The following is a 42,193-nucleotide window of genomic DNA, read 5'->3' on the forward strand; positions in this document are numbered from 1 at the left end:
AGAAAACTGCACCTCCGTGACCTTCTCTGTAGATGGTCTACGGGAAGTACATGATGAAAATCGGGTTCTACCGAATGGTGGAGGCTCGTTCGATCGTATTATCGCCATCATGAAAGGACTAGAGGTGCGTGGGAAACCCTACAATATCCGATCAACAGTCACCGTTGCAGGGAGCGCAACATTGACTGAGTTTGTGCAGTTCGTGGGAAACACCCTGCAATGCAAGAGCCTCCACTTTGAACCCGTCTTTGATGTGACAGGGGTCACGAACCTTAAGGGACAGATTGAACATCTCGATGCACAAAGTTTCGTTGACAACTTCCGTAAGGCACGACAAGTGGCTGCAGGGTTTGGGATCGAGCTCTATTTTTCAGGTTCAGACCTTAAACACCGAGAAACATTTTGCGGTGCAGGTAATGCGATGAATTTCCTAGTCACATCACGCGGAATTGTGACATCCTGCAATGAAGTCCTCCAACCTTCGGATCCGAGGGCAGAATTGTTTCAGTATGGGGGGTGGAATCAGAGCCTTGGTGAATTCGTCGTGAATCGTACGGCAATTGATCGACTAGGCGGATTGAATGTCCATGAAATGCCAAAATGTCAGGGGTGCATCGCGAAGTATAATTGCGCTGGAGACTGCTATGCCAAGAATGCATCCTTGAATGGGGACCCGACCTCCGTCGGGTATACCGAACGATGCCATATTACAAGAGAATTGCTCAAGGATAATTTGCTCATCCAACTCATCTCAGAAATGGTCGGCATCAAAGAGTCCGGCGAAACGGTGCACCATTGTCTCTCTTAGTTTCATAAGTCAAGACCTCATGTCTGTCCCTTTGGGGAAGCTTCGCTTCTCTACCCGGCTTCATTCCGAACTGAATCCATTTTGATTCTGCGCTTACTCAAATAGATTCTGTCGCAGCGGTCATCTTCCTCGCAATTCCCCAAAAACTCACACCAATCGCTTGCGGTCCGATGTTTGCTCAGCAGGTTCACATCGAAACGGCTGATTGCTTTGCGCACCACAATTAGGAGGCAATATGGCAGGCACCTGGACGACAATCGCAAACGCGCCGCCGGACGACGTGGCGACGATGCTGCTGCTTACCGACGGCACGGTGCTGGCGCAAGGCTACGGCACCAACGCCTGGTATAAGCTCACGCCAAACGCCCACGGCGATTACACGAATGGCACCTGGACCACGCTTGCACGCGGCACCGAGGCGCCGCTCTACTATGCGTCAGGCATGTTGCGCGACGGGCGCGTCATCTACTCAGGAGGTGAGTACGACGGGTTTAGCATGGTGTTTCTGTCGACCTCGGAGATCTACGATCCGATCGCAAACACGTGGACGTTGATACCACCGCCCGCAGGCTGGACGGCTATCGGTGACTCTCCCGGTTGCGTACTGCCCGACGGGCGGTGGTTCGTGGGGCGCATCAGTACTCGGCAGACTGCGATCTTCGACCCAGCGACCAATACCTGGACTGCAACAGCAAACAAGATCAGTAACGTTTCCGAGGAAGGCTGGTCGCTGCTGCCAGACGGCAGCATCCTGTCGGTGGACGCCACGAATCCCCCGAACGCGGAGAAGTACGTGATCGCCTCGAACGTCTGGGTCGCAGCCGGGGCGACACCACAGTCGCTGGTCGATGGGATCCGCGAGATAGGCGCGCAAGTGCTGCTGCCCGACGGGCGGGTATTCGTAATCGGGGCGACCGGGTATACGGCGCTCTACACGCCGCCGCCGATCGCCAATCAGGTGGGAACCTGGGTGGCCGGGCCCACAATCCCTCAGGTCAGCGGGCAACCGCATGGCGCCGTGGACGCACCGGCGTGCCTGTTGCCCAACGGGCGGGTGTTGTTCACGTCAGGGCCGATCACGAACCCGGCAGGTTTCCACGCACCCGCGACGTTTTTCGAATACGAGCCGGCGACCAACATCATCAGTACAGTACCGGGCGCATCGACCGCGGCCACTGTGCCGTACCAGGGTCGCATGCTGATGCTTCCGACCGGGCAGGTGCTCTATACGACCTGCTCGTCTATCGTCGACATCTACACACCGGACGACGCGCCCGACCCGGTGTGGCGACCGACAATCACCGCGTGCTCCAGCATGCTCGTGCCCGGCGGGACGTATACGCTCAAAGGACGACAGATCAATGGGCTGTCACAGTGCGTGTACTATGGCAACGACGCGACTCAGGCCACGAACTACCCAATTGTGCGGCTCGAGTCAACCACCGGGCCGAACGTCTATTACTGCCGCTCAACGGAGTTTTCGACGATGGGCGTCAACACGGGCACGGTCGTGCACAGCTGCCGGTTCAAGGTGCCGTCGACGGTGCCGCTCGGTCGTTACTGCTTGAAGTTGATCGCCAACGGAATCGAGACCGCGGCGTGCAAGTACGTGGACGTGGTCAAGCGCAAAAAGTGGTTCAAGGAGCTCAAACTGGAGATCAAAGACAAACTCGAGATCCTGGAAAACATCAAGTTGAAGCGCGTCCCCGACATCATCGACATCAAGGGTATCCGCGAGAACGAAATCTTCGAACTGATCGAAGAGGAGTGGGTGCGGACGGTGCGGACAGTCGCGGAAGGTATCGACGCGGCGAACGCGGAGTTTGGACGGGCATTCATCGTTCCAGCAGAGCGTCCCGACGTCGGCCCGCCTGAGCCGATCGTCGAGGAGATCACACCTACCCGCATCTCGGCAGCCGAGGCGCGCAAGGCGCAGGAAAAGCACGAGTACATACGCGGGAATAAGGTTACCGTCTCGAAGGAGGCCCAACGGCTGCACGACGAGATCCATGGTCGCGTCGGAAACAAGCGGGACGAGACCTCAGGCAGAAGGTCGACCGCCAGGAAACCCAAGCCGCGGCCGAGAAGCTCCGGCGGCGAGTGATCGTCGTCTTGGCCAGTCGGCACGACAAGGTGGCTGCCGACCTCGTGGCACGCTGGCCGACAGCTGCGCTGTGCTCGGCCGACGATCTGACCCGACGCGGCTGGGTGTGGCCCGCAACGGCGAACGGGACCTCCGCCACGTGGGTGATCGGCGGCGAGGTCGTGCCCGACACGTGCGTCACCGGGGTCTTCGTCCGGCGTTCGACCGTGTATGCCGAGGAGCTGACGCGCACGCATCCAGACGACCGGGCGTACCTGGCTGCGGAAACGCATGCGTTCCTGGCGTACGTCCTCTCGCACACCACGGCGCGGGTCGTGAACCCGGTCGATGACGGAGGCACCTACGGCGAAGCTGCGCTCCGGCCGGAACGCTGGATGCAGGCTGCCATCGAGTCGAGCGTGGCGGTCGCTCCACTCCGGGTCAGGAGTGCGGGAGGGCGCCACGTGCCGAATCAGGCAACGAGTTTCGAGGTAGTCGGTGAGCAGGTCATGGGACACGCCAGTTCCCCGCTGGCGGCGGCCGCATTGAAAGTTTGCCGATGCCTCGGCTTGTGCTGGGCGGTCGCCTGCTTCGACAAAAGCGGCCGCCTGTCGGCAATCACCACCACACCGGCGCCATCGCCGGCGGCTGCCGCCGCACTCGCAAGGATCCTCACGCGCAGAAGGCCGGCATGATCCTGGTGTGGGGGGCGACCTCAGATGAGCCGGTCGTGGCGGTGCTCGACGCGCTAGCCGAGCACTCGGCGGCCGTCGCGCATCTCGACAACGGAGCGCTGCAGTCCTTACAGTATGACTTCGTCATCGGACCACGCCCACGAGGCTGGCTCGAGATCGGCGGCAGCAGAATCGACGTCGGTAAGATTTCCGGAGCGTATCTCCGCCCCGGGCCGCAACGACCTGGGGCGGCGACAGTCGCCGCAGCAGCGCTCCTCTCCGTGCTTCAAACGCATTCGGCGACAGTCATCAACCGGCCGGCGGCAGGCCGATCAAACCTCACCAAGCCTTTCCAGCTCGCGGCGCTCGCCGCGGCCGGCCTTACGACGCCGGACACGCTGGTCACCAGCGACCCCACGGCCGCGCGCGCCTTCCTGAACCGTCATCGACGCATCGTCTACAAATCGATCAGCGGCATCCGCAGCGTTGTGGCCACGATCGCGCTCGGCGGCCACTCCAGCGAACGGCTCGACCAGCTCGGTCACGGACCGGTACAACTCCAGCAGTGGGTCGACGGCACAGACGTGCGCGTACACATCGTCGGCAAGCGCTGGTTCGCCACCACCATCGCTTCGGACGCGACCGACTATCGGTACGCGGGCACGTCCGGAAGGCCGGCCGAACTCACCGCGTGCGAGCTGCCCGACATGCTCGGCCGGCAGCTCGTCGCCGTCACGCGCGGCATGGGGCTCCTGGTGTCAGGCGTCGATCTTCGTCGCACTCCGAGCGGCGAATGGTACTGCTTTGAGGTAAACCCGTCGCCAGGATTTTCCTATTACGAAGCACACACCGGACAACCCATCGCCGCAGCAATCGCCGACCTGCTCAGAGCATAGGCAGGATAAAGTTCTATCCTTTGCTCGACGGCACGTGCGCATGGCACCGCGAGGCGTTCAGTAACCTCTTCAAGCGCAGTCGAATCCCGAAACACTTCAGAATGTCCCGGGTTTTGTCCTCTTCAGAAACGGATACCGAACACTGTCTGAGCTGACAGCGCCTGTTCCTCAATAGCGTCCTCTTCCCCGTTGTTCGTTTGTCCCATCGGTTCCCTTGGGGAAGCTTCGTTCTTTACCCGACCTCATTCCAAAGTGAATCCTATTTGATCCTGCATTAGTTCAAATGGATTCAGTTGCAGCGGTCATTTTTATCGCAATTCCTCAAGAACTACACGAATTGGCTACGGCCCAGCGTTTGCTCAGCAGTTTCAAATCGAAGCGGCTGATCGCAATGAATGGCGCTAGAGCTACTAGGGCTGTCTACACTTGGTTGGATGGATGATAGGTCGTAACGTCATACGCTAATAAGATGTGGGTCGGTTGAGACATGCTCATCCTTAGGAAACGGATGTGCGAGACCTGATCCCATATCACTACTAATTCTTATCCGAGAGAACGATGGTCCAGTCACTACTCACCCTGTTAGGCAACACCGCTCTAGAGGAGTCGTTACCTCCGCAAGTAAGAATCCAAGAGCAGTTGCTAACACGAAATCTGATCCGGACTGGAGTGTCGCTTCTGACCTGGTTGCTCGTCGGAGTAAGTGCACTACTAATCTTTTCATTATCCAGTTGCTATTCAGCGGACCAATGTACGAGTTCAGGGTGGAACGTCTTTTCACACAGTCTCCTACTTGCAATCGCGTCGGCCAGCAGCGGTGGCCTCCTTGGTTTTCTGTTTGGAATTCCCCGAACGCTTGCCAGAGCGACATCAAACAACAAGGACAAAGGACAGCCTCCCACCATTGACACAGCCGCCGGTAAGGCAGCAATTACGGACGTTCGCCGTCAGACGGTTAATACAAACCTTGAAGAGATATCGGATTGGCTCACAAAAATTCTTGTCGGCGCTGGCTTAGTTCAGCTTCAAAACATCCCCACGATCCTCCACAAGGGTGGAATTCAATTCCAGAAAAGCTTGGGCAATAGTGAACTAGCTGTTCTCGGAGCAATCATCAATTTCTCAGTTTGGGGATTCTTTGCCGGATACCTGCTCACGCGGTTGTTCCTAGCTGGCGCTTTCAAGCTAGCCGATGAAGGGTATCTCGCTGACCTGAACACGCAAGATGTAAAAACCGCAGTCAAAGTTGGAGAAGTGCTTCGTGAGACAAAGCAATACACAAAAGCCCGAATCGAGTATGAGAAAGCCTTGGAAAAGGTGAATGAGTCAACGCCCAAGGAAGCGAAACGCAAACTTTATGAAGGAATCGTGTTCAACAGTTTGTATGACAACTATGAGGATGCGATTGAGTACGCATTGCGCTACCTCACCGAGGAACCTAGGAATCCAAGCCCACTGATTGAAGCGTATTTGGGGTTTGCATATGGGCAGCAGTACAGGGCAAAGAAGACTCAACGCGACAGTATGGATCTACAAGGGCCTAAAGAGCAAGTTCAGGCATTAGAAGCGGAGATGAAACAGATTAGACAGAAGGCGCTGGATGCAATTCGAAAAGCCCTTAAGCTCGAGCCCAGCCTACGACCACTTATCCGTATGGTATGGGATAAAAATGATCCGGCAAAGTCCCCAGGTTCGGAGGACGATGACCTGGAAGTGTTCTATGGGGATCCGGACTTTACCTCACTTCTGGGTCCGTCTTGATCAATCCCAGGCCGTCTAAGCCTATGTGTGTGCTCCGAGTTAGAGTTTTGTTGTCGCTGATGTTAGTGGCGGGATCAGGGTGTACGTCACTTCAATGGCGTGACAGCAATGGTGTGGAGCACCACTTAGGACTGATGGCCTATGAGATTACTTATTGGGAGTACGGAGTCCGATTGAAGCGATTAAGCTTCGGCATTGATCTACGGCTTTCCGGCCCTGACAGAGGAGTCTCTCTTGGAGCTAAGTGGATCACAGGTCTTGTTCCTCAATTTAGAACTATCGAACGGTCGGAAGCACTACCCGATGAGGTAGTGAAATACTATAGGCACACGTCCACCAAGGAGCATCAAACACAAAAGGTCAAGAGAGGGCTCCTATATTTCACTGAGGAACTTTCTTCTGGAATAACATTGGTCGATACGGACAATCTTGGTTTCGAGTGGCGAATGGGTCCAGCGAGTCCTGGGGTAAGCCTAGGTTATGCAGGGTCTCACCAGCTAGTTGGGCGAGCTCTCGATGATGGAGTTGTCCAACTTTTCCTTACTGATGCAGAGGATCAGCAGACTGAAGCAATCATGATGTGGGCATTGAAGCCTTTTCATCCGGGAAACCCCGCTGACTAAGTGCTGAGGGAGGGGAAGCATGATGAGGTACAGGACCTACTTAGTGAGCATCCTGTTTGCTTTGGGAATATGTCTGTCTGGATGTGGAGTCGGTTTGAATAGCGTCCTCTTTGTTACGAAAACAGAAGTGGCAGTTGATGCCGACACTGAACCTCCGTCTCTTGATATCGGATATGCCCGAGAAGAATTCGTCCTGGCACCAGCGTTCAAGGATGGTCGAGTACTGCCGGTTCTTACAACCGTCGCGACTGATACAGCGGCTTTCTCGTTAGGCGCGAGTCATTCTTTTGCGACAGGAGATGCTGCTTTGGTTATGGCAGCCGCGTTAACGGACGAACAACGTTACGTCTTCAGCCAAAAGGCCACTCCTGATGTTACTAAAGTCACCCAACCAACCATGGAAAGTACGATCGGGACAACTTTAGATGACAAGGTTCCTCATGGTTTTTGGGCGTCCCTTGGGTTCTTTCTTACTGGCTCGTCTGTGCGACAACGATACTTTTTCGGAACTGATACCAACTTCGGGCTTCATGTCGAATGGGGCGGGAGCGAACTTCCTCGATCAGTCTCTATAGGATTCAAGAGAAAAGAACTCGCCTATGTTCCGCTCATCGAAAGCGAGACGCCCGCTCAAGGGAACAACCCAGCAGAAAGAAAAGTCACGCTCGCCTCTCTGATTGCGACAGCGCACGCAAAAGCAAGTGTGGCTACGCAGGACGATTCCGGCCTAAAAGTTGCCCAAACGTTTGCAACGGGATCCGCTGCGACCCTCCTTGCAAGCCACCCCGGTGTTCGAGAGGTGCTTGGCCCCCTGCTCATACAAGACTACAAAGACATAAAGGAAGCGGAATTCCAAATACGAGTTGCTGATCGTCAATTAAAGCAACCGCTGATTGAGTGGATTGCCACAGCCTATAACGCTGAGTCCGACTCAGCCAAGAAACAGGTGTTCATTGACGAAGCGGTTAGCCTGAACTTAGTGCCTACAGAAACTGTCAAAGATAATTTTCTCAAATTGCTAGGACAAAGCATTACACCATCGGCACCCCCAGATACCGCACAACGACTGCAAACCCTAAAAGGCGTGATGAGAACGAAGTACGGCTATAAGGACTGACGGAATAGAGGGGAGGTAACAATGCCACGGTTTTGGGATGAGGTGCCAAGGCCTCACGATACAGATGCCCTACTCGAAGAGATCCTGGAGAGAATCAAGTTTCAAAACTCTATGGGTAACAAACTCGTGGATAAAATCATATGGGCAAATGTTGTCAAGCTAGGGTTCGACTGAGGACTGCACCCCGCATTTTGAGAAAGCATGGATCGCACTGAGCAAGGATGGTTCCGGAGATCCTTAGCATTCGTCGCATTGCATCCATCTTCGCGGCAAAGCCTGGCCATGAAGGTGGCTTGGAGAAGAGCGGAACCGGTAGTTATCCCGTCAAAGAATGGAATGTCTAATCCGATAGGAGGGTGAGCAACCATGAACATTTGTGACGATGAGGGATTCCTTCCTGTAAGACAATCTCGAGCTATCGAGGGGACAACACCTTTGACTGATGTCCTTTCCAAAATTTCCGGAGAAACAAGCGGGTTTATTCTTACCGAATCAGGCAAGGCGCAAGGGTACATTTCAGCAAATCAAATAATCACTAACCTTGTCGAAACGGGAAGCTGGAAAGGCCTTGAGCAACAGGCCGTCATCGACTTAATCAGAAACCCAAGAGTTGATCTTTCCATGATTCCGGTTGCAAAACAAGTTGTCGCGCCCGGAGAGTACAGTGACAACTTACAAGCCTACCGACACCTTGTCGTCCAAGTCGTTGAAGCAGGAAGGCTGGCCGGTTTTGTCTTACCGAAGGAGCTAATTAGTGAAATCCATACCCCTCCTCACGTTTACTACTGTAAGAATCCAGACGGTTCTCACCCGAATAGCGAACCTAGAACCTATTGCCGTATGTGTCCGTACCCTGTACCTGGGTAGCCTAAATGATTCAAGCACTGTTTGGCGAAATTAAAGGGCTGCTTGATAAGGACTACCTATTCGCCTCTCTCCTGCCAACCATTGTCTTTATTGCATGTCTAGTAGCTACGCTCGGCGGAGTAGTAGGGTTCGAGGGATCTCTAGCTTGGGTGGATAGTTGGACACAGACTCAGAAGATCGTTGTCACGATAGTCGCCTTCACTGGGACGATCGTGTTTGCCTACATTGTCAGCGGACTACGTGTCGCAATTTTTCGAATGTGGAGCGGCTTGGTAAAAGGTCCTTTCACTCCTCTCATCATGCTTGGTGAGTGTCGAAGCAGGAATAGTTTTGATTATAAGTTTGCCGAAGCGCATCGAGTCGCTCAATGGCAGCCTGTCATCGCGTCTTTCGTGAAGAGTTTACAGGCCGTTTGGAACAAATCCTCCAATACCATGTCAGCGAAGTCATACGCGGAACTTCAGAAACACATGGCTAAGCTTCGCAAGGCAGCTAACCCGAGCATAGCGGAGGAAGTGCTGACGTCTGCAATCATCCTTGCGTTCAAGGACAGCAAGGTGGATGGGAGGCTAGAAAGATTTTACGCCGAGACGATGCAATTCCTCGAGCGTAAAGCTAAGGAAGAGGAAGCCGAGATCATCAACATGAGGTTTCAGCTAGATCGTGATTTTGGCCCCAGAGAATCTATCCGTGGCACGAGGTTGGGTAATGTCGTTGAAGCTTACTATGCATATCCATTTCTTCGTTATGGCATTGAGGGAACTGTGATGTGGCCTCATTTGCAGTACTTCATCCCTGAAGCATTCGCAAAAAGACTGTCAGAAACAAAGACTATTTTGGACTTCTGCCTAGTAATGGCAACCCTTGGCGTACTATACGCAGTCGTGGCTATTACAGTTGGACCATGGCTCTGGTTGAATTTACAGTTTTGGACAACGATCACGGCAATCGCACTGATCATTAGCTACGCTGTCTATTATAGACTGGGAGTTCTAGTCACAATACAGTATGGCGACTTAATAAGGGCGAGCTTTGACCTATTCAGAGGCAAATTGTCCGAACAGCTTATTGCAAGACAACCAAACGAAGTTGAAAAGTGGAAGAACCTCAGTCGCCTTCTAGCTTATGGTCAGACCAATACCCACGCTGAATCCGCCAAGGAGAGCAACAATCAGCGCGACGAACAGCACCGAACTGAATCCAATGCCAAAGGAAAATCATTCTGGAAAACCATTCTGCAAGAGCTCCGTAAGCACAAGGAATGATCATGTCCAGAGCCATAAGCGGTCTATTTGTAGCCCTAACTCTCTTCTGTGCTCTCCTGTTCAATTTATGGAAAGCCAGCGATCATAGAAGCTTTAATTCCAACCACCTTCAATGGCATGTAGTCGCGAAAAGCGATTTGCCGTCAGGATTGCGTCTCGATCAAGAACATGTGCACCTCACACTCGACTATCTTCCCGAGCGAATCCCCACCTTTTTTCCAACCGTTTCATCGGTCTTGGGCAGATACACCATCCAGTCCATTGGAAAAGACAAACCTATTTCCACGAACAACTCAATTACCAAACCATTCGCTCCACCAACATCGGGTTTAGTACTTGTCCCCGTTTCGGTCAGGATTGACTACGCAGAGGGACTTGAGCTAGGAATGCGGATAGGCTTTGCCAAGCCTGACAAATCCCTAAGTGCGGGAACTGAAGTACGGAATCAGCCTAGCAAGGGCAGTACAAAGTCTAAACCCAATCAGGATAATAAGAATGGCAACAAGTCTGCATCTAATCCCGGCACGGAACAGAACCCTCAACCAATCGAGTCCAATCTAGGAAACCCTCAATCAATCGACACTACCCTGAAAGCAATTCTACCCTCACAGGATAAGAAATCCGTGATTCTTGTGGTTGAAGTCTCAGAAACATCTAGACAGCGGGTGCGAGAATTGGCCCAAGACGGACTGGTACCATTTCTGCTGGGTAGATGACGTCAAACAATGGGCAGGCGGCCTGCTATCTCCCCCATCAAGGTAGCTCAAAACATCCCCATTTCTCCCTAAGACTCACCGCTTCAACTATGCTTGCCCTCGCAGGACAACGGAATGAAACCATAGACTGCAGCCCATGAAACGCATTTTGTGACGTCCACTCATCCATCTCTTCATTGTTCATGGGCCGCATGTATAAGCTGAGATGACTTTCAAAGCAATGAAGAGTTTCGTCGTCCACCGCACGAATGGTTTCATTCCGGCATCGAAGCATCCGACGACTGTTCTTCCCACACGCTGCCTCACAGCAGCAGAGGCATTGGCCGTTGCCGGCTCAACTTCCGTGTTCAGCGTGCCGCAGCATATCATACGGTCAATACAACGGCGTTCCGATGGCTTCAATGACGTGATCGATCTCATGGCCACTTTCGTCAAATTCGCCGTGACGATGCGATTCCGTCGCGGGCACGTGTCTCGCAAACGTCACGGGAGCAGCGACAAAATCCTTTCTGATGCCGAGCACGGGGACGCGCGCCCGCTCGCTTTCTAAGCAGTCCGCCACGTAGGTCAGGAGGGAACTTGGGTAGATCGTGATGCTGTCAGACTGTTCCGCTTGAGGGGACAGCGTATGGACAAACACTCGCGATTGGGGAACGGCTGTTACGCCTGAATTGAACACTTGCGTGGCTCGATCCACCGTGATCGCCGGGGCAAGAAAGTGAATCGACGTCAACTCTGCATTGGGGAGACTTTGCAGCGCGGGCCTGAGCGCTTGCTCGTACAAGAATCCATGAAAGATCGATCCCGCACTATGGCTGACCAAGTGAATCTTGTACTTTTCGTTCGGAGTCGTTCGTATCGCCGCACTTAACTCATTTAAGAACAGTGTCACACCGCCTCTCGGACGCGACGCCCCCTGGCACCGCCCCTTCATTTCATTCCAGAAGGCCGTGCGGACGGTGGGTGCTAATTTTTCTCCGATCCATCTTTGCCCGCCTTCAACCGCCTCCCCAAGTTTGTCTTTGAACTTGTCCCAGGCATCGCTCAAGCTGAATCCAGCCGGTCCCTGTTGATCGTCCTCACTCTTGAAATAACCCAACAGGGATTCATCCCAACTGCTCTCCCACACAAAGAAGAACGGACACAAGCCCTTGCCTTGCGCCAGGGCCCACAATCGATCCGCCACACTCGCGGCATGCGTTTCTGAATTCAAACCGCCATGGGCATAGAGCATCACATGATGATATCCGTCAGGTAATACCGGTGAGGAGAGAACCTTGGCGGCCATGGCCGGCAGTTGCAACGGACTTGTCGTCAGCGCGCCGCTGTCCGACAGCGCTCCCCTGTCATCCGAATTGATCATGTACGACAGCACCTCAGGGTTCTTCAGGTCCAATCCATTGCTTGAACTCCTGACACTCGCATCGTTGCCTCGAGTCACAGGCATGCCGCTGAACGCGACGACGAAGATGGTCGGCTTTTTGTTGTGGTCGAGTGTCTTCGGGCCGGGCCTGGCGACCCATGCATCCTGCCGATGCTCCATCCAGTCGTCATAGTGCAGGAGCGCCAAGCCGCTCTTCCCCCATTTGCTTCCCCATGAATTCTGGATGATGAATCCATCGGCCGTGTATCCCACGATCGCAAAGGCGTGCAAGCCTCGCGCACGTCGGTTGAACGGAATGGCTGGATACCCTCTGCCCTTCGGCTTTGACAGAGTCCGCGCATCCCACCCATCGTGGACCCAAGCCGATGCCAGAACGGCATCGGCTTCCAGGATCGCGGCTTGCAGGTGGCTCACATCGCTGTCGACCACGCGATAATAGGCCCCGATCGGACGCTTCTTAGCTTCTTCCTCCCGTTCGATCGTGAAGGCACGATCGACAACCCACAGGCCGTTCCTTTGGCTACGTCTCCCTTTTGAGGTCCAAGTTCCTTCAGAGGCCACACCGTGATGGTGCCATCCTTTCATGGCGCCGCGAAGACTGGTTCCATCATAGTGCTCTCCTTTCCACTCATCGTAGCGTTTGGCGATTTCATAGAGCATCCGTGCGCTCACCGGGACGAATTTGTCGCCATGCTGCAATCGTTGGCGCATGCTGACATTGATCACCGTGGCCAGCGCGAAGCCGACGCAGGCCCCTTCTTCTCCTTGATCCAGCACGGGGATTCCTCGCAGGGGACGCTTTTCCGGGGGAAGCAATGTGAGGCTCGGTTGGAAGATATAGTCGCGCGCATCAGTATCGTCGGTCCGTACATCAAAGGTTCGAAAATCACGGGCATTCCTGGCTCTTGCAAAGTTGACGACCGGCATACATCCTCCTTCCCGTTGCAGCAGCGATCTCTTATTACAACAGGCGAATGAACAAACATACGCTACCTGTTCTCCCCTAGAACCATGAGAAGCACTCATCAACTTTGATGCCACGCGCAGTGGACGGTGGGGAATACGGCTTCGGGGATGATCTTGGGACGCACTACTCAGCGGTGGTTGTAGGCGCAGTCTTTCATTCTGAGACACCCAGAGGCATCTCGAAAGGTCGCCCCTGTGGGTGAATCTTCCTCCTCTGTCCGCACGTGAAGACTGAATCAAATATGATCCGGTTTCGACCAGAATAGATTCAGTACCACACCGTCAACCCGCCTGTTTAGCGGAAATAACAATACACCATTATGGTCCAATGTTTGCTGATATGAGGGGCATGTACGTAGTCTCATTCACGTAGAAGCCTCAATGCTCCTACGCAGCTGGCTCACAGTAGTACTGTCGCTTGTGCCTAGTACGAGCTTGTGGACCGCTCTCGACGGGCCACATGCAGGATGAGCAGATCAGACTCATTCATGATTCAGAGTAGATGATGGACCGCCCCTATAAATTACATCTTCGCCTCCCATCAAGAACAAACAGCGTGACAATTCTGGTGTTTGCGGTTGTCCTTCTTGTCTTGGGATTCTGTGGCATTTGGTATTGGGGATATGTTGAAACACAGACCCTGCACTTGCAAGAACGCAATTTTCGGGCTTTGACGGTCACCGGCCAATCGCTGGCGGACAGGGTGGCAAACTATGAAAAAGTGCTCGGGTCCATCGTCGAAGGCAATCCATGCTATCGAGGGGAGGACAGACGCTGCCCAGAGAATGATCGTCACAAGGCCTATGAGAAGGCCCTGCGAGAGCTTCAGGGCTTTAAAGCAGATGTGATGGTTACCAAGGCGGCCTACGAGGATGAGGGGCTCACCGCAAAGTTGGTCAGAGACAATGGGGCCTCATACATCAAATTGAGGTATGTTCACCAAGATCGCATGAAGACGAAATGGAAAATCGAGGCTTCCGTCGACATCGGTACCGTGATGCGGCCATTGGTGACCGAGGAGATTTTTTCGGATGTGCTCTTGGCGGATCGCATGGGCAGGGTTCTGTACCATCAACCGTCCAGGCGGGATCCTTCAGGGTTTGAATTCGACAATGTGTCGTCCCTCCTGCATCGGCTCAACGATCCGAGCAGAAGGGATGGCGGCGCGGAGAAATCCAGCGACAAAGGAACGAACGATGTCGTTTCAACCCTTCCGCTGTTCAACGATACACGGATCGGCGACGTGCCCTATACGATCTATGCTCAGGCTGCGGTTCTGCCGGCTCAGAAGGGAGCGACTCAACCGTTGATTCTCGTGGGCATCGTTCCCGCCGGACAGTTTCACGCCGAGGCTCGCGCCATACCACTCAACCATCTTCTGCTCGTGGCCGGGCTCTTGCTCACCCTCTTCTTTGTGCTGCCGTACGTCAAGCTGGTAGCAACGTCGCCTACTGAACGACTGACTCCTATCTCCGTCACAATTTTGATCGTGTCCTCCCTCCTAGGAACCGCCCTGCTGACATTCGGTCTCGCCGCTTTCGCGACATATCACAACTTGGAGCAACACTTGAATGTGCGGTTGAAAACGGTCTCAGAGGACATTAGGAAGCGGGTTCAGCTGAATGTGGAGCATGCCCTGCAACAACTCGCTGCGTTTGATGAATCGTGCGATTCGAAGTTGGATTGCTGGCGCAGACTGAGGAATCCGGCAATTGAACCGAAGGAAACAGATGAACCTCATTTGGCACAGCGCTTGTGTATAGCAGTGAATGCGGGCGGCGACGAGAAAGGGTTTTCCTTTTTCTCGACGGCGTCCGATACGTGCTCGGAGCACCAACGCACGAATGGTGATGCGCACGTCGTCTTTCCTGATGTGAACACCATATTTTGGGTTGGCTCGACGGGAGAGCTTAAAGTCCTCCGATCACGGGAGCCGGACCCATGGAAACACGTGAATCTTAAAGAGCGACAGTATGTGCGCCGCATCTGGGAAGATGAAACATTCACAGGCGGACATGATGGGAGAAAGTTCTGGATTCAGTCCATTTATTCTTGGACGACCGGCAACAACTACGCCGTGCTTTCGCTGAAAAGCACGGCCTCCTCTGAGAGGGACAATCTCGCTCGACCGATCGTGGCGGCACTGGAAGTCAGGTTGCCCTCGGTTACAGGCGTCGGCGTGCCTCCCGGAATGGGGTTCGCCGTGATCAATCAGGACGGCGAGGTCCTGTTCCACTCGGATTCACGACGGAATCTGCGCGAGAACTTATTCGAAGAGACTGATAGAGAGGCTGGGCTCCGACAGGCCGTGTTCGCCCGCGCGACCACTCAATTAGACGGGCGCTATTGGGGGAAGGATCGGCATTTCCATATCGCGCCGCTTTTCCTCCCGAAAGAGATCCATGAATCTCCGGATGTTCACTGGTCGCTGGTCACCTACTGGGACAGAGACATGCTGCGGGGCTTGAATCTTCGCGCCCTCTATTCAAGCGGCGCATTGTTCTTTATCTATGCAATCATTTCATTGAGCATCGGAATCCTGGGGTGGTGGATTTATTCACGGGTGAATGTGACGGCTTCTCTAAGGGTGTGGCCGCAGTCGGAGCACCGCCATCAGCTCGTCCTTGTATTGCTCGTTGCTTCGTTGATCGCAGTGGGCATCTGGTACGTGCGCCCTCATTCCTATCCCGACATGTTGTTGTGGGGACTCCTACCACCGTTTGTCGCGGCGGTAGCAGTGTGGTTCATCATTCAGACGGATCCTCGTCCCACCGGCCATGACAAGACAGATGTGTCGGCCCGGCGGAGATATGGCCGGTCCTATGGGCTGTTGGTGACGGCGGGATTGCTGGCTTTTGTAGTGATACCGGCACTCGTGATCTTTCGAGTCGCGGTGGATGTAGAGTGGCGGCTACTGGCCAAATTCGCTCTGTTCGATCTTGATAGTGAGCGCAGGCTTCAGGCTCAGAAGGTTCGTGAATCTTATCCCTCTACGGTATTCCATAACACAGACCACACTGGCGAGGTTCGAACCGAGTTCATCCGAGAGTTTTCAGACTCGAATACTGTATCTATCGATTTCCCGTTCCAACCTTGCCTAGAGGCGAGTCAGAACTGTCAGGAAGCTCCTACAAATGTGGTCCAGCGAGGGGATGAACGGCTGATTCGATGGTTGCACCAAGTCATTGATAGACCTCGAATCGGCTACAGTAGAGACGAGACCGAAATGTTCCTGGAAACGCCTGAACAGTGGCACGAACCGAAATGGGGAACCCTGGGGTTTAAGGACCAGTATCAGGGAACTGTTCCCCCGATCAACTTGTACTCAATCACTTCGCCCATCCCGCCATGGCTCTATTCGCTGTTGGTCTTTGGCTGCTTGATTCCATTGGCAGCGCTCCGAGCTAGGAATACTTATGCATTCGCCGCAGTCATTTGTGTGCTTGGAGGATCGCTTTGGTTCGGATTGGTCGGAGAAGCGTTTGCACTTCTGGCAGTGATCGCCTTGATCTATGGGGCCTGGTATGTTTTGCCGATGTTTGCTGCGCAGCGCGTTCTTCCCATGGATTTGCCTCATCCTTCAATGGATTCGACAGCAGGAGATGAAAGGAAAGGGACTGCCGAAATGGTTGAGCATCCTAAACCACCTGACGGATGGTCGTCGGGCCTGTGGGATCTGTTCGCCAGGGAAATCTCCGGCTTGCGCAACGGGCTGCGCTTGACTGGGATTCCGTGGTCGAACGAACTGACGAAGTCTCATGAGACAATTTTGAAACGAGACATCGAGGAGGATTTTGAGGTCGTGAAGGAGCGCCTCATTCGAGAGATCCTGGAGGCGGCACAAGAGCAGTACATGCAGATTTGGGAGAAGTGCACCGAGTCTCAGCGACGGTCATTGTTTAATCTGGCGCGGGACGGCTTTCTGCACACCAGAAATCCGGATATCGGGCCGTTGTTAAAAAGGGGCTTGATCGTAGGGGATCTAAATCTGCGTCCGATGAATAAGAGTTTTCGTCGTTTCGTCATCATCATGGGCTTGAAAGAGCATCTTGATGAAGACGCCGCCCAAACAAGGACCAGTCCGTGGTTCCAGGTGTCGAGACCGATCGGAGCAGGGCTGCTGCTCATCATGGTATTTTTGGTGTTGACGCAGGAACAGTATCGAGCCATCACGCTCGCCTTCCTGGGCGTGCTGCCGGGACTCTTAGGCGCATTCTCGCCGGCGCTGACTGCGCACAAGAGAGAAGCGTGAGACAGCGTCATCCGCATAACTTCAGAGAACAACCAGGACTTCCAGATCAGCACGAACGGGAAAGAGGCAAACATGAGGTGAGGTCTTGTTGATACATCAATTCGCTTCGGAGCGAAATCGCTCGCTCACTTATCCTCACGGCTTGTCTCGAAGCCGGTAAGCCTCTAGGTGAGCACCAACACGCCTTTGGCTTTGATACCCTGGTACATCGCATCCGGCGCCAAATCAATTTGTCCAGGCCAAGCGATAGCGCCATGATCAAGGTCAGTACGATCCAACGCAGACCCCATCCGCCTTGACTCCATCCCCTGTCAGGTGTAACTAACGCGCGGTGGTCATCGTCACAAGATTCACTGACTACATAATTGAGCTTATGTCGCGATAGCGGCACTGACGTCGCTCGACACATCTCACAACCTGGAGGGGGACCATGGCACAAAAGAAACGGAAGGCATCCAAACCCACGAAACGGGCTTCCAAATCCGTACCTGGAGGAAAACAACTCCCCGGCGAACTGGCGTCGAAGTTGGTCAAGAAGATGGCTGCAAAGCAAAAAATCTCCATCAATCTCACCGAAGAGCAATTTGCCGAGCTGATGAGAAACTTCAAGCCGAAAGGTGGCCGATTCAATCCAAAGGTTCCGTTCCAAATCGATTTCAGATGCGGCACTCGTGGGAAGGCGCGTCTCCCGGTCGCAAGCTGCGCTTACTGGAGCGATACTTGCTGCGCCTAGCGGGTCGGCGGCAGGGCTCAGGACCACGCGCTCCAAGGATCCGGCGGGCGAGTTGCCTTGTCGGGTACTGGCGAAATGACGAGTTTGTACTTGAGAACTATCTTGCGCGGACTCAAACCACGGTATCCTTGCCGGTCCTCCAGGTCTTGACGACTCTCAAGGACGGTATTTCCCTCCGTGTCTGTGAGCGCGCGTTCGCTGCTCTCCCAAAGGGACACACCATTCTACGGAGGCTGCTTCGGCAAGGACTGCTGATGATTGAAGGCTCTGATACCGAACGGCGGGACGCTCAGCTTGAGCAGTCGTGGGAATGGGGGCCCAGTTGCCGGTTTTTCCACTTCGTGACGCAACGAGTTCCCTATGAGCCGGATCTCGCCGTCCAAAGACGAAGCCTCGCACGATACGCCGGACGTGTGCCGCCTCCGCCGGCATACAAGGAGTTTCCACGCCGCCGGTTGACGCGCCTTGATGCATGCGACGGTGACGCGGGAGAATTTTGGGATGTGCTCCGCCGGCGGCGGACACGCCGACGGTTTTCGCGCCGGCCATTGACACGGAAACAACTCGCCACCCTGTTATTCTGGACGTGGGGACGCACGCATGAGATTCAAAGCCCGGTGGGCTCCTATCTCCTCAAGACGTCGCCTTCTGGCGGGGCCAGGCACTCGATCGAGGTCTACCCGCTCATTCGTAACGTGGAAGGTGTTCCCGCCGGCTTGTACCATTACTCCGTCAAGCGACATGCCCTTGAGTACTTACAAGCCCCACTCTCACAGGGCCGTCTTGTGCGGCTCATGGCCGGGCAACCATGGTTTCGCAATGCGCCGGTGGTCTTCTTCATGACCGCCATCGTGGAGCGCAGCATGTGGAAGTACAAGCACGACCATGCCTACCGCGTCCTGTTGCTCGATGCCGGACACCTCGGCCAGACGTTTCATCTCGTGTGCACCCACCTCGGTCTCGCGCCCTTCACCTCTTCCGCCAAGCTCGACACGGAGATTGAAAAGGAGCTCGGCATCGACGGCATCGGCGAGATCTCCCTCTACGTGGCAGCCGCGGGGATTCCTGAGCAGGGTCCGGCCCCCGCTGAGTGGTAGACGAGGAGTTGCGCGCGCCCGCAGAGGAGGTCCGGCAGCGCGGCGCTCCCCTCGTCGGTCTCAAAATGGTACTCTTTGTCGATCCGAACCCACGGTAATGCCTGCCGCCGCTGCGCCACCTCGTCGGTGCGCCGCGTGAGATCCTTCTCCTCCTTGAGCAGCTCGAACCGCGCAGCGAGCCACTCTTCACGAGAGACGGCCCTGGGATGTTCAGGTTTGCCCTGATGTCCGATTGCGCCCATCGTCATAATCGGTCTCCCTTCTCTTCACGTTGCATCCACGAGGCCGCTGCTCCCTGGAAACTCCCTGACCGGCCGCACCTCCATGCTCCCGAACCGCACTGACGGAAACTTCGAGGCCACCTGGACGGCCTCGTTCAGATCTCTGGCGTTGATGAGAAAAAACCCGCCGACCTGCTCCTTCGTTTCAGCAAAGGGACCATCGGTCACGGACAACATCCCGTTTCGAACTCGCACTGTCATTGCCGTTTGAATTGATTCGAGTGCCTCCACCCCACTGAGATGGCCGCTCTGCTTCAACGCTTCGCAGTAAGCCACGGTCTCTTCCATAATTGCGTCGCACTGGCTTTTGGACATGGAATCCAGCAACTTCTCTTCGTGGCAACAGAAGAGTAGATATTTCATAGCTTCGCACCTCCGAGGTGTACGTGAACCGCTGCGCTTGTCAGATAGTCGTGCGCGACGCGCGAAATCGACATCGGGTCACTGCTGAAGTGAATCAATCAGTTAGGAGGACTTGCCGTCGGCAATGCCGAAGAGGGCGCGTTCAAGAGAGATCGAGATGCTTGACGATACGCAACACGAGGTCCGGTTGCTCTGCACTATCTTTGATATCTACCGCCCACCAGCTGACGGGGACCCGCTCGGTCGCAGCCCGAGATCCCTGGTTCAGGAATCTTGGGGGCATCAATGGGAACGGCGAACTTACTTGCGGGGTAGGAGCGATGGCTCTCCCGTGCCTCCGCCTTGCTGAATCGGCGCGTCGATGTCTGCAGTTGACCAGACGGTGCTGAACTTCGCCTTGACACGGTCAGCCTCATCCATCCGTCCTTGCCGGCGCAGCGCCAGTTCCAGACCAGCCAACGACCAGCCGTTGTCAGGAAAGCGCTTCAGATCCTGCCGGAATGCCTGCTCCGCCTCGGTGGCCCGATCGGCCCGCAGCAACATCATCCCGAGTTCCTGCCTGACGGGCACTGACCATTCGGGCGGTTCGCCATACGTGAGGGCGTCCTCGAATCGCGCTCCCTCGCGGAGGTGCGTGATCGCCGCGCCGGCGGCTCCCTTCGCCTCTGCGACATGTCCGGCCAGCACCTCGGTGGCAATGCGAAGGATCGCGCCTGATGTATTGAACTCGAGTCGAAGCGAGGCAACGTCGGGATTCTCTGCCGTCGCGCGCACCTGGTGCAGCGCCTCCTCTGCTTCCTTGATCTTGCCTGTGGCAGTCAAGGCCCGGCCACGCGCGTACTGCCACATCGCCCTGGCATATGCCAGATCTTCCCCTGGAGCCGGCGCCTCAAGAATGTCCTGCCAGCGCGCGAATCGCACCAGCATTTGAAGATGTCGCGTGTCATGATGCTGCAAGAAGGTCATCCCCGGTGCGCGCAGCAAGTCCGGGGGCGCAATCGCTCTCATCTTCTCGGTGGCCGTCATGGTCTGGCGGCTGCGGCCGATCATGCTGGCTGCGAAGGCCAGAAAGTCATAGTTGTGCGGGTAGTACCCGAGCGTGTAAATCCCGTGCTGTGGACGATGATCTCCGATGTACACCTCATCAGCATGCACCGCGTGCTCGTTGGCCGTGATGGCATCCAAATACCGACCCACGCGAATGTAGATATGCCCAGGCATGTGCACGATATGTCCGGCTCCGGGCATCACGACGGCGAGGCGCTCGGCGGCCGCTACGGCACGCTCCGGTTGCGCGGCTTCGACCGCATGGATGTAGAGATGGTTCGCGCCAGGATGATTCGGGTCTGCGGCAAGCGCCCGGTCGAGCTGTTTGAGAATCTCCGGCGTCTCGGTCCGCGGTTGCCCTTCGGCGGTCCAGTAATTCCACGGACTGAGGTCCATCAACGCCTCGGCGTACAGTGTGGCAACCTCGTCGTCCTCTGCATACCGCTGAGCGACGTCGCGCAGCGCTTGGGCGTAGGCCGCATCCAGCATCGCTCGATCCTTCGGCGGATCAGCGGCGTAACGTGCGGCCAGCGCACGGATCAGAGCACGCTCCTTCGCGCTGGCTGATGTCTCGCGCGCGATTGCCTTCTGGCTCGCGTCGTACGCGGCCAGCGCTGCCTCGCGCTCCATAGGAGCGTTGATATTGGGGCCCTGTGCGAGCGCGACTCCCCAATGGCACATGGCACAGTCGGGGTCCAATCGAGACGCCTCTTCAAACGCGCGAACCGCCTCCGCATGGTTAAACGCATAGTAAAGCCTCAGTCCTTGATCGAAATAGCGCTGCGCCTGCGGCACGCTCGTGGTGATCGCGTAGTGATGTGTGCCGAGATTATCGAACAGCGGCACTGCAGCAGGCGCCGGCTCCGACGGGGTGGCAGAGACGGCATCACCGAGCAGCACGAGCGTCAACAGGGCCGCCATTGCTTGTGCGATGACAAGGGATCGCCTCGTTCGCTCGGTACTTGTACCAGAGTTCATACGCTTCTCCGATTCAGTGAGGCTGAACACGATCCCCGTTCCTCCAACCGCGACGATCTAATTGTGGCGAGGCTAGCCGCCCTGCACCTGAGAGTCAAGCGGCTGACTTACCGGCACCGACAGGAATCAGCCGGCATGCTTGCGTGTGACCGCGAGGATCGCCTCTATTAGGAGACTTTCTTCAACGTGACCGTCGCCTGCCTTTCTCCCGGCAGGCTCGGGTCATCGAGGTTGTCCGTATATCGGATACGCTCGTGCGGCACGAGGTCGAGGTACTCGCCGCCAAAGGAGTGGCTCTCGCCTGTGGTGAAAAGGGAGTCGAATCGGATTCGTTGCTACAACGAGTGCGCCTTTCCAGGGGTGAGGAGTGACGAGGTCGACGAACAGCCCCTGCACTGTAGTCGAACGGGGTTCGGGAAATCGACATCACGGTCAATGATAGTTTCTGCGCCGAACCTTTACACATCCAGATCGTGGCTCGGCTCGTATAACCAGGTAATGACGCAATGCTCTGACGACAGTCAGACACACAGGCGACTCCAGATAGTCATCGCGACGATTGTCATCAATATCACTGCGGTTGCCGCGTTGACCCTCGCGCCCTGGTCCGACTGGGAAACCGGCCTCGCCCTCAATCTTGTGGATAACGTGCTACTGGTTAGCTTCATCGCACGACATCGCGATGTTGGGCTTGCCCGTTTCATGCTCTTCGGCCTGGGAGTCGGATTTTCGGAGCTGATGGCAGACGCCTGGCTGGTGGATTACACCAAGACCTTGGACTATTCCATCGGCGGTGGGCCGATGCTTTGGCGCTCCCCGTTCTGGATGCCCTTCGCCTGGGAAGTCGTCGCCGTGCAGTTCGGCTCCGTCGGTTTCTGGCTGTGGAAGCGATTCGGTCGTCGGGGATTGGCCGCGGTCGGTGTACTCGGCGCGATCAACATTCCCTATTACGAAGAAATGGCCCGGCTCATTCACTGGTGGCAATACAGCAACTGCCGCATGCTCTCCCACACCCCCTACTACATCATCCTCGGCGAATTCGGCATCGTGATTCTGCTCGCCGTCCTGGCCAAGCCTGTTGCACAAGGCACCTGGACTACTTCTATACTCGCCGGCCTCGCCGGCGGCTCCGGCATCTTCCTCTGCTATGCCGTGGCCTATGGCCTTACCGAGGGCCTGATGCCTCTGAGCTAGAGTCCGCGCACGTCGCGAAATAACTGCCGAGATCCTGACCGGCGGCTGATTTCCAGGGATCTGGCTAGAATCCTGCCCATGAATTCAAGCTCAGATTCCTGCTGTGGGAGGGCGGCGAGGTTCGCGACCGGGTCGGCCTTCCGGATTTTGGCTTTGGACTTCGTTGAAGGTGTGGTGAACCGTCCGCAGCTCGAACCGACGATCAGCCGGTCAGGGAGCCGGCCGGAGGGCGACGGCACTGCTCACCCAATTTTGGGCATCCACTTGGGTCCAGTCCATCGTCTCCGATCCAGCTACCGCTTTATCGTTCACGGTTGAAACCCCGACCGCATCAGTGGTGCCCGTGGTGAGGCGGTTGACCCGGGTGGTTTGCCCGAGGCCTACCGTCATGCCGTTCGCCTGCCCAATGGCACAATCCGTAATCAACGCATGGGGGGTTCCCGTAGTGATCTGCGCCGAGAGCGTGGTGCCGCTGCCACCGCTGCCGGCGGTCGCATCCACCGGGGTGACTTGATGCACACCGGCATAACTCGTGGCGGACCCGACTCCGTAGCTGGCGAGCGCGCCGGCCCACGTCACCGTGATCGTATTCGGCCCCACCGCCGGGTTCACCAGATACCAGAGTTCGGTCCCTAACGCGACGCCGACATCGGTGCGCACATCCGAACGGGCTTTCGTCAGCGCGATGCCCCCATTGACGGTGACGCTGGTGACGGCGACATTGCCCGCTGCCGTATCCCGGGCTTGCGTGCAGACGGCAAGCACTCGATTCGCGCCGCTCCCGATGGTATGGGACCAGGTGACAGCATTGGTCCTGTTGCCCGTGGCGGAATTGCTCACGGCATCGAAGGTCACGGCCGCAGCAGGCGGGGCCGTTCCGAAGCCGCCCATCGCCCAGTCGTCCACCGTCGCGTTGGTGGGGGTGCCGCCAGTGTTCATCCAGAACAAGAGGCCCGCGCGGCCGCTGGTAAACTCCGTATCGGTCGTCGTGAGCACCAGAGTGTCCGTCGTGGACCCGGCGGGGATCCGATAAAGGCGCAAGGTCGTCCCTTGGGCTTCGCACCGCAGCCGATCCCCACTGCCCCAGACGGTGTCAAAATCACTGGCCAGGTTCGCGTCCCCGTCGCCATTGGGATGGTGGCTGACAATCGCGCTATTGCGGGCCGCAAGATTGGTGGCGGTTTTCCGCGCATAGCACCAGTACCAGTTGATCGTCGGCGGGGCCGCCATCCGGAGAGCGCAGCCGACCTCCCGGTCCTCTGAACCGGTAAAGGTCCCCAGTGTAATCTGACACCATTGATCGACGCCCGGCGTCACCGCGTTGTAGCTTTCAACCGATTTCGGATCGGACGGGTTGAGGCTGGTGACGCGGGCCTGATTGGCAGTAATGCCCACGTCGTCCTTGCCGGAATAGCCCCCACTCCACAGACTGCCCAGGCTGGCCGCATCAGCCCGGTTAAAGTTGTCCGTGGCCAGGGTCGTCCGACCGGTGGGAGGCGGCGGCGTGGCGGGGGTGGCCACGGTGAGGATCGGGGAAGAATAGGGACTGAGATTATGCGCGGCATCTTCCGCCCGCACCCGATAACTATAACTGGTCCCGGGCGTCAGGCCGGTGTCGGCGTAGCTGGTCGTGGTCGGAGAGGCAATCAGCGCAAAGCTGCTGCAGCCCGCCCCCTGGCAGCGTTCCACCCGATAGTTGGTCACGCCGACCAGATCGCTCGCCGCGGGCCAACTCACATTGATCTGCGTGCCGCTGGCCGCACTGCCCGTTGGACTGCCCGGCGCCGTCGGCGGGGTCGTGTCGACGGGGAGGCCGAAGCCGCCCATCGCAAAGCCGCTGAGTTGCGCATCGGTCACAGCGCCGCCCGCCCCCACCGCCACATAGATGCCGGTGGTGCCGCTCGCATAAGTCGCATCGGTCGCGCTCAGCAAGAGCGTCTCGGCGGCCCCCACCACCCGGTAGAGTTTGATCGTGCTGCCTTGCACTTCACAGCGAAGTTTATCCCCCGCCCCCCAGACCGTCGTGGTGTCACTCCCCAGCGACGTCGAGACGCCCCCACTGAACCGCCGAATGCCGGATCGATTCGTTTGGTTGATGGCTGCAAAACAGCGATAGCCGCTATAGGTACTCGGATTGCTCAACCGGAGATGCACCCCCGCTTGGGCGCCCACCCCACTCGTCAACGCGCCGATCGTCACTTCGCTCCACTGATCGTTCGGGGTCGTGACGCCGGTATACTGCTCCACCGTGGCGGCCGCCGCCCCCACGGCCGACATGACGACGCGTCCTGAGAGAATCCGCCCGCTCGTGAATCCGCTATAGGAATCGGTATAGGCCGCGCCCAGGTCCGCACTGTCTGCCCGATTGAAGGTATCCGTAAACAACGTCGTGCGACCAGGCGGCGGCGTGGCGGGGGTGGCCACGGTGAGGATCGGGGAAGAATAGGGACTGAGATTATGCGCGGCATCTTCCGCCCGCACCCGATAACTATAACTGGTCCCGGGCGTCAGGCCGGTGTCGGCGTAGCTGGTCGTGGTCGGAGAGGCAATCAGCGCAAAGCTGCTGCAGCCCGCCCCCTGGCAGCGTTCCACCCGATAGTTGGTCACGCCGACCAGATCGCTCGCCGCGGGCCAACTCACATTGATCTGCGTGCCGCTGGCCGCACTGCCCGTTGGACTGCCCGGCGCCGTCGGCGGGGTCGTGTCGACGGGGAGGCCGAAGCCGCCCATCGCAAAGCCGCTGAGTTGCGCATCGGTCACAGCGCCGCCCGCCCCCACCGCCACATAGATGCCGGTGGTGCCGCTCGCATAAGTCGCATCGGTCGCGCTCAGCAAGAGCGTCTCGGCGGCCCCCACCACCCGGTAGAGTTTGATCGTGCTGCCTTGCACTTCACAGCGAAGTTTATCCCCCGCCCCCCAGACCGTCGTGGTGTCACTCCCCAGCGACGTCGAGACGCCCCCACTGAACCGCCGAATGCCGGATCGATTCGTTTGGTTGATGGCTGCAAAACAGCGATAGCCGCTATAGGTACTCGGATTGCTCAACCGGAGATGCACCCCCGCTTGGGCGCCCACCCCACTCGTCAACGCGCCGATCGTCACTTCGCTCCACTGATCGTTCGGGGTCGTGACGCCGGTATACTGCTCCACCGTGGCGGCCGCCGCCCCCACGGCCGACATGACGACGCGTCCTGAGAGAATCCGCCCGCTCGTGAATCCGCTATAGGAATCGGTATAGGCCGCGCCCAGGTCCGCACTGTCTGCCCGATTGAAGGTATCCGTAAACAACGTCGTGCGACCGATGCCGGCGGTCTGAGCCGTCGTGATGGGCGAATAGGGACTAAAATTGCCCACGGCATCCCTGGCCCGAACCCGGTAGTTGTAGGTGGCGCCGCTGCTCAGACCGGTGTCGGCGTAGCTGGTCGTGGTCGGAGAGGCAACCAGCGCAAAGCTGCTGCAGCCCGCCCCTTGGCAGCGTTCCACCTGATAGCCCGTGACGCCAATATTATCGGTCGAAGTAGGCCAACTCAGGTTCACCTGTGTCCCGCTGGGTGTGCTGGCGGTGAGACTGGTCGGCGTCGACGGTTGGGACGTGTCGGCAGTGAGGCTGTAGTTGGCCGTGTAGGTTCCAGTACCCGCGGCTAGCACGAGATGCGATTGGTTGCCCCCATCGGACCAGGAATTGAAGTGATACGTCGTTGATCCCTGGATCTGTGGTGTGCCGGCACTGACCGAGTTCATGGACCCCAGAATGACCGTTCGCGTGAAAGGAGTGACGGAGGTGCTGCTTCCGACAGCCAGCTGCAGACCCGGTGGAATGGATTCAAAGTTCAGCGTGACGGTTTGCGGATTCAGCTGGACGCTCTTCGTGTCCGTCAGGCCGGTGGCACTCTTGACGGTCAGCTTGATCTCCAAATAAGAGAGATATTCATGGTCGGGCGCCGAAAACGATCCCGACGTCACGCCGGGGAAACTTTGTATCGGATGGGTATGACAGTCGGATGGACAATGATGCAGGATCACCTCCCACAGAAATGCCGAGGGCGGGAGCGCGCCCTGTCCCGGTGCGGTGGCATGACCGGAGAAGCTAATGGACTGGCCGACCTGCCATTGAGTACCCGCAGTCGGAGCATCAATGAATGATGTCGGGCTCCCCGCCTGGATCGAGATGCTATCGACGCTCGACGCCCCATGATTGTCGGTGACCTTGAGCTGCACCTTGTATAGTTTTGCTTGTGTGTAGGTGAAAGAGGTCTGAGCCGTCGTGGCATCGTCAAAGATTCCGTCGCCATTCAAGTCCCATGAGTACTTCAGGGTGTCGCCTGCATCAGGATCGGTCGACCCGCTCCCATTGAACGTGACGTTAAGCGGAACCGGCCCTGCCAAGGGAGTCGCCTGAATAACGACAGTCGGAGCCTGATTGCCGCTCGTGTACCGGATGCGTCGGATAGCTCCTCCCTCGAAGTCCACGTAGAACAAATCTCCTCCCGGCCCAATTTGTATGTCGACCGGATTGGAGGCGGGGTCTACAAACGTGGCTCTGGTCGCAGGATCCGGCAATCCGTTCGCTCCTGGTCGCATGCTCCAAATGCATCTCCGGGAATGGTCGGCGAAGAACAGCGCGCCCTGATACGGGGCTGGATACGTTCCTCCCTGCATGAACGCCAGGCCTGAAATTGATGAACTGCCGTTGGAACATGTTTCTCCCGATACGACAGGCTGGTTTGCCTGATAGGCAAAATGTGGAGGAGTATGTCCACTCGGCTGAGAGTAAAGATTTTGGCAGATAGTCAGACCAATCGATTGATAGGCCGACTGTACACCGGCCCCTTCGTAGCAGGGCCAGCCGAAGTTTCTCACGGTTGGACTCAGAGGATCCGAAATCCGGTTGATCTCCTCCCAGGTCCCCCACCCTACGTCACCGACCCACAACTCATTGGTCCCCGGTCTGAATGTGAAGCGAAATGGGTTGCGGAATCCGTAACCCACAATCCTGCGGGCGTTGGGGTCTGTATTGGCGAACAGAGGATTATCCGAGAGAGGCGCTCCAGTATAGGGGTCAATCCTGATGATCGTGCCATCGAGGACCACCGGTCCGTTGACGCGACGAAGACTCTGGGATCTGGTCGCGCCGCCTTCCGCTTTCGGAGGCGTCTGAACTCCGCCGATTCCTACCGGTGGATCTCCGAGCGGATTCAAGGGATTCCCTGCTTGTCCATAATCGGCGAAGTTAAAACTGGCCCCATCTCCGGCAGATGCGTACAGCGCGCCGTCCGGACCGAACATGACGGTGTCCATGGAGTGGCTCGGAAACTGTTGGCCCCACCCCTCGACCAAGACAATTTCTGTTCCGGTTGATACATTGCCGCCGGATGATTGGAGCAGCGAGACCCGGCCGCTCACGACGCATCCGTCCGTGGTCGGCCCCGGAGGGGTAGGACAAGCATCCGACGTCCCTCCGACTGTGCCCCACCGCGGCACTTGTGCATTATTGGGGTCCTTGTCATAGGTATAGGAGACATAGACATAAGGAACCGTGGGGAAATCCGGGTGTAGTTCCAGACCCATCAGCCCGCGGTCCCAATAGTTATGTACATTGGTCCGCAGGTCGTGAAACACGGTCGGAGTGGTGGTTGACAGATTGGGGAATACCTTGATGAGGCCGCTCTTTTCGGCAACGAAAACCTTTCCGTCCGGCGAAAAGCGAACAGTGGTCGGCTCAGTTAACCCGGAGAAGACTACCGACTCAGAGAATCCGGGGGGGAGGCTGGCGGCTTGTAGCTCCACAATCGCAGAACTCAGGAGGCAGAACAGCGCTGCAAAGATCCCGGTCCAGCGCACACCCGAGTTCCCCTGCCTTCTCGCATACCGAAGCGGGAACACACCCAAATAACCCAAAAGACCCCCTACAACGGAAATGAAATGATCTCTTCAAAGGTTGCGCATTTTGTTCAAATAACCGCGCAACCACAATCCCCTCAAACGGGTTAAGTATTCGCATCGGGAAATTCTTCGTGAATCGCCCGCGAACAATGGGATGTGGTGGGCCGCCGGGACTCGAACTCATCGGCCCCGCCTTAAGAGGGCTGATCACTCCTCGAAGACTGGGAACGACAGACAACGATGGCGCGAGAATCACCGCACAGAAGATGAGGTCTGTCTCGGAACGAAGGCCCTATCTTGCGCCTCAGGTGTTTGCCTGCCTACAATACCCCGCCTTGTGAAACCCGTTGGTTTGGAATTCGATAAGGAGGGACTTCAATGTGGCGGATGATCGCGCTCCTCACATTCTCAGCGTTAACACTGTCCTGCAGTGGAGAAGGCAGTGGAGGAAACGGCGCACCGACCGGCGCGACACAAACGACTCCGGTCGCAGGAGTCAATGCTCCCACCCCGGTTACCGGTTCGGACCAACAGGCGATCAAAGACCGCGTGACCTCGACCATTGGTCCTTTGCCGGCGGGATGGAACGAAATCGTATTCGATGAGGTTGAAAAACGTCAGATCCGCATGACGCTCATGTATGCGAATGCGCCTGCGAATCCGGATCAAGTCAAGAACGACACATACAAGATTGCCAAAGCCGCATTGAGGGTATTGGCTGAAAGCGGCCGAGATTCTCAGCGGGAGATGGTTACAGTTGTCGTGAACAGCCAAATATCTGGAGCAGGACAAGCGGGAGCCAATAATATGGTGGGGTCTTTCGGTACGATGACGTACGATTACACGACGGATCAGCTCACATTCAAGCCGGCAAAGAGCTGAATGCGACCTACGGCTCGAGATGGCTCCGTTTGTTTGGACAGCCTTTGCCCATTCACAACCGGCGCCGGACGATGTGAAGCCCACGCGGCGTTCTCCCCTGTGTGCGTCCGTCCAATCCTTGATGGGATAGCCTAGTAGTCGAAGGTCCTGTCACGCGCCACCCCAGTGTGCGTCTCAGACCCTCTCGCAGGCGTGGAGAGTGCCCGTTTCATATTTCAGACTTCGCCTCAAGCGTTCCATCAAAACCGGATCGCGCCGGCGCCATCCGTTCCATGCTGATCTGAAGCCGCTGGTCTTTCAAGAGCCCGGTGAACGCCTGGCTTGTGAAAGAGGAAATTCCATTTTGGTTTGACAGAGTTGCCCCCATGGGTTGTAGTTGTGGGGATGGAAGAGTCTTCACGAGCGGCAGCGGGCCCTGATCTCCAGCACTGTACGCAGCAACACTTGGGTGCTGGATTGCGTCCATGACGGAGAGAACACCGTCTTTACCCAATCAGATGCTCATGGAGGATCTCGAATGAATTGCCTACGTTTGGCGACACTTGTGGTGACGCTGCTGAGTCCCAATGTGGGCTTGTCGGCTGTCACCGCTGATCCCGAGGCCACTGCAGACACGAAGGCCCTGCTCGACTATTTCTATTCGCTCATGGACAACACCACCGGCCACGTCCTCACCGGTCAGACGATTTGGCGCGATATGGTCGTCGGGAGCGGCCCGTATATGTGGTCCCTCCTGAACGACACCATCGCCGCCACCGGGAAGCGTCCCGCCATCTACGCGCCGATCAGCACCAGTTACAGCGACCCACAGGCGCGGCAAACGATCCTGGATCACTGGAACGCGGGCGGGCTCATCAAGCTCTCGATCTTCCTGGGAAATGAGCCCGAAAAAGCGGGGTGGTACGGGCATGCCCCGCTCACCAACGGCGAGCTCGACGCGCTCATGGTCGATCCCCGATACATGCAGCTGATGGACGATTTTGCAGCCAACGTGCTGCAGTACCAAGCGCAGGGGGTCGTCTTCATTGCGCGGCTATTCCCGGAGGCGAACGGGAATTGGAACTGGTACTCCGTGCCGGATCAGGCGCGATTCGTCCAGCTGTGGAAGCAGTTCCAGGCCAGGATGCGGACCAAAGGTGTCCATAACCTGATCTACTTGTTTTGCCCCGCTGATGAGGTCGGCAATTATCTGTATGGCTATCCTGGCGATGCCTTTGTCGATCTGACAGGCCTGGACAGCTACCAGAGCCTCACCACGAATTTGCCGACGATTGCCGGCTACACGACCGTGCAGCCGAAGCACAAGCCGATGATCATCGGCGAGTACGGCTTCTTTCGCCTGGACGCGCCGATCACTTACCAGCATCGGGATGCGAAATGGATTGTGCCGGGGCTCAAGGCGAGCATGCCGGACATTGTCGGGATCGTCAATTGGACGACGCCATACAACATCACCAGTATGAACACGCCGACCGACTACATGCTCGATCCCTACGTGGTGAATGCACCGGTGCCGTGGAGCGGCGCTCCGCCGCCTGCTGATGCGACCCCTCCATCTCGAGTCATCGGGGTACAGGTGTCCGGTGTCACGAGCACCTCGGTGACCGTGACTCATGCCGGTGCGATCGATAATATCGATGTTTTGTCCTACCGCTACGAGATATGTACCGAGAGTAGCTGTACCGACTTTGGGCTCTGGACGACTTCAACCGGATCGCAACTCAGCACCACCCTGCCGAATTTGACCGCCGACACGACCTATCGCCTTCGCGTCAATGCCCAGGATACGGCAGGGAATCCTGGTCCGTACTCATCGACCGTGAACTTCACCACCGCAAGCGTCATCACACCGTCCAGAGGAACACCGGCCTCGGACGATTTCACGAACGCCGACCAAGATCCACTGTCTCTGGGTGGCACCTAGATACCCGCCTGAAAACCCGCTCTGTCGTGGATCATAGCGAGATACCCTGCTGACGGCGACGGGCACGCCGTTTCAATTGCCACATCCGCAGGGCGGTCACATACAGGGTGAGCGGGACGAATCCGGCCGTGAACACCAAGATTCGCCCGGGCAACCCGAACGCTTCGCCGTCATGCAAAGGAAGCATCCAGGTGACAAAGGTCTGGCCTGCCGAAAAGTTTTCCCAATCACGAACGGCAAGGACCTTGCCGCTGTACTGATCGATCCAGAGCGCGCTGGCACCGCCGGTTTTCAACACCTCTCCGGCCTGGCGCAGGCCGACGACATAGGCGCCGATCGGACTACCCGGCACCTCGATGTACGTCGCGGACGAGGATGGGAAGTGACTTCGCGCAATCCTCATCGCCTCATCCGCCGAAATCGACGCCTGACCTGCGCTCGTATTCGAGGCGACTTCCGGATCCTGAAGCAGCGGCGATACGCGATTGATCAGAGCCTTGCCGACCCGTTCGAATTCCATAAAGATTCCGGAGCAGGCAATCAGGAACACCGGGATGCAGCCGAGGGCTCCGGTAATCTTGTGCCGAGCGTAGGCCCGCTGAAGGACGCTTGCTCTCGGGCGAGGCGTCAAAGACGTTTTCATCCCGCCACGACGGGGCCACCACAAGTAGATCCCCGACGTGAGGGAAATCAGCAGCACGATTCCGAAGGTTCCGATCACCGTTTCCCCGGTCTTTCCGGCGAACAGCTCGCGATGGAAATGGTACACGAGGACGGTCAGGTGATTGTCGCGTTCACGCTGACCGAGTATGGCCCCGGTTGTCGGGTCAACCAACATTTCAATGGCCGTGCCGGAGCCAGCGGGCCAATACACGGCACGAATCACCTCCTTCTCGTTGAGAGGCAATTCTAGATGATGGAGATGCGCCCCCGTGGGTAAGCCCGATCTCACGTTAGAGAGAACGGTCTCAAGGGGTATTGGCGCGCCGGCTACGCGGACATTCAACAAGTGAGCATTGAGCCAGGCATCAATGCTCCGGCGGAAAACCAGACTGCTTCCGGTCAGCCCCATGATCACGAAGATCGCGCCGACGAAGAGCCCGATGAACATATGCAGGTTGAGCCAGATCCGTCGGCCCGTTTGACGCGATGCCTTGGCGGAAGATTCGCTCGAACTTTCCTGGCGATCGTCAGACGGTGTCTCCATAGCCACGCTTCAGCTGCCCGTATGGTGTCTAGGAGAACGCCTTGCTGGCGTGCGTGACGTTGAAGTTGTACTGATCCGTGATCCGGGGGTGAAAAGACTCCTGACACCTATATTAGTATCAATTCCCATCAATCAAATCCATTCCTTCTGTCGGTCAGCAGGAAGCAGTACCGCCCCGTGCTCGCCAGAAGATAACACGGGGGTGACAGAATCTCTCCCATGAAATGGCTCTCGGCCACAGCCCTCAGGTCAAGCCCCAAGACGTCTCGAGAAAGGGCGGCCGCCATTTGAGGTCTGAGGTTTTGGTCTGGACGACGCACTCTATCATCATCTACCACCCTGTTGCAGCGGACTTCCCAGAGATCCGGGACGGCGCGACAGGGAGTCCGCCTCGGTTGATTAGGTATCAGCGCGTGTGGCGTCGAGACGATACCTCCAGAGGCCCAGGCCCAGGCCGACGCAAAGCCCTCGCTGAGGTCCTCTGGTGCGAAGGTACTCTCGCGGCCAGAGCCGTGGATGAACGGCGCAGGCGCTGCATTTCCAAACTCTTCACCATGATTGGCTCCTCGGATTCTAATATCTGATTCGGTCTGTAGTTACTCCCCACAATTAAACATGCTGACCGGCATAACTATCGCGCGGGACAGGTAGCTCTCAAAAAAGGAGTTTGTGCTTTTCTTTCTCCTCCCCAGCGCCCGTATAGGAGCCGATTCACGAGAACGCTTATGCATTTCATTGGCGAGCCAAAAATCGGCGATGTCCTGTGCAGGATCGAACGAATGACGCATGAGGACCTCAGCGCTTACAACAGGAGGGGTTGTCCTTCTGGGTGGCTGAACTCTGCAGTCCCATGGCCAGAACTACAACCCTGTCTGAGTTTACAGACCACGCCTCTTTCCCTCCTTTCGCGCGAGCTTACGGAAGTCAGACTTGTGGACTGCGGTCCGAGTCTTGCTGACTCTTCGCGGTCAGTTCAAACACCGACACCGACGATGGACACATCTAAGATCATCTCATTCGTAGCAGTTGGCGTGGTCTCCGTATTCGGGATCGTATGCGCGGCCGAGTCTCCCTCTGGTGTCTCTCAGACCGGCAGATTTGCGGTCCTCGGATCCTTTCAGGAAGAAGCTGTCCTCGACCGGACTACTCAATTGATCTGGGAGCGATCACCCAGCTCCGGTGAAGTCACCTGGTCAACAGCTCAAACTCGTTGCGGACTGAAGACTGTTGGAGGTCAAATCGGCTGGCGTCTTCCTAGCTTTATTGAACTCATGACCATCATTGAGCCGCCGCTGTACGAGAAGGCTCTCCTCCCAGCCTTGCCGGAGGGACATCCTTTCCACGGAATCAAGGCCGGAGCCTACTGGGCCAGCGACGCGGCTTCGTTGAAGCCGGACCAAGCCTACACCGTCGATCTGCTTATCGCGGACGTCGCGGTTCGTCCGAAAGCTGAGCCCCACCCCCTCTGGTGCGTGAGGGGAGGAATTCCCGATCGCCGCCAGCCTGTCCAAGTCCCACAACAGCCCGGCCACGTCTAATCGGCGCACACCCAGGCCGTCCCGCAAAGATATATCAACGCCGAACAAGCGGCTTGACAACGCAGCCGAGGAAAGCGCACCGTACTGCGACCATTACGCCGTTCCAACCGACAATCTCAACCTGGAGGTGGGATATGGGGGCCAGGATCGGATTCAAGGCAGGTGTGCTCGGATCGATTGTTGTGATGGCAGTCGCGATTCCGCTGACCTATGCGGCAGAATTTTCACGCGATGCTGCAGCTAAGTACATCCTTGCAACAGCCAAGGCGTTCCGCACCGTCTATGCCAAGCAGATCATCGCGCAAGCCGCGAAGTCGAACGTGAAGCCGGACGAAAACTGGACCAAGGACGACCACGCTATCATGCTGCCGGCGCAATTTTTGAAGGCCGCCGGGAGTGAATTGAAGGACTTCGAGCTTGGTCTCATCGGTTCGACACCCATCTACAAAGAGAACTTGCCCAAGACCAAGGCCGAAGAAGAGGCGCTGAAGAAATTGATGGCGAACCCGGCTACAGGGATATTGACGTTCGAAGACGGCAATCAATTTAAAGGCATCGCAGCAGACCTTGCGATAGCCGATTCCTGCGTGTCCTGTCACAATGCCCATCCGATGAGCCCGAAGAAGGACTTCAAGAAGGGTGATCTCATGGGCGCGATCGTCGTCCGATTCGCCAAATAACTACAACCCGATACAACCATCCGCGTCCCATTGAAGGAAAAGAAAAGGCCCGCTGATTTTTCGACCGGCGGGCCTTTGTTGTACCCCGGAAGCGATCGATATCAAGCTTGATGGTACTGCCGTCTCGTCAAACGCGAATCCCTTCAGGCCCTACACTCCACAAGGGAAGGGCCCGCTCCCACGATTTCTGAGCCGAATCCGACCCCTTACTCTCTCTCAGTCCGCGTTAGCTGGGCCGAGATCGATCGTGAAACGCGGAGGGCAAAACCGTTGCCCCGGATCACGCACCGCTGGTCATCGACATCGACAGCCTCGGCCATCTGTTCGATGTCGCCTGAGCTTGGGTGAATTCACGAATTGCGACACGCTCGCGGAGGCAACGATGAGCCATCAACGGAACGCCATCGCGCGCAGGTCCGAGTGGCTCCAGGATATCAGTCTCTGTCTTTAGCTTCCCAAGGCCTCATGCAGCAGGTTATCAAGATAGCGTACTTAGCCCTGCTCCGGATCACCGATGAGCTCACGAATTTGTGCACGGAGCAAGGCGGGCACCGATCAACCTTCATACCTTAGTGAGGCTGGAATCGAAGATCCGCTTCACCCCATGAAAGATCGACGATAGACGTCGCCGGGGTCCTGGACGTCGAGAAGGCTGATTGTAAGTCTCTGATTGGAACGCCATGCAGATATGGATTGGCGGATCATTTGCCAAATGGTACTCATTTGAGATTCCGGCATACTCAAAGTACTGAATTGGTCTGTTCGGCAACTCCATCAGATCGAATGTAGGTTGAACACATGTTTCAGGTGTAAGTGAATACCGCGTTTCATCACGATCCCTTCCTAGATACGGAGCCTCGCTCGACCTCTTGCGATATTTGATGTCCTGGGCAACGAAGTATCTCGATACGCGCAGTATGTTTTGAATCCACACTTCCGGAGCTTTTGAATACATGAGCACATTATGAGCAAACGCCGTGTCGAAGCACGTAACATAGTCCGGAGCGGGATCGTACAGATTCCAATCAGATTCATATAACGAGCTTATCAAGGCATGAGGAAACAAGGACTTCACAAATCGGACATCATCATCATTCGGCGACAATAATAGTACGGAATTTACAGGGGAAAGTTCGTCCTCTAACAAACAGAGCATTCTCGCGACAGCGGCATGATTCACTTGCTGTAAGGCCTGAACTTTATTCATCGATGCTTTACGAAACATTGGTTCTGTGACGGGTACTGACGCGTCTCCTGACCGCAGCCTGTTCATAACACTACCCGATTACAGTGTTTTGGCGCACCTAGAAGAGACCCTAGCCCCTATTCACACAGATTTGAATGAACCATAAATGCAATATGTTAGTCACAGACGCCTTGGTTGAAAGGATTCCAGAAGGGCGATTGTCTGCCGAGTCCGAAAGGGTTGCTCCGAAACGTGTGGGAGCTGCTGGGCCTTGGCGTACCAGCTATCCCAGGCCCGCAGATCTTTCGACCAAGGAGCGTTTGTTGTAACGCGGTGCAGGTCCGAACCAGGCTTGCTCGTGCCGCCGCACGAGGGCTGCGATCCATACGCGATTGCAGCGCTTCAGCTCAGGTTTAGCTGACTGTGTTGTATGGCGGGATGGTGGACCTATCGTCTTGGATTGCGGAGGTTCGGGCAATCGGACTTGCCCGGCAGATACGGTCCACAGAAGCGGAAACCGAGGACTGGTTGGCTTCACATATCAGTTCCTGACACCGTCTTGTTCCACAGTAGAAGCAGGGTCAGGGACAATGTAGACTAGACCGCCTCGGGAAGGCGCGGGATCGTAGCGCGAAACACCAATTCCCTCTACGAGCAATTCTGCGAAACAAGCCGGGAAGTGGGGAGAAAGGTTCAAGTACAGAATCATGAGCGCACTGAAACAAGAGATTGTTGTTATTGCGGGCGTGGGATCTGGATTGGGCGCGGCCTTAGCCCGCAAGTTTGGCAGCGAAGGCTGTGCAGTCGCGTTGCTGGCCCGCTCGGCGGATTTCTTGCGTGCTCTAGCCGAAGAACTGCGACGGTCTGGCGTGCGAGCGCTTCCTGTGCCGACAGATCTGACGGATGCCGACGCCGTGGCTAGGGCGTTCGTCCAGGTACGGAATGAACTTGGGCCAGCCTCAGTCCTGATCAATCATGTCGGTAGTGGGGTATGGGGTGGTTTCAGTGAATTGACGGCAGAGAGCTTCAGGTCGACGTGGGAAAGTTGCGCCTTGGCGGCGTTTCTATGCTGCAAACAAACTGTTCCCGACATGCTTGCCCGTGGGGGCGGCAGTATTCTATTTACAGGCGCAACTTCTTCGATCCGGGGCCGCAAGGGAGCTCCCGCCTTCAGTAGTGCCAAGTTCGCAGTTCGAGGGCTGGCCGATTCCCTTGCGCGGGAATTGTGGCCGCAGGGTATCCACGTTGCGCACATCGTCGTCGATGGTGTCATTGACACTGAGGCGGTGAGATCTCAGATGCCCGAGGCAGCCGGTGAGCCGATGCTGAATGCCGCGGAAATGGCCGAGATGTATTGGGCATTGGCCAGGCAGAAGCCAGAGGCCTGGACCTTCGAGTTGGAGCTACGACCGAAGGGAGAGGACTTTTTTGTGTAGCTCGTTCCTCTTTCTTGGTGCTGAACCGGCAACGAGATCCGGGTCAGGCATGACTATTGGCTTCCAAATCGGGCCGAACCTTCAAAGCGCTGCGCTCAGGAAACGATTGCAGCGCATTACTTCGTGTCGTTCAGCTGAAGGGTGATGTGAGCGGGATGGTGGACCTCGCGTCGCGAATTGCGGAGGTTCGGGGCACCGGACTTGCCGATCAGATACGGTCCGCGGAAGCGGATGCCGAGGGCTCACGGTGCGAGGAATAAGGAGCACCACGTCTGTGCGCGCCGCCGAGATGGTGAGGCGGCCGGCGTCGCTTGAGCTGAATCTCAGCTCAGCTGATTGATGAGGCGAGTTCCGCAGGCGAGCAGAGAGGGATTAAAACGATGTCTCCCGACCCACTGCTGTCCAAGACAGGTTGTAATCTGGGTCTGCGTGCCTTTAACCATTTGAAATCCTAGGCCATGCCTTTTACTTGGAAATTGAGGTGGTCTGGTTGTTCAGATGCTGTCCAAAACCCCGGCGGAGCCGGAGCGTCAGACGGTACTGGTGCAGATGGCGTGGATTCATGGTTTCCACAGCCGTTTTGGGCCTTCATCGATCTCAGACGGGCGGGTTTTTGTGTCCGATGCCGTCCAAGATCCATTTCTCAGAAAACTTATCTTTGACAAGAGTGCTCCCGACCCCTTTGTATTAGCCTGCTTGTCCCTGAGATGCGCCGGACTTCGTTTCCGGCAGAACGCCCCGGCGGTCTGATCGATCCGCTTGAGGTCAAGTTCGGTGAGGGCCCTCACGCTTTCCTTGCGGCAGTTGCAACAGCTCTTAGGGCCCCGGCCATTCGGCCAGAAGACTCACGTGGCCTTTCCGCTTCGCACGCTTGACATATGCCGCGTCGGCAGTCAGGTATAATCCTTTAGTCCGCAAGGCCAGCACATGATACGCAGCGTCGTAAAATGTCACGCCGGACACCTCTGTCATATGCTCCAATACATCGAGGGCATATTCAGTCCTCAGAGGCACCTCGTCGAACTCATACGCTAGCAATGCACCCATCAATTCCGTCACCATCCTGGGCTTCTTTAGGCCCAACACGTTTCCGACTTCGTACCGCCAGAGACTCGGAAGTCGAATCTCCACTTCCTCTGCCAACAACGCCTCCTGGAGCTTCAATGCCGGCGCATAGCCGGGATCGTCTTCTCTCTCGAGCACCCACGTCAAAATGACCGACGCATCAGGCACCACGATCATCGGTGAGATCTCTTCCGATCACGACGCACCGCGTCCACAATCTCCTTTCCAGTCAACGTCGCACTGCGTGATCGCAACCGTTGCACAATCTCGGCAGCATGCTGACGCTTGCGTCGCAGTAGTTCGTGCGCTAACGCCTCATTGATGACCCGGCTTCTGCGGCGAGCAGGCACGAGCCGAAAGAGCTCGTCCCGAAGGTGATCGTCAATCGACACGTTCAGTTTGGCCATCCCTCACCTCCACTTCCCATCTGATGAGTCACGCGCCTAACTATGCGCTGTCCAAAGACACCCAGTCAAGGCGCCTTTGGAAGCCATCGGAGATTCCTGCCACGCTCACTTCCCCGCCGCCCTAACTCGATGAGAAGAGCGCTGCAATCTACAAGCAATTGTAGCGCTTTACTTCGTCTCGTTGAGCTGAAGGGTGTTGTCTAGGCGGGATGGTCGACCTAGCGTCACGAATTGAGGAGGTTCGGTTCACCAGACTTGCCGATCCGATGCGGTCTGCCGAAGGCAGGAAGTCGAGGATTGTTTGAGGCGAATCTCAGCAAAGCAGATTGATGAGCGAGTTCCAGTGACAAGCAGAACAGGTTTTAAACAATGACTCCCGACCCCTTTGTTTTTCCCCGTCAGATTGCAGGCTAAGTGAGCACCAACACGCCTTTGACCTTGATCTCCTGGTACATCGCATCCGGTGCTAAATCAATTGGTCCCGGCCAGGCAACCGCACCATGGTCGAGATACACTTGCTTGAAGAAGGCTGGGTCCCTCAACGGAGCAAATACACCCGTAAGATGCTCAGGGGTAAAGCGAACTTCTCCGGCCAATCCATCCGCGAACCGCACAAACAGCCCTAAGTCATCCAAGGTCTTGACTTCAACAACATCCCAGTACTTCCGCGTTTTCCTTCTTATAACAACGGAGCAATTGGCTTGGGAGGTTCTTTTGCCCGACAGAGGTTCCAATCATTGAGCAATTCTTCACGATGCAATTCGGCCCAGTCCAGCACCAGCTCAAGCGCGCGACGGGGCAACTCTCCTTCCAACACCCGCAAATGCTTGATGTCCACCGTGGCCTTAAACTCAGCATATTCTGCATGGAAATATGGAGGCGCATGGTCGTTGAAGAACATTTTGATCAGAATCCCATAGAACGCGCTGATAGTCGGCATTGCTCAGTAGACTGCACCACTTTCGGACAGGTCCACGGATTGAATTCTGTGCCAGCTTGCGGCGCAAAGCAATTTCATGACACTACGACGCTCACGCATAACCCGGGAGAGCCCAGACAAAACTTTCTCGTGACGGCGCCGTTAACACACCGCGTGGTCTGAGTCGAGCTCGATCGCGAGCCGCGGAAGGGCAACCCGTTACCATCGGATCACGTCCCGCTGGTCATCGATATCGACAGCCCCGGCTGCCCATTTGATGCTAGCTGGATATCGGCGCATTCGCGAATTGCGGCGCGCCTGCCGAAGCAGCGATGAACCACAGTGAGATTTTGGTCTTGGTAGCTCGCTGCACCAAGTAACGAGTCGGTGAGGCGGTCACGGTCACTTGAACCGAGTGAAGTTAACTGATGAGGCGAGTTCCGCAGGGAAGCTGACTCCCGCCCCATTTGCTTTGCCCTGAGCTAGCGATCATCCGAGGGGATTGTCCGCAAGAAATCAGCCAGACGCACGATACGAATCTCTTCGAACTCTTTGAGCTGAAGAAGATGGTGATCGCCGGTAACGATGAGATCTGCCTGAGCCGTCACAGCGCATTCGAGAATGCGATTGTCTGGCACATCCTCAAGTACGGTCACATTTCGCGCCGGCCGTAGAATTGTCGCTGCGCGGCTCATCTGTTTCAGCGCGGCTGTAATGTCCTTCTCTGGCTGGTGAAATTTTGTTCGGAGAATACGCGCGGTCTCAGTCAGGATAGGCACCGAGATATAGAGCTCAACCTTACGCCGGTGAGCTAGCAGAAAAGCAGCTTCACCTTTACTGCCATGAATCATGAAGGCCGACACGAGCACATTCGTGTCGAACACTACCTTCATCAGCGATCCTCGAACACAATCCGTTCAACGTCCTCCTCAGTGAGCACACCAGCCTTACGGGCGCGCCGTGACATCTTCCGTTGTAGGGCGAAGAATTCCTGTTCCTGACGTTCTGCTTTATAGATATCGACCATGCGCCTGAACAAGTCGCTCTTTGTGGTCCCTTCCCGCTTCGCAATTTGTTCATATTCTTTCGCGAGCGCTGGACTGACTGAAAAACCCAGCACCGCTGTCTTCCGTGCCATAGCCAACTCCTGGTTTAACTGGGTTAAACTCTAGCACACCCGCTAACAGATGACAACCCCAATCACTGGATCGCGGCCAGTGGCGAATTGCATTCTCGAGGAATCCGGGCGGTACATGTGGTAGGACTACCGCCCCGGCAGTTTTCACAGGCACGTCGGCATGCGCATCGATCACCGCTCGTGACCGAGCCGTGACGAAAGCGTGTTGTCTGGGCCGAGATTGACCGCGAGGCGTGGATTGACGCAGCGAGTTCCGCAGGCAAGCAGTGGAGACTTAAAACAATGACTCCCGACCCCTTTTCTTTCTTCCGACCCAAATCGCGCATACTCTTCGCAGCGCTGCGGTCTACAAGCGACTGCAGCCCGTGTCTGCTTCTTAGCGGACGGGTGAGCTTTTCCCACTGCGGGTGGCGTGGCGAACGGGGCGCCCCACCGCTTGGAGACAGTTTGAATATACTGATCCCAGGCCACCATCAGAGCGCTGCGATTTACAAGCGATTGCAGCGCTCCACTCTCTCGTTTAGCTGAAGGGTGGTCGTCTGACGGGATGGCGGACCTGGCGTCGCGAATTGCGGAGGTTCGGGATGACCTGACTTGCCGATCAGATGCGGTCCGTAGAGCGGATGCCGAGGGCGCACGGTGCGAGGAATAACGAGCACCCCGTTTGTGCGCGCCGCCGAGATGGTGAGGCGGCCGGGGTCGTTTCAGCCGAATCTGAGCGAAGCTGATTCATGGGGCGAATTCCGCGGGCAAGCAGAGGAGGCCTAAAACAACGACTCCCGACCCCTTTGTTTCCCCTCTCGAGACACGATTTTATTCAGCC

The 42,193-nt window shown here is 56.6% G+C and carries 31 protein-coding genes (1 of these 31 only partly in view); 18 read left to right on the plus strand and 13 right to left on the minus strand.

Translation table 11 applies throughout. The features are described from left to right. From P0111_18215 to P0111_18255, 9 genes are all read left to right on the plus strand, one after another. Positions 1-808: the 3' portion of a radical SAM protein gene (locus P0111_18215; protein MDF0645967.1), read on the plus strand. The gene continues 644 nt to the left of window position 1, outside the view; the window shows 808 of its 1,452 coding nt (coding positions 645-1,452); its start codon lies beyond the left edge, outside the window; the stop codon is at positions 806-808. Positions 809-1,043: 235 nt separating this feature from the next. Beyond that, positions 1,044-2,912 (plus strand): hypothetical protein, encoded by a 1,869-nt coding sequence (locus P0111_18220; GenBank protein MDF0645968.1) that lies wholly within the window; start codon positions 1,044-1,046, stop codon positions 2,910-2,912. Positions 2,913-3,016: 104 nt separating this feature from the next. Further along, on the plus strand, positions 3,017-3,586 hold the full coding sequence (locus P0111_18225) for a hypothetical protein (protein MDF0645969.1): 570 nt from the start codon (positions 3,017-3,019) through the stop codon (positions 3,584-3,586). Further along, a complete protein-coding gene (locus P0111_18230; GenBank protein MDF0645970.1) occupies positions 3,583-4,461 on the plus strand; it encodes a hypothetical protein in 879 nt (292 codons plus the stop codon). Before P0111_18225 ends, P0111_18230 begins: the two co-directional genes overlap by 4 nt. A 558-nt stretch (positions 4,462-5,019) precedes the next feature. Beyond that, positions 5,020-6,222, plus strand: a complete 1,203-nt coding sequence (locus P0111_18235; GenBank protein MDF0645971.1) for a hypothetical protein — start codon at positions 5,020-5,022, stop codon at positions 6,220-6,222. Positions 6,223-6,888: 666 nt separating this feature from the next. After that, entirely contained in the window at positions 6,889-7,962 is a 1,074-nt protein-coding gene (locus tag P0111_18240; GenBank protein MDF0645972.1) for a hypothetical protein, read from the plus strand. A 366-nt stretch (positions 7,963-8,328) separates the two neighbouring features. Then, entirely contained in the window at positions 8,329-8,829 is a 501-nt protein-coding gene (locus P0111_18245) for a hypothetical protein (GenBank protein ID MDF0645973.1), read from the plus strand. A 5-nt stretch (positions 8,830-8,834) separates the two neighbouring features. Next, positions 8,835-10,094: a hypothetical protein gene (locus tag P0111_18250; GenBank protein MDF0645974.1), complete on the plus strand. Its 1,260-nt coding sequence runs from the start codon at positions 8,835-8,837 to the stop codon at positions 10,092-10,094. A gap of 2 nt (positions 10,095-10,096) precedes the next feature. Next, on the plus strand, positions 10,097-10,810 hold the full coding sequence (locus P0111_18255) for a hypothetical protein (protein ID MDF0645975.1): 714 nt from the start codon (positions 10,097-10,099) through the stop codon (positions 10,808-10,810). A gap of 373 nt (positions 10,811-11,183) precedes the next feature. Here P0111_18255 and P0111_18260 read toward each other — a convergent pair whose 3' ends face one another. Next, positions 11,184-13,121, minus strand: coding sequence for a C1 family peptidase (locus P0111_18260; GenBank protein ID MDF0645976.1), 1,938 nt, complete (start codon positions 13,119-13,121; stop codon positions 11,184-11,186). 595 nt (positions 13,122-13,716) lie between these two features. Between P0111_18260 and P0111_18265 the strand changes: the two genes are divergently transcribed. From P0111_18265 to P0111_18275, 3 genes are all read left to right on the plus strand, one after another. Further along, positions 13,717-17,412, plus strand: a complete 3,696-nt coding sequence (locus P0111_18265; protein MDF0645977.1) for a hypothetical protein — start codon at positions 13,717-13,719, stop codon at positions 17,410-17,412. A gap of 430 nt (positions 17,413-17,842) precedes the next feature. After that, positions 17,843-18,145, plus strand: a complete 303-nt coding sequence (locus P0111_18270; protein MDF0645978.1) for a hypothetical protein — start codon at positions 17,843-17,845, stop codon at positions 18,143-18,145. A 254-nt stretch (positions 18,146-18,399) separates the two neighbouring features. Beyond that, complete coding sequence (locus P0111_18275) at positions 18,400-19,242, plus strand: SagB family peptide dehydrogenase (protein ID MDF0645979.1); 843 nt, start codon at positions 18,400-18,402, stop codon at positions 19,240-19,242. On the opposite strand, the gene P0111_18280 is transcribed toward P0111_18275, so the two are convergent. The 4 genes from P0111_18280 to P0111_18295 all read right to left on the minus strand — a co-directional run bounded on the left by P0111_18280 (position 19,188) and on the right by P0111_18295 (position 22,240). Then, positions 19,188-19,490, minus strand: coding sequence for a DUF899 family protein (locus tag P0111_18280; GenBank protein ID MDF0645980.1), 303 nt, complete (start codon positions 19,488-19,490; stop codon positions 19,188-19,190). The two genes, P0111_18275 and P0111_18280, sit on opposite strands and share 55 nt — an antisense overlap. Before the next feature lie 18 nt (positions 19,491-19,508). After that, positions 19,509-19,886 carry a YciI family protein gene (locus P0111_18285; protein MDF0645981.1) on the minus strand — a complete coding sequence of 126 codons (378 nt, stop codon included), beginning with the start codon at positions 19,884-19,886 and terminating at the stop codon, positions 19,509-19,511. Between the two features lie 300 nt (positions 19,887-20,186). Next, entirely contained in the window at positions 20,187-21,911 is a 1,725-nt protein-coding gene (locus P0111_18290) for a hypothetical protein (protein MDF0645982.1), read from the minus strand. A gap of 167 nt (positions 21,912-22,078) precedes the next feature. Next, entirely contained in the window at positions 22,079-22,240 is a 162-nt protein-coding gene (locus tag P0111_18295; GenBank protein MDF0645983.1) for an SRPBCC domain-containing protein, read from the minus strand. Between the two features lie 169 nt (positions 22,241-22,409). Between P0111_18295 and P0111_18300 the strand changes: the two genes are divergently transcribed. Next, complete coding sequence (locus P0111_18300) at positions 22,410-23,105, plus strand: hypothetical protein (protein MDF0645984.1); 696 nt, start codon at positions 22,410-22,412, stop codon at positions 23,103-23,105. Positions 23,106-23,315: 210 nt separating this feature from the next. Here P0111_18300 and P0111_18305 read toward each other — a convergent pair whose 3' ends face one another. Beyond that, positions 23,316-28,946 (minus strand): fibronectin type III domain-containing protein, encoded by a 5,631-nt coding sequence (locus tag P0111_18305; protein ID MDF0645985.1) that lies wholly within the window; start codon positions 28,944-28,946, stop codon positions 23,316-23,318. 420 nt (positions 28,947-29,366) lie between these two features. Here P0111_18305 and P0111_18310 point away from each other — a divergent pair, with 420 nt between their 5' ends. Continuing rightward, a complete protein-coding gene (locus tag P0111_18310) occupies positions 29,367-29,870 on the plus strand; it encodes a hypothetical protein (protein MDF0645986.1) in 504 nt (167 codons plus the stop codon). Between the two features lie 208 nt (positions 29,871-30,078). On the opposite strand, the gene P0111_18315 is transcribed toward P0111_18310, so the two are convergent. Further along, positions 30,079-30,363: a hypothetical protein gene (locus P0111_18315; protein MDF0645987.1), complete on the minus strand. Its 285-nt coding sequence runs from the start codon at positions 30,361-30,363 to the stop codon at positions 30,079-30,081. Positions 30,364-30,387: 24 nt separating this feature from the next. Between P0111_18315 and P0111_18320 the strand changes: the two genes are divergently transcribed. Then, on the plus strand, positions 30,388-31,794 hold the full coding sequence (locus P0111_18320) for a glycosyl hydrolase (protein MDF0645988.1): 1,407 nt from the start codon (positions 30,388-30,390) through the stop codon (positions 31,792-31,794). Positions 31,795-31,825: 31 nt separating this feature from the next. Here the strand turns inward: P0111_18320 and P0111_18325 are convergent, their stop codons facing one another. Next, entirely contained in the window at positions 31,826-33,001 is a 1,176-nt protein-coding gene (locus tag P0111_18325; protein ID MDF0645989.1) for a PepSY-associated TM helix domain-containing protein, read from the minus strand. Between the two features lie 992 nt (positions 33,002-33,993). Here P0111_18325 and P0111_18330 point away from each other — a divergent pair. From P0111_18330 to P0111_18340, 3 genes are all read left to right on the plus strand, one after another. After that, positions 33,994-34,539: a DUF1566 domain-containing protein gene (locus tag P0111_18330; protein ID MDF0645990.1), complete on the plus strand. Its 546-nt coding sequence runs from the start codon at positions 33,994-33,996 to the stop codon at positions 34,537-34,539. A 134-nt stretch (positions 34,540-34,673) separates the two neighbouring features. Then, positions 34,674-35,219, plus strand: coding sequence for a DUF3365 domain-containing protein (locus P0111_18335; protein MDF0645991.1), 546 nt, complete (start codon positions 34,674-34,676; stop codon positions 35,217-35,219). Between the two features lie 1,893 nt (positions 35,220-37,112). Continuing rightward, positions 37,113-37,841, plus strand: a complete 729-nt coding sequence (locus P0111_18340; GenBank protein ID MDF0645992.1) for an SDR family NAD(P)-dependent oxidoreductase — start codon at positions 37,113-37,115, stop codon at positions 37,839-37,841. 816 nt (positions 37,842-38,657) lie between these two features. Here the strand turns inward: P0111_18340 and P0111_18345 are convergent. The 5 genes from P0111_18345 to P0111_18365 form a co-directional block, all read right to left on the minus strand. Next, entirely contained in the window at positions 38,658-39,083 is a 426-nt protein-coding gene (locus P0111_18345) for a type II toxin-antitoxin system VapC family toxin (protein ID MDF0645993.1), read from the minus strand. Positions 39,084-39,723: 640 nt separating this feature from the next. Beyond that, positions 39,724-40,047 (minus strand): DUF2442 domain-containing protein, encoded by a 324-nt coding sequence (locus P0111_18350; protein ID MDF0645994.1) that lies wholly within the window; start codon positions 40,045-40,047, stop codon positions 39,724-39,726. Next, complete coding sequence (locus P0111_18355; protein MDF0645995.1) at positions 39,993-40,253, minus strand: DUF4160 domain-containing protein; 261 nt, start codon at positions 40,251-40,253, stop codon at positions 39,993-39,995. The genes P0111_18350 and P0111_18355 overlap by 55 nt, the downstream gene beginning before the upstream one ends. 461 nt (positions 40,254-40,714) lie before the next feature. Then, positions 40,715-41,125 carry a putative toxin-antitoxin system toxin component, PIN family gene (locus P0111_18360; protein MDF0645996.1) on the minus strand — a complete coding sequence of 137 codons (411 nt, stop codon included), beginning with the start codon at positions 41,123-41,125 and terminating at the stop codon, positions 40,715-40,717. After that, positions 41,125-41,370: a hypothetical protein gene (locus P0111_18365; protein ID MDF0645997.1), complete on the minus strand. Its 246-nt coding sequence runs from the start codon at positions 41,368-41,370 to the stop codon at positions 41,125-41,127. Before P0111_18365 ends, P0111_18360 begins: the two co-directional genes overlap by 1 nt. Positions 41,371-42,193 lie beyond the last annotated feature (823 nt).

Origin of the sequence: Nitrospira sp. (genome assembly GCA_029194535.1) — a bacterium.
Lineage (GTDB): Bacteria > Nitrospirota > Nitrospiria > Nitrospirales > Nitrospiraceae > Nitrospira_C.

Excerpts from the sequence above, each read along its gene's own strand:
- P0111_18230 (MDF0645970.1), top strand. The coding sequence starts at position 3,583 with ATGATCCTGGTGTGGGGGGCGACCTCAGATGAGCCGGTCGTGGCGGTG.
- P0111_18270 (MDF0645978.1), top strand. The coding sequence starts at position 17,843 with ATGGCACAAAAGAAACGGAAGGCATCCAAACCCACGAAACGGGCTTCC.
- P0111_18325 (MDF0645989.1), bottom strand. The coding sequence starts at position 33,001 with ATGGAGACACCGTCTGACGATCGCCAGGAAAGTTCGAGCGAATCTTCC.
- P0111_18365 (MDF0645997.1), bottom strand. The coding sequence starts at position 41,370 with ATGGCACGGAAGACAGCGGTGCTGGGTTTTTCAGTCAGTCCAGCGCTC.
- P0111_18280 (MDF0645980.1), bottom strand. The coding sequence starts at position 19,490 with ATGACGATGGGCGCAATCGGACATCAGGGCAAACCTGAACATCCCAGG.
- P0111_18250 (MDF0645974.1), top strand. The coding sequence starts at position 8,835 with ATGATTCAAGCACTGTTTGGCGAAATTAAAGGGCTGCTTGATAAGGAC.
- P0111_18335 (MDF0645991.1), top strand. The coding sequence starts at position 34,674 with ATGGGGGCCAGGATCGGATTCAAGGCAGGTGTGCTCGGATCGATTGTT.
- P0111_18260 (MDF0645976.1), bottom strand. The coding sequence starts at position 13,121 with ATGCCGGTCGTCAACTTTGCAAGAGCCAGGAATGCCCGTGATTTTCGA.
- P0111_18320 (MDF0645988.1), top strand. The coding sequence starts at position 30,388 with ATGAATTGCCTACGTTTGGCGACACTTGTGGTGACGCTGCTGAGTCCC.
- P0111_18275 (MDF0645979.1), top strand. The coding sequence starts at position 18,400 with ATGATTGAAGGCTCTGATACCGAACGGCGGGACGCTCAGCTTGAGCAG.
- P0111_18255 (MDF0645975.1), top strand. The coding sequence starts at position 10,097 with ATGTCCAGAGCCATAAGCGGTCTATTTGTAGCCCTAACTCTCTTCTGT.
- P0111_18330 (MDF0645990.1), top strand. The coding sequence starts at position 33,994 with ATGGACACATCTAAGATCATCTCATTCGTAGCAGTTGGCGTGGTCTCC.
- P0111_18220 (MDF0645968.1), top strand. The coding sequence starts at position 1,044 with ATGGCAGGCACCTGGACGACAATCGCAAACGCGCCGCCGGACGACGTG.
- P0111_18355 (MDF0645995.1), bottom strand. The coding sequence starts at position 40,253 with ATGCCGACTATCAGCGCGTTCTATGGGATTCTGATCAAAATGTTCTTC.
- P0111_18340 (MDF0645992.1), top strand. The coding sequence starts at position 37,113 with ATGAGCGCACTGAAACAAGAGATTGTTGTTATTGCGGGCGTGGGATCT.
- P0111_18345 (MDF0645993.1), bottom strand. The coding sequence starts at position 39,083 with ATGATCGTGGTGCCTGATGCGTCGGTCATTTTGACGTGGGTGCTCGAG.
- P0111_18285 (MDF0645981.1), bottom strand. The coding sequence starts at position 19,886 with ATGAAATATCTACTCTTCTGTTGCCACGAAGAGAAGTTGCTGGATTCC.
- P0111_18245 (MDF0645973.1), top strand. The coding sequence starts at position 8,329 with ATGAACATTTGTGACGATGAGGGATTCCTTCCTGTAAGACAATCTCGA.
- P0111_18360 (MDF0645996.1), bottom strand. The coding sequence starts at position 41,125 with ATGAAGGTAGTGTTCGACACGAATGTGCTCGTGTCGGCCTTCATGATT.
- P0111_18310 (MDF0645986.1), top strand. The coding sequence starts at position 29,367 with ATGTGGCGGATGATCGCGCTCCTCACATTCTCAGCGTTAACACTGTCC.
- P0111_18300 (MDF0645984.1), top strand. The coding sequence starts at position 22,410 with ATGACGCAATGCTCTGACGACAGTCAGACACACAGGCGACTCCAGATA.
- P0111_18290 (MDF0645982.1), bottom strand. The coding sequence starts at position 21,911 with ATGAACTCTGGTACAAGTACCGAGCGAACGAGGCGATCCCTTGTCATC.
- P0111_18235 (MDF0645971.1), top strand. The coding sequence starts at position 5,020 with ATGGTCCAGTCACTACTCACCCTGTTAGGCAACACCGCTCTAGAGGAG.